Source organism: Blautia sp. MSJ-36, from assembly GCF_018917985.1.
GTDB lineage: Bacteria > Bacillota > Clostridia > Lachnospirales > Lachnospiraceae > Blautia_A.
Map to the genome: position 1 here is coordinate 1 of NZ_JAHLPQ010000026.1, position 42,667 is coordinate 42,667.

Below are 42,667 nucleotides of genomic sequence, written 5' to 3' on the forward strand. Positions count from 1 at the left end.
CATTCAGCTGGAAAAGTATCGTTATCTTTTTCAATGCGCAAAGGAAAGCAATGATTTTGATTCATTTATGAAATTCGCAGTGTAGTTTTGTGCAATTTTTTAAATTTGCTCATTTATAGTAAGAACAAAAAGAAACAGCAGAAGAATGCCACATGGGAAAATGTGGCATTCTTTTTTTTGCCAAATCAAGCGAGATAAGCAAATAGTGTCTTTATAACGACAGACAAATTTTTTTTGTCGAAAAGTCACGGAAAATTCAGGATTTGCTGACCTTTAACACAGATGCCGCCAAAATATGTGCTAATGTCAAGAAAATTGCAGAACATTAACACATTTTGGAAAACAGGTGGCAGGATGAAAATTTACACTTATCAGGGAAGAAAGAACGTTTCCGGAGAAAAAATACGTCAGATGAGAAATATAAAACGGATGTCACAGTCAGATCTGGCGGCAAAAATGCAGGTGGAAGGTGTGATGCTGGAACGTGACAGTATCAGCAGGATCGAAGGCGGAGAACGTTTTGTGGCAGATTATGAACTGAGAGTGTTTGCAAAAGTGCTGGGTGTGGATGTGAAGTGGCTACTGAACGAAGAGTGTTCCTGAGATCAGCAGCATGATAATTGGTATAACTGATATTTATACAGACAAACTACTTGATATTTATGTCGGAAACTGCTACAGTATAAAGAAAAAAGGCGACCGGGAAACCTTGCAGGGGTAAACGGTCACGGATAAAGAGATAGAGGCGCGGATTTTATCAGTATTTATGGACGAGAGGCCCTGGCAGGCTGTCCATAAAGAAAGGAAAATCTGCCGAAGTGCTCTGAAAGGCCAGATGACAGGGTACTGGGATAACGCAGAATATGCGTTGTACTGTCACGGATGTGGAGCGCTATCGTAAGTTGAATAAAGAAGATTATTTAACCGGAGGTGTTCTAAGAAGGGACAGCCTCCGTTTTTTTGTCCCCGAAAAGGGAGGAGAAAAATGAGTAAAAAAGCAGGAACAGCATTGTCTGTTATGGCAATGGTATTCATGGGCGCACTGGCAAGTCCCCTGACTGTGCTGGCTGCGGATGCGGAGGAGACTTATCAGCCTGCTCTGTATGCAACAATCTGGGCACTGCTTCCACCTCTTGTAGCGATCATCCTTGCGCTGATCACAAAAGAAGTATACAGTTCTCTGTTTGTGGGAATTGTAGTAGGAGCACTGCTTTATTCCGGATTCAAATTCGAAGGAACCGTAACACAGATTTTTGAGGGAGGAATCATCAAGGTTCTTTCTGACAGCTATAACGTAGGAATCCTGATCTTCCTGGTTATCCTGGGATCTGTGGTATGTATGATGAACAAGGCCGGCGGCTCCGCCGCATTCGGACGATGGGCCAGCAAAAAGATCCACACACGTGTAGGTGCGGAACTTGCCGCAATTGTGCTTGGTATTCTGATCTTTATTGACGATTATTTCAACTGTCTGACAGTAGGAAGCGTTATGCGTCCGGTAACAGACAGACATCATGTATCCAGAGCAAAATTTGCATACCTGATCGATGCGACAGCTGCTCCGGTATGTATCATCGCACCGATCTCATCCTGGGCTGCAGCAGTCAGCGGATTCGTAGAGGGACAGGACGGACTTGCGATTTTTGTAAGAACCATTCCGTATAACTTTTACGCAATTCTTACGATCGTAATGATGGTTGGCATGGTGCTGATGAAAACCGAGTTTGGTGCCATGAGAACACATGAGATCAATGCTCTGAACGGAGATCTTTATACAACATCTGCAAGACCGTATGAGAATGCAACGGATGATGAGACACCGAATCCGAGAGGAAGGGTGATCGATCTTGTGATCCCCATCGTTGTGCTTGTTATCTGCTGTGTCATCAGTATGATCTATACAGGCGGATTTTTCAGCGGAACAGATTTTGTTACTGCATTTTCACAGAGTGATGCTTCTGTAGGCCTTGCAATGGGAAGTGCCTTTGGTCTGGTATTTGCTATTATCTTCTATATGGTACGCCGTGTGATCAACTTCAGAGACTGCATGGGATGCATCCCGGAAGGCTTCAAGGCCATGGTACCGGCGATCATGATCCTGACCTTTGCATGGACACTGAAGGCTATGACAGACTCACTTGGTGCAGCGGTATTCGTAGAAGAAGCAATGCGCTCCGTTGCCGGTGGTATTGAAGTTATCCTTCCGGCCATTATTTTCCTGGTTGGATGCGGACTTGCATTTGCTACAGGTACTTCCTGGGGAACCTTTGGTATCCTGATCCCGATCGTTGTTGCGGTATTTGAGAAATCCAGTCCTGAGATGATGATCATTTCCATGTCTGCTTGTATGGCAGGTGCAGTTTGCGGAGATCACTGTTCACCGATCTCCGATACAACGATCATGGCTTCCGCAGGAGCACAGTGTGATCATGTGACCCATGTTTCCACACAGCTTCCGTATGCGATCCTGGCTGCGGCAGTATCCTTTGTAACTTATATTGTTGCAGGCTTTGTAAAAACAGCATGGATCGCGCTTCCGGTTGGAATCGTGCTGATGCTGATCGTACTTTTTGTTATCAAGATGAAAAACCCGATGCCGATTGAGAAACCGACAGAATAAATTAGTAAAAAAACAGATGGACCGGATGCGGATCACAGATATCCGCATAACCGACCGATAAAAGGCAGTGACGGAAAGAAATTTCCAAAGCTGCCTTTTTTGTGCTTTCTATAATAATTCTCTTATGTTATAATGCAGGACAGACAGCAAACAGTAAATGAACATATATATTTTTTAGGAACAGGAGTAAGAATGATAGAATTAGGTAAAAAACAGAAATTACTGGTTGTAAAAACCGTAGATTTCGGAATATATCTTGGAGAGGACCGAAACGCACCTCAGAACGAGCGTGTGCTTCTTCCGTCCAAACAGGTACCGGAAGGAACCAAAGTAGGTGATGAGATCGAGGTATTCATCTACAAAGATTCTCAGGACAGACTGATCGCGACTACCCGTGAGCCGATGCTCCAGGTGGGACAGACAGCAGTCCTCAAGGTTAAACAGGTCACCAGAATAGGAGCTTTTCTTGACTGGGGACTGGAGAAGGATCTTCTTCTTCCATATCATGAGCAGACCAACAGAGTACGTGAAGGTGAGGAGTGCCTGGTAGCTCTTTATGTAGATAAGAGCAGCAGACTCTGTGCAACTATGAAAGTGTATCATTATCTTTCCACCAGAACTCCTTATGTACCGGGAGATATGGTGAAGGGCCGTGTCTATGAGATCAGTGGAAACTTTGGTGTATTTGTTGCAGTAGATGATAAATATTCCGCACTGATCCCTGCAAGAGAGGCAACCGGCAAGTACAGACCGGGAACCGTTCTTGACCTTCGTGTCACAGAGGTAAAAGAGGATGGAAAGATGAATGTCAGTGACCGTCAGAAAGCCTACATCCAGATCAATGAGGATGCAGAGAGCGTACTCAGCGTGATCGAGGAATTTGCAGGCGTGCTGCCATTTGATGACCATGCTTCACCGGAAGTCATCAAGAGAGAGTTTGGCCTCAGCAAGAACGCATTCAAGCGTGCAGTGGGCCATCTGATGAAAGAAGGAAAAGTAGAGATCCGTGACAGAAGGATCTACATTAAAAAATAACAAGGTGTTGACCGGCTCCGGATCAGACACGCTCCGGCACGTTCAGAGAAAAGTGCAGAGCGGGGAGGATCCGGAGCCCTGTTTTTACAATAAGGAGAGAAAAATTTGGAGTTTACACATTTACATGTCCATACAGAATACAGTCTTCTGGATGGCTCCAATAAGATCAAAGAGTATGTAGCCAGAGTAAAAGAACTGGGAATGGACAGCGCGGCGATCACCGATCATGGCGTTATGTATGGTGTGATCGATTTTTACAGGGCTGCCAGAGAAGCCGGGATCAATCCCATCCTGGGATGCGAGGTTTATGTGGCTCCGGGTTCCCGCTTTGACCGTGAAGTGGGAAGTGGCGATGACCGTTATTACCACCTGGTTCTGCTGGCCGAGAATAATCAGGGATACAGCAACCTGATGAAGATTGTATCCAAGGCATTTGTGGAAGGCTTTTATTACAAGCCACGTGTGGATCTGGAACTTCTGGAAAAATATCACGAGGGGATTATTGCCTTAAGTGCCTGCCTGGCAGGAGAGGTCGCAAGGTATCTTGCCCGTGGAATGTATGAGGATGCAAAAATCGCAGCCCTGCGTTATCAGGATATTTTTGGAAAAGGAAATTTCTTCCTGGAGCTTCAGGATCATGGAATTCCGGAGCAGCAGACGGTAAACCAGCAGCTTCTCCGCATGCACAGAGAGACAGGAATCGACCTGGTTGCTACCAATGACGTGCATTATACCATGGCTGAGGATGCGGAGCCCCATGACGTGCTCCTCTGTCTGCAGACCCAGAAAAAACTCAGCGATGAGAACAGAATGCGCTATGAGGGCGGCCAGTATTATGTGAAATCTCCAGAAGAGATGGCGAGACTTTTTCCATATGCTCTGGAAGCTCTGGAAAATACCCACAAGATCGCGCAGCGCTGCCACGTGGAGATCGAATTCGGCGTGACCAAGCTGCCGAAATATGATGTGCCCGACGGACTGACCTCCTGGGAGTATCTGAACAAGCTTTGCCATGAAGGGCTGGAACAGCGTTATCATCCGGTAACCGATGCGCTGAAAAAACGCCTGGATTATGAGCTGTCCACCATCAAAAACATGGGATATGTAGATTACTTCCTCATTGTGTGGGACTTCATCAAATATGCCAGAGACAATGATATCATGGTCGGCCCTGGACGAGGTTCTGCCGCAGGAAGTCTGGTTGCTTATACCCTTGGAATCACCCAGCTGGACCCGATCCGGTATGATCTTCTCTTTGAGCGTTTCCTGAATCCGGAACGAGTGTCCATGCCGGATATAGATGTGGACTTCTGCTTCGAACGAAGACAGGAAGTTATCGATTATGTACGACGGAAATATGGCGATGATTGCGTGGTTCAGATTGTTACCTTTGGTACGTTGGCTGCCCGCGGTGTAATCCGTGATGTAGGCCGTGTTCTGGATATGCCTTATGCCCAGGTAGACATCATCGCCAAGATGGTTCCGCAGGAGCCAAATATCACCATTGATAAGGCCCTGGGAATGAATCCGGAATTCCGGAAAGCCTATGAGGAACAGGAAGATATCCACCGCCTGATTGACCTTGCCAAGCGTCTGGAGGGACTTCCAAGACATACTTCCATGCATGCCGCAGGTGTGGTAATCAGCCAGAAAGACGTATCCGAATACGTACCTCTTTCCAGAGCCCAGGACGGTTCCATTGTCACACAGTTTACCATGACAACACTGGAAGAGCTGGGACTTCTGAAAATGGATTTCCTGGGGTTACGTACCCTGACCGTTATCCAGAACGCGGTAAAAATGATAGAACAGAGTACCGGCGTTTTCCTGGATATGCAGAAAATTGATTACAACGACAAAAAAGTACTGGATTCTCTCGGAACAGGACGTACTGACGGCGTGTTCCAGCTCGAGAGTGCCGGAATGAAAAACTTCATGAAGGAACTGAAGCCTCAGAGCCTTGAGGATGTCATCGCGGGAATTTCCCTTTACCGTCCGGGTCCCATGGATTTCATTCCGCAGTACATCCGCGGAAAAAACCGTCCGGATACCATCCGTTATGACTGCCCGCAGATGGAGCCCATCCTGAAGCCGACCTATGGCTGTATCGTATACCAGGAGCAGGTTATGCAGATCGTCCGTGATCTTGCAGGCTATACTCTTGGACGAAGCGACCTGGTGCGCCGTGCCATGTCCAAGAAGAAAGCTTCTGTTATGGCAAAAGAGCGCCAGAATTTCGTTTACGGAAATGTGGAAGAGGGGGTTCCGGGCTGTATCGCCAACGGCATCTCCGAGGAGATCGCAAACAAGATCTACGATGAGATGACAGACTTTGCGAAGTATGCCTTCAATAAGTCTCACGCTGCCGCCTATGCGGTGGTTTCTTACCAAACCGCATATCTGAAATATTACTATCCGGTAGAATTCATGGCTGCGCTGATGACATCCGTTGTGGAAATGCCAAACAAGGTTGCAGAGTATATTTCCGTGTGCCGTCAGATGGGAATCCAGATCCTTCCGCCGGATATCAATCATGGTGTTTATGGTTTTTCTGTTGACAACGGTGCCATCCGTTATGCACTTTCTGCCATCAAGAGCATCGGCCGTCCGGTTATTGAAGGAATTGTGAAGGAACGTGAGGAGCACGGGGAATACACTTCCCTGAAGACTTTTGTGGAGCGGAACATCGACCAGATCAACAAGCGTGTTGTGGAGAACCTGATCAAGGCCGGAGCGCTGGACTGCCTGGAAGGAAACCGGAAGCAGAAGATGACCATATATACACAGATCATCGACAGCATCAATCAGGACAAAAAGCACACCATGGCCGGACAGCTGAGCCTTTTTGATATTGCTTCTGAAGAGGACAAAAAGGAATTTGAGATCCGTATGCCGCAGGTTGAGGAATATCCCAAAGAGATCATCCTGACCTTCGAAAAAGAAGTTCTTGGCATTTATCTCAGCGGCCATCCACTGGAGCGCTACCGGAATATGATGGAAAAAATGATCTCTGCAAAAACGTCGGATTTCCAGCCGGATGATGAAACCGGAATTCCGGAAGTCTACGATAACCAGAAAGTGATCGTAGGCGGAATGATTACGGATAAAACCATAAAATATACAAAGAATAATAAGGTAATGGCGTTCCTTACCGTAGAAGATCTGGTAGGCACCGTGGAAGTTGTGGTATTTCCGCGTGATTACGAAAAATGCCAGATGTTCCTGAACGAAGATGCCAGACTTTTCATCCAGGGAAGAGTATCTGCGGAAGACGACAAAGCCAGCAAACTGATCCTGGAAAAAGTCCGCATGTTTGACGATATGCCTCGTGAACTCTGGATTCAGTTCGAAAGCCGGGAAGACTACGCAAAAGCCGAGACCGGTCTGGTAGACGATCTGATGGAATCCCGGGGAAACAGTACCGTGGTTATTTATCTTAAAGATGTGAAGGCAATGAAGAAACTTCCACCTGCTTATCAGGTCCATATCGAGGATTCCTGGCTGGAACGCATGGGTGAAAAATATGGAAGTTCCAATGTTAAAATTGTAGAGAGAGTATTGAAAAACTTATAAAAATGCTATAAACTATATCCGAATATGTGTATTACAATAGGTTGTTTCATAAGATGGAGGATAACAATATGGCAGAGAACAAAATCAAAACGATCGGCGTTTTGACCAGTGGCGGTGACGCACCTGGAATGAATGCTGCAATCCGTGCTGTTGTCAGAAGAGGATTAAGCAGCGGACTGAACGTAAAGGGAATCTATAAAGGATACAGCGGTCTCTTAAACGAAGAGATCAAAGACATGACAGCAAGAGATGTTTCCGATACGATTGAGCGAGGCGGAACAATTCTTTATACTGCCAGATGTGCAGAGATGAGAACAGAGGAAGGACAGCAGCAGGCTGCAGAGATCTGCAGAAAGCATGGAATCGACGGCCTTGTTGTTATCGGTGGAGACGGTTCCTTCGCAGGTGCTCAGAAACTTGCGAACCTTGGAATCAATACCATTGGCCTGCCGGGAACCATTGACCTTGATATCGCATGTACCGAGTACACCATCGGTTTCGATACAGCTGTAAACACAGCGATGGAAGCCATCGATAAGGTACGTGATACATCCACATCCCATGAGAGATGCAGTATCATCGAGGTTATGGGACGTAACGCCGGATACCTTGCAGTATGGTGCGGTATCGCAAACGGTGCTGAGGATATCCTGATCCCGGAGAAATATGATTATGATGAGCAGAGACTTATTGATAACATTGTAGAGAGCCGTAAAAAAGGTAAAAAACACCACATTATCGTAAATGCCGAGGGTATCGGTCATTCAGAAGCTATGGCAAAACGTATCGAGGCCGCAACAGGTATCGAGACACGTGCTACCATCCTTGGCCACATGCAGCGTGGTGGAAGCCCGACATGTAAGGACCGTGTATACGCGTCTATGATGGGTGCTCTTGCAGTAGACCTTCTTGTTGCCGGTAAACGCAGCCGTGTTGTTGGATACCGTCACGGAGAGTTCGTTGACTTTGATATCAACGAGGCTCTTGCAATGCAGAAGAATGTAGACCCATACATGTGGGAGGTTTGCAATTCCCTTTCTCACAACTACAATAAATAAAAAATATGAACTTGAAAAAAGTTTCAGACGGATTGCATAAACTGAATACGTCACAAATAATTGCCCTCGGCTTTGCGGGGGTGATTTTTGTAGGCGGACTTATTTTATGGCTGCCGTTCTGCAGTGCACCCGGGCAGGCTGTTACCTTCCCGGATGCTGTTTTTACAGCGGCAACCAGTGTATGTGTGACAGGACTTTCCACAGTTGTTATGGCAACGCAGTGGAGCCACATCGGAAAAATTGTCATACTATGTCTGATACAGATTGGAGGCATCGGACTGATTGCCCTCGCCAACATGATCTTTATCAGCCTTCGCAGAAAAATTTCCCTCAAAAACCGCCGGATTATTAAAGAATCCTACAATCTGGATCAGATGGGCGGCGTGGTTCCGGTCATGCGAAGCGTGGTAAAATGTGTATTTCTGGCAGAAGGAGTCGGTGCGGTTCTGTACTCCATCTGTTTTGTTCCGGAATTTGGCTGGAAAAAAGGCGTAACCCATGCAGTATTTCTGGCTGTATCCGCATTCTGTAATGCAGGAATCGATCTTTTCGGAGAAACAAGCCTTGCGGCTTATGTGAGCAATCCGCTGGTGAATCTTACTACCATTGGTCTGATCATCGTGTCCGGTCTTGGCTTTATTGTCTGGTGGGACCTCTGGGATAAATTCCGTAAGATCATAAAAAAAGAACTTTCCCCGTCCAGGTTTTTTCGGGTGCTGCGCCTTCAGAGCAAACTGGTCCTTACTATGACTGTGATCCTGGTATTCGCAGGAGCGTTTCTGGTATTTATTTTTGAATCCGGAAATCCCCGCACATTGGCCGGGGCACCTGTGGGAACGAAAATCATGGCATCTTTTTTCCAGTCTGTGACAACCCGTACGGCGGGATTTTATACCATAGATCAGTCACAGCTGTCCACGCCCACTGTGATCATTTCCCTGTTGTGGATGTTTATCGGAGGCTCTCCCATGGGAACTGCCGGCGGAGTAAAGACGACCACCATTGCAGTACTGATCCTTTCCATAGTAGCGTATCTCCAGGGAAAAAAAGACGTAGAAGTATACAGCCGGAGGATCCGTGAGAGCTATCTGCATTCGGCGATGGTTGTTGCGGGAACCAGTGTACTGATCCTTTTTACAATGTCTGTGCTGTTGTCTGCAGCAATGCCGGGAGTGGATCTGGCAGATATTTTATATGAGATCACATCCGCAGTGGCAACGGTAGGACTTTCCAGAGGGCTGACACCTCAGCTGAATGTGGCAGGCAAATGGATTGTGATCCTCACCATGTATCTGGGACGTATCGGACCGTTGACTCTTGGAACCGCAGTTGTGGTGCGGGTGCGTAACAGGCCGGGAAGCACCACACATCTCGGGGAAGAAGATATCATGATCGGTTAAACAGGAGAATAAAATGAAAAATAAATCTTTTGCCGTGATCGGGCTTGGACAGTTCGGAATGACTCTGGCGGTGACGCTGGCAGAGTCCGACTGTGATGTTCTTGCCATTGATGACAAAGAAGAAAATATCGAAGAGATTTCCGAAAAAGTAACCTATGCGGTGAAAGCAGATGTCCGTGAGCCGGGAATCCTGAAAGCGCTGGGTGTCCAAAATGTGGATGTGGCCATTATTGCAGTTGCCGAAAATCTGGAAGCCAGCATTTCCGCAACCATGCAGGCCAAAGACCTGGGAGTTCCCTTTGTAGTTGCGAAAAGCATGAATTCCCTTCATGGACGGATTCTTGATAAAATTGGTGCAGATAGAATTATTTATCCGGAACAGGCCATGGGACTTCGTGTTGCAAGAAATCTTCTGTCCGGCGGATATCTGGATGTATTTGAACTTTCTGCGGAATTCAGTATGGCGGAGTTTTCCATTCCGGAATCATGGATCGGGAAAAGCCTCATAGATCTGAATGTGCGGGAGCGTTTTCATATCAATATCATTGGCATCAAACAGGGGGAAGATGTTACGGTAGATCTGAAACCTTCCGAGCCGCTTCCGGACCGTTGTTCCATAATCGCCATTGGAAAAAATAAGGATCTCAATGCGGAACCGGCGTTTATGAAGTGATTTTTTGGAGATTCCGTAAACAGGACAAGTGCAAGGAGTAAGATAAAAAGTATGATAACCAGTGTATCAAATGCAAAAATAAAAAATGTCATGCAGCTGAACCAGAAGGCAAAAGCCAGAAGAGAACAGGGGCTTTTTGTGGCGGAAGGCCGGAAGATGTTTCTGGAAGCACCGGAAAACTGGGTTTCCCAGGTGTTTGTCTCCGAGACTTTTTCTAAGGATGAAGAGCTGATGTCCCAGGTAGAGAAATATCCTTATGAGATCGTGAAAGATTCCGTATTCCGTCAGATGTGTGACACCAAGACTCCCCAGGGAATCCTTACCGTTCTGAAACTTCCATCCTGGAGCGAGGAAGAAGTACTGGCAGGAGAAAATCCTCTGGTCATGGTTCTTGAAGATCTTCAGGATCCGGGAAATGCGGGAACTATTCTTAGAACCGGTGAGGGCGCCGGCGTGAGCGGCGTTTTTCTTACAAAAACCTGTGTGGATATCACAAATCCAAAGGTGATCCGGTCTACCATGGGTTCCATTTACAGAATGCCTTTTCTATATGTGGAAGATGTGGTATCATTAGAAAAGAAGCTGAAAGAAAAAGGAATCCGCAGTTTTGCAGCGCATCTGAAAGGTGAGAATTCCTACGATCAGGAATCCTATAAAGGCGGTACCGCATTTTTTATCGGAAATGAGGGAAAAGGTCTGACCGACCAGGCTGCAGAGGCAGCAGACTGTCTGATCCGTATCCCGATGTGCGGAAAAGTAGAATCGCTGAATGCTGCCATGGCATCAGGAATTTTGATGTATGAAGCTGCAAGACAGAGAAGAGGATAATTTTTTCAAAAAGAGAGGAGGGGTTTTATGACACCTTTGGCCTGGCTTGGAATACTGGCAATTTTACTGGTAATTGAAGCGATCACGGTAGGACTTACCACTGTCTGGTTTGCAGGCGGTGCTCTTGTAGCGTGCATTGTCTCGTGGCTCGGCGGGGGACTTGTTGTACAGCTCCTTTTATTTTTCGGAGTTTCCGTGGTGCTTCTGATTTTTACCAGACCTCTGGCGGTCCGCTACATGAATAAAGGTGTGGAGAAGACCAACGCAGAGAGCCTTCTGGGAAAAAGGGCCGTAGTGATACAGCCGGTCAACAACCTGGCCCAGACCGGGCAGGTGCGGATCAATGATATCGAGTGGACTGCACGGACCGCAGATGATGCAGAAGAAATTCCGGCAGGTACAGTTGTTGAGATTGAAGAGATCCGCGGAGTGAAGCTGATCGTAAAAGAAGTTAACAAGGAGGGCTAAATTTATGGGTGGAATTGCTGTTTTGCTTGTGATCATTGTGCTTGTACTGTGGGTACTTGCATCCTGCATCCGTATTGTACCGCAGGCCTACGCCATAGTACTGGAACGCCTGGGTGCCTATAAGGCTACCTGGAGCACAGGAATCCATTTCAAGGTTCCGTTCATTGAGCGTGTTGCAAGAAGAGTAAACCTGAAAGAACAGGTTGTGGATTTTCCACCGCAGCCGGTAATTACCAAAGATAATGTAACCATGCAGATCGATACGGTTGTATTTTTCCAGATCACAGATCCGAAGCTTTACGCATATGGCGTTGAGAATCCGATCATGGCGATCGAGAATCTTTCCGCTACAACACTTCGTAACATCATCGGTGACATGGAACTGGATGAGACACTGACTTCCCGTGAAGTCATCAACACCAGGATGAGAGCTTCCCTTGATGAGGCTACAGATCCATGGGGAATCAAGGTGAACCGTGTAGAGCTTAAAAACATCATTCCTCCGGCAGCCATCCAGGATGCCATGGAGAAACAGATGAAAGCCGAGCGTGAGAGACGAGAAGCCATCCTGAAAGCAGAAGGAGAGAAACGTTCGACCATCCTTGTCGCAGAAGGTAAAAAACAGTCCGCGATCCTTGATGCGGAGGCTGAGAAACAGGCAGCAATCCTTCATGCAGAAGCACAGAAAGAGCGTATGATCAAGGAAGCCGAAGGACAGGCACAGGCAGTCCTGAAAGTACAGCAGGCAACTGCGGAAGGACTTCGCATGATCAAAGAAGCAGGAGCAGACGAGTCTGTTCTTACCCTGAAGAGCCTGGAAGCACTCACCAAAGTCGCAGACGGCAAAGCGACGAAGATCATTATTCCGTCCGAGATACAGGGCATTGCAGGGCTGGCAACATCCCTGAAGGAAATCATGACAGATAAACCGGCAGAGCAGAAATAAATCTGCAGCCGTGAGGAGGATATAATATTATGAATCTTAAAGGAAGAAATTTCCTGACACTGAAAGACTTTACACCGGACGAGATCACTTACATGATCGATCTCGCAGCAGACCTGAAAGCCAAGAAAAAAGCCGGAGAGCTTCATGAGTATTACAGAGGCAAGAACATTGCCCTGATCTTTGAGAAAACAAGTACAAGAACACGCTGTTCCTTCGAAGTAGCTGCTCATGATCTGGGAATGGGTTCCACTTATCTTGATCCTACAGGCTCCCAGATCGGAAAGAAAGAGAGCATCGCAGATACAGCAAGAGTTCTCGGAAGAATGTATGAGGGAATCGAGTACCGTGGATTCGGCCAGGATATTGTTGAGGAGCTTGCAAAACATGCAGGTGTTCCGGTATGGAACGGTCTGACAAATGAGTATCATCCGACACAGATGCTTGCAGATATGCTGACAGTACGTGAGCATTTCGGCAAACTGAAAGGCCTGAAACTTGTATACATGGGTGACGCCCGTTACAACATGGGTAACTCCCTCATGGTTGTATGCTCCAAACTTGGTCTTGATTTTGTAGCCTGCACCAACAAGAAATACTTCCCGAATGATGAGCTTGTAGCACAGTGCCAGCAGTGGGCAAAAGAAGCAGGTTCCACCATCACTCTTACAGAGGATGTAGAGGCAGGAACCAAGGACGCAGACATCATCTACACAGATGTATGGGTATCCATGGGTGAGCCTGACGAAGTATGGACAGAGCGTATCCACGACCTGACACCATACAAAGTTACCAAACACGTAATGGAGAACGCCGGAGAGAAGGCAATTTTCCTTCACTGCCTGCCAGCATTTCATGATCTTAAGACAAAGATCGGAAAAGAGATGGGCGAGCGTTTCAACCTTACAGACATGGAGGTTACAGACGAGGTATTTGAGTCTCCGCAGTCCAAGGTATTTGACGAGGCAGAGAACCGTATGCATACCATCAAGGCTGTGATCGTTGCTACATTAGGAGAGCCGGAGAAATAATGGCAGAGTTATTTAATGAAGAAATAATTTCACAGGCAACACATACAAAATGGGCGGGCAAAACCGTCCATTTTGCAAGAGAAACAGATTCCACCAACCTCTGGGGTAAACGCGCCTGGAGGGAAGAGGGGGCGCAGCACGGAGAGCTTTTTGTGGCGGAGTATCAGTCGGCAGGCCGCGGACGTTTCACAAGACGATGGAGTGCACCGCCGGAAAGCGCCATCACCATGAGCCTTCTGATCTGCCCGGAATTTGCACCTCAGAAGGCCCCGATGATGACACTGGTCATGGGCCTTTCTGTTGCTCAGGCAGTTGAGGATCTTGGTCTTGATGTGGGAATCAAATGGCCCAACGACGTGGTAGTTTCCCGCAAAAAAATCTGCGGCATCCTCACCGAGATGACCATGAAACAGGATAAGATCGGCTGTGCGGTTATTGGAGTCGGGATTAATGTAAATATGGACAGCTTCCCGGAAGAGATGGCGGACAAAGCCACTTCTCTGTATCTGGAAAGCGGACATCCTTTTGACCGGGCAGAGGTAACCGGGCTTGTGATGAAACACTTTGAGGAAAATTATGAGAAGTTTGTAGAGACGGAAGACTTAAGCGGCCTGAAACCGGATTACGAAAAACTTCTGGCCAATCTGAACCAGCCGGTACGTGTGCTGGATCAGAACAATCCATACGAAGGAATTGCAAGGGGAATCAACCCCGGCGGAGAACTTCTGGTGGAACGCGCAGACGGAACTGTTGAGGAAGTAAATTCCGGAGAGGTTTCTGTGCGCGGTCTGTACAGTTATGTGTAAAAAAGGAGAGTTTATGTATCAGGATAACATTGTGCTCTGCGGAGCAAGCTCATATGAGCAGAAATATTATTTTAACCAGGATTTTGCGTCCCTTCCGGAAGCAGTAAAGCAGGAACTGCAGATCATGTGCGTGCTTTTCACAGAGGATGTAGGCGGAATCCTGACACTGGAATTTGACGAGGACGGAAGCCTGCAGTTCAAGACAGAAGCACTGGAGGCAGATGCCCGTTTTGATGAGATCGGAAGTGCGCTGAAGATCAAAGAGCTCCAGCGGGACAAAAGAGAGCTTCTGGAATCTCTGGAAATGTACTACAAAGTATTTTTCCTGGGAGATATCCCGGATGAGGAACTTAAGAAAAAAGCAGATGCAGTTGAGGACTGATCCATGAAGATGCAGTGGAAGATCGGAAATGTGGAGATCCCGAATCCCTTTGTGCTTGCACCTATGGCGGGAGTTACGGATCTTGCATTTCGAAGACTTTGCAAGGAGCAGGGAGCAGGACTGATCTGTATGGAGATGGTCAGCGCCAAGGCAATTTCTTTTCATAATAAGAATACAGAGGCACTGATGGAGATCGACCCCGGGGAGCATCCGGTATCCATGCAGCTTTTTGGCAGTGAGCCGGATCTGATGGCAGAGGTGGCAAAAAGTATCGAGGAGAGGCCTTTCGATATTCTCGATATCAATATGGGATGTCCGGTCCCCAAGGTGGTAAATAACGGGGAAGGATCTGCACTTCTGAAAAATCCGAAGCTGATCGAAGAGATTGTACGCAGCGTTTCCGGCGCTATTTCCAAACCGGTGACTGTGAAAGTGCGTATCGGTTTTGATGACAATACACCGGTGGATGTGATGGAGATTGCAAAACGTGTGGAAGATGCCGGGGCAGCAGCTGTTGCTGTACATGGAAGGACCAGGCAGCAGTACTATTCCGGTCAGGCAGACTGGGATGCCATCCGCAGGGTGAAAGAAGCAGTGACGATTCCCGTGATCGGAAACGGAGATATCGTTTCTCCGGAAACGGCGGAAGCCATGTTTAAAGAGACAGGCTGTGATGCAGTGATGATCGGCCGTGCAGTACGTGGAAACCCGTGGATCTTCCGGGAGCTGAACCACTATTTCCTCACCGGAGAAAAACTGCCGAAACCATCCGTAGAGGAAGTCTGCGAAATGATTCTGCGCCATGCCAGAAACCAGATTGAGATTAAGGGTGAATATATCGGAATCCGTGAAATGCGAAAACATGTAGCCTGGTATACGGCCGGCATGAGGCACAGTGCCGGAATCCGGAGAGAATCCAACAATATCGCAAGTTATGAGGAACTGAAAAAGCTTACAGATATGTTTCTTCAGCGATAAAGGGGAAGAAACAGCCAGGGCTATTGACAAGGAACAGAACGCGTGCTACAGTCAGTGGGTCGGTCAAAAACATAAGAGTTTTACAGGAGAAAAAAAGTACAGATGCCAGATAAAATAGCAGTTTTGATACCTTGCTATAACGAAAGCAAGACTGTAGCCAAGGTTATCCGTGACATGCGAAAAGCACTTCCGGAGGCTGTGATCTACGTATATGATAATAATTCCACAGATGGTACAGATGAAATCGCGAGGAAAGAGGGTGCCATTGTCCGCTACGAGCTTCAGCAGGGCAAAGGCAATGTAATCCGCAGTATGTTCCGTGATATTGACGCACAGTGTTATCTGATGGTTGACGGGGATGATACATATCCGGCGGAATTTGCGGCACAGATGTGTGAGAAAGTTCTGAAGAACGGAACAGACATGGTAGTCGGAGATCGCCTTTCCTCTACATATTTTACCGAGAATAAACGTCCTTTCCACAATTTTGGAAACAGCATTGTCCGTGGTTCCATCAATCGCCTTTTCAAAAGTGATATTAAGGATATTATGACCGGATACCGTGCCATGAGTTACCGCTTTGTAAAAACATTTCCGGTTCTTTCCAGAAATTTTGAGATCGAGACAGAGATGACCATTCATGCAATAGATAAGAACATGCAGGTAGAGAATGTGATCATTGAATACCGCGACCGTCCGGAGGGAAGCGAATCCAAACTGAATACCTACGCAGATGGATTTAAAGTGCTGAAGACGATCATGAGAATGTTTAAAAATTATAAGCCGTTGGAATTCTTTTCTATTATAGCAGCGGTGCTGTTTGTAGTCGGGATGGCATTTTTTATTCCGGTACTGATCCACTTTCTGGAAGTGGGAACTGTGAACAAACTGCCTACACTGATCGTAAGTGGATTTGTGATCATGACAGCGATTATCTGCTGGTTTTCCGGAATTATCCTGTCTACACTGGTCAATCAGCACAAGCAGGATTTTGAGTTCCAGACACAGATGGTAACCAACCGGTATAAAGACCTTTTCCCGGAAGAAAAATAAGAAACAGAAATAAGAAAAAATGCTGCGAAAAAACCGTGTGGAAATTTAAATTTTCCTGCGGTTTTTTCTACATTTTCAGGGCCCTTTTTTCGACGTGGAATGCTTGACAATACAGGGGCTTTTCGGTATAATACAGGAATTGTGAATATCCTGAGGTTTTTACGCCCTTTTTTAGGAAAAAGAGCTCTTGGGAATGGTAGCAACAGAAATATCCGAAGCTGTATTTTTTCAGAAAAAAACAGCGCGGTTTTGAAAGGAAGTAAGGCAAAATGGAAGAAGCAAAGAAGAACTTACTCACATACGCAGGACTTAGAAAACTGGAAGACGAGCTGCACGATCTGAAAGTTGTTAAGAGAAAAGAAGTTGCAGGAAAGATTAAAGAGGCCAGAGAGCAGGGAGACCTTTCTGAGAACGCTGAGTACGATGCAGCAAAAGACGAGCAGAGAGATATCGAGGCACGTATCGAGGAGATCGAGAAGATCCTCAAGAATGCCGAGGTTGTAGTAGAGGACGAAGTTGATCTTGACAGAATCAGCGTAGGCTGCAAGGTTAAGGTTCATGATTATGAGTTTGATGAAGACATGGAGCTGAAGATCGTAGGTTCCACAGAGGCTAACAGCCTTGAGGGTAAGATCTCCAACGAGTCTCCGGTAGGTAAGGCGCTGATCGGCGCTCACACCAACGATATCGTTGAGGTTGAAATGCCGTCCGGAATCATGAAATACAAAGTTCTTGAGATCCAGAGAAACGTATAAAACAGGTAACGGAGCGGATCGCACATATCCGCTGAACGATAGATAGATTAAGGAGGCCAACAAGTGGCAGAGCAGAAGAAGCAGGATGTAAACCAGCTGCTTAAGGTACGTCGTGACAAACTGGCAGACCTTCAGGCAAACGGCAGGGACCCGTTTCAGATCACAAAATTTGATCAGACACATCATTCCCTTGAGGTAAAGAAGCTTTATGAAGCACATGAGGCAGAGCTTCTCAAAGACCGCAAGGAGCTTGACGTAACAGGTCTTGATGAAGAGCAGGCAAAAGAGGCTCAGAAGAAGGATTATGAAGAAAGAAGAAGCATCATGGACGCAAGCCCGATCCACGTAGCGATCGCAGGACGTATGATGTTCAAACGTGTAATGGGAAAAGCTTCTTTCTGCAATATCCAGGACTTACAGGGTAATATTCAGGTTTATGTGGCGAGAGACGCCATTGGAACCGATTCCTATGCAGATTTCAAGAAATCTGATATCGGTGATATTTTTGGTCTGGAAGGATTTGCTTTCAGAACAAGAACAGGTGAGATCTCCATTCATGCAGAGAAGATGACTCTTCTTTCCAAGAGTTTACAGATCCTTCCTGAGAAATTCCACGGGCTGACAGATACAGATACCCGTTATCGTCAGAGATATGTGGATCTTATCATGAACCAGGACAGCAAGAATGTATTCATCAAACGTTCCCAGATCATCAAAGAGATCCGTAACTTCCTTGCAGGACGTGACTTCATGGAAGTTGAGACACCAATGCTGGTTTCCAATGCAGGTGGTGCCGCAGCAAGACCGTTTGAGACACATTATAATGCGCTGAACGAAGATGTTAAGCTTCGTATTTCCCTGGAGCTTTATCTTAAGAGACTGATCGTCGGCGGACTTGAGAGAGTTTACGAGATCGGCCGTGTATTCCGTAATGAGGGTGTTGATACCCGTCACAATCCGGAGTTCACTCTGATGGAGCTTTATCAGGCATATACCGATTATGAAGGAATGATGGAACTGACAGAGTCCATGTTCCGTTACCTCGCAGAGAAAGTCTGCGGTTCCACAAAGATCTCCTACAATGGTATTGAGATCGATCTTGGTAAGCCGTTTGCACGTCTGACCATGAATGATGCCATCAAGAAATATACAGGAATTGATTTTGACGAAGTAGCAGATGATGAGGCAGCCAAGAAGCTTGCTGACGAGCATCATATCGAGTATGAGGATCGTCATAAGAAGGGTGATATCATCAACCTCTTCTTCGAGGAGTACTGTGAGAAAGAGCTGATTCAGCCGACATTTATCATGGATCATCCGATCGAGATTTCTCCTCTGACCAAGAAGAAACCTTCCGATCCGAACAAGGTAGAGCGTTTCGAGCTCTTTATCAATACATGGGAAATGTGTAACGCATATTCCGAGCTCAACGACCCGATCGATCAGAGAGAGCGTTTCAAAGCACAGGATGCTCTTGCAGACGCAGGTGATGAGGAAGCCAACCACACAGACGAAGACTTCCTGAACGCACTGGAGATTGGTATGCCGCCAACAGGTGGTATCGGATACGGAATCGACCGTCTCGTTATGCTCCTGACAGACAGCCAGGCTATTCGTGACGTACTTCTGTTCCCGACAATGAAGAGCCTCGACTCCGACAAGAGCGCAGCTAAAGCAGGAGATACTGCTGAGACAGCGGCTAACGACAACAACGGATTCTTCACACCAAACGAGAAGATCAACTTCTCCAATGTAAAGGTTGAGCCTTTATTTGAAGAAGATGTTGACTTTGATACATTCAGCAAATCTGACTTCCGTGCAGTTAAGGTTAAAGAGTGTGTTGCAGTTCCGAAGAGCAAAAAGCTCCTTCAGTTCACACTGGATGACGGAACAGGCACAGATCGTACAATCCTTTCCGGAATTCATGCATACTATGAGCCGGAAGAACTGGTAGGCAAGACACTGATCGCTATTACAAACCTGCCACCGCGTAAAATGATGGGAATCGAATCCTGCGGTATGCTGCTCAGCGCAGTAAATAATCTGAAGGATTCCGAGGGTGAGGAACTTCATCTGATCATGGTAGATAACCATATCCCGGCTGGTGCGAAGCTGTATTAATACAAAATTATAAATAATCAAATGAAAGCGCTTCTTAGACTAAGCTGAGAAGTGCTTTTTTCTGTATAAAAAGTAGAACAAAAAAAGTATTTGAATAACTGCGCGTCGCATTCTCATTACTTTCAGTTTGCAATTTACTTTTACTGTATCAAAGGTGTAGATATAAATTTATATAATTGAAGTAAAACCGCAAGATCTTGGATGTTTTGTTTGTATTTATGGTAATAGAATTAAAATTTTATGTTTGAACTTGTTGATTTTTACAGCGAGAGGAATGTATATTATGAACGATAAATGTGTAGTATTGAACGCAAAGAAAATGAATTTTGATGGGAAACTGGATTTTTCTGTTTTATCTTCTGATGTTACAGTATATGATGACACAACAGAACAGCAGCTGACAGAGCGTATTCAGGGAACAAATATCATTGTAACAAAGGAGATGCCTGTGAATGCAGAAATGATACAGAGATTCCCGGAATCTGTTAAACTGATCTGTGAGGCAGGTACAGGATACAATAATATTGATCTTGAGGCAGCACGAAAGAAGGGGATTACAGTCTGTAATATTCCGGCATACAGCACAGAACGTGTAGCACATACTGCAATTATGATGATACTGAATCTGAGTTCTGCAATGCAGGTACAGATGAAGATGCTGGCAAGTGGAAACCATGACAATTTTACTAAAAATCTTCAGGTTCCTCATGTAGAGGTAAACGGTAAAACACTTGGTATTATAGGTGCAGGACATATTGGCAGAAAAGTCATGCAGATCGCACAGGCGTTAGATATGAACATACTTGTTTATACCCGGACACCAAAAGAGGATGAGAACGGTATCCGCTATGTATCACTTGAGGAATTACTTAAGAATAGTGATTATGTTTCCTTGCATTGTCCATTGACAGAAAGTACAAAACATATGATCAACCAGGAGACTTTATCACTTATGAAGTCATCAGCATTTATCATTAATACTTCAAGAGGTGCGCTCATTGATGAGACTGCTCTTATAGAAGCATTGGAAAATGGTACGATTGCAGGAGCCGGACTTGATGTTCAGGAAACAGAACCACCTGAAGAAAACAGTCCTCTTTATACTATGGATAATGTCCTTTTGACACCTCATATGGGATGGAAAGGCCTTGAGACAAGACAGCGGTTGGTTTCTATTTTGGCAGATAATATAAAGAATTTTACAGAAGGGAACCCGATCAATGTTGTATTGGGACTATAGTATCTGGCAAAATACGTAATACAAAATCTGTAAATCAGTATGTAAGAAAGGAAAATTAATGAAAAATATATTGATTATTTCAAGTTCGCCAAGAAAAAACGGAAATTCACAAATCCTGTGTGAGCAGTTCAAAAAAGGTGCAGAAGAAAAAGGACATCAGGCGAAGATCGTACGTATCATGGAGCAGAATATAGGCTTTTGCAGAGCCTGTGACGGCTGTATGAGAAATGGCGGTATCTGTGTATTAAAAGATGATATGGCAGAGATCCTTAAAATGTTTCAGAAAGCAGATGTACTTGTACTGGCTACCCCGGTTTATTTTTATGGAATCAGTGCCCAGATGAAAACTTTTATTGACCGTACTTATCCAATCTGGCAGCATCTTGGAAAAAAAGACGTTTACTATATTATATCAGCTGGCCTGGGAGAGGACATTATTGATAGATCACTTGGTGATCTGAATGGTTTTGTAGAGCATCTGGAAGAATACAGGATTGCAGGAAAGATATATGCAGCAAACGTGATGGATGCTGGATTGGTCAGGAATCAAAGTGTTTTTAAAGAGGCATATGACATGGGCTATTCTATTTAACCAAATCAAGTAAGTCCCCTGCTTCAATTGCGAAAAGCAATAAGCAGTGGGTGGGGGGGGTGTCAGCAAGTCTACCATTTATAAAGTTGTAAACTGGTGTTAATATATAGAAAACATCTGAAGCTTCAGGGTTTAAGTAAAAGCAAGACCTGTTGTGGTACCATTATCCACAACAGGTCTTTAATATTTGGTCTGTTCAAAATTTCTTCTTACATTTTTTTGTAGGCATTGCCCCATTCGACCATTGAATCAAGAATCGGTTTCAGAGTAAGTCCCAGTTCGCTGAGACTATATTCAACTCTGGGTGGAACCTCAGGGTAAACCGTACGGATAACGAGTCCGTCATTTTCCATGGAGCGTAAACTGTCGGTAAGAACTTTCTGGCTGATTCCTTCGAGATCTTTTTTTAACTCATTGAATCGCCAGGGGCGCTGCAGCAGATTTCGGATAATGAGTAATTTCCATTTGCTGCCGATGAGAGCGACTGTGGTTGCAACTGGACATTCCGGCAATTCTTCTTTTGTCAGCATGAGATCATCTCCTTATGTAATATTATTTTTGAATGTTATATTTAATTTTAATCTAACAGACAGAAAGAAGCAATAGGTTATGCGTGATGTGCGAAGTCGGATGAAGAATGAGCTGGAGTATCTGATAAATGAAAAGCAGGAAAACAGTATTCGGTTAAAAGAGTGATGGGTGGCAGAATCATTAAAGTAAGTACAAAGTTTTATAGATACCTTATCTGCCATCTGCCGTCTGCCGGGGCATGAATATTCTGAAGTGTGTGGGAATAAACAAAATTGGATTGACAGAAAATATAGAAAAGCGTATTATAATAACAAGAGGTGGGATTTCCCACACAAATGCTTGCGTAGGAGGTGTTGATAATGGAAGCAATGAAAGATTATGTTGCCCATCTGGATAACAAAAAAAGAATTACGCTCAGAGGAGCTGCTTATCAGTATTATAATGTAAAAGAATACGGAAATGGCTGCATTATTCTGGAACCTCGGGAACTGGCAGTGCCAGAGAGCATTTCAGCCAGAACTCTGGCAGATATGGATCGTGCAGTAAGCAATTTTAAAAGAGGCGATGTTTCCCCGGCTATTGACCTGTCAGATTTTTAAAAGGAATGAGAGATGAATTTTAATATACGAATGGGAATTCCTGAAATGCAGGAACTTTGGTTAGATTTGCAGGAGAAATATCGTTCCGGTAATATAAAAAAGAAGGAAGAACAGTTGTATAAAAAATGGGGAAAGGCTTTGAAGCTGTTGTCAGCTGATCCGGGTTATCCGAGTCTTCAAACCCATGAAATAGAGCCATTATCCAGACGTTATGGAATGAAAGTGTGGCAATCTTATCTGGAAAATAAAACCAGTGGTGCAATGAGAATGTACTGGGTTTACGGTCCGGATCAGAAGGATATTACGATTATTGGACTGGAGCCACATCCGGAAGATAAGAAAAATGGCGCATACGACCGAATTTCACTGTCGGATTTGTAGAATAAAACTGAATATGGAATTTAACACGAGCAGTTAGTCTATGAAAAATAGGTTAGCTGCTTTTTTCATGCAAAAAAAGGAGGTGTCGTGTATGGGATATGCACGTAAAGATGTAGAGAAAACAAAGAAAATAGCAAAGAAATTTGTCCGCTATCAGGAAGGGGCAGAGCTTTACAGCATTGGACTGACAAAATTCCAGGAGCTGGCGAAAGAGGCCAAAGCAGTGTATAAGATTGACAAAGTTGCTCTTGTAAACTGTGAGATATTTGAAAAGTATCTGGAGACATTCCGGATTGCGTAGGGAAGAAAAATTGTGGAAGGACGAAAAATAGGGATTGACTTCTTGTCATACGAAAATTACAATGTGGATGTGGAGGAATAAGAACAGATATGGCGAAAATAGGAAGACCAAAGTCGGAAAATGTAAAAAAGAAAGTGTTGAGTATCCGGGTGGAAGATTCTATGTATAAGTGTATCTGTGATTATGCCAGGAAACACAAAATGACTGTGACAGAAGTTGTCTTGCAGGGACTGGAAAAAATATTGAACAGACCTGAATAACATGAAGTCCTTCCTTTATTTGAAGGAGGATTTTATATGGCACAGACAAGAAAAGATCTGCGAGGCAGAGTCTTGCGGAAAGGTGAATCACAGAGACGTTCCGATGAGAGGTATGTATATACTTATACAGATCCACTCGGAAGGCGTAAGTATGTTTATGCACAAGACCTTGTAACACTTCGGGAAAAAGAAGCACAGCTTATGAAAGATCAGATGGACGGTCTGGATATTTACGTTGCAGGGAAGGCGACTGTAAATTTTGTATTTGACCGTTATATGAGTCTCAAAGGAAATCTGAAACCGACAACCAAAAGTAATTATCTTTATATGTATGACCGATTTATCCGGGACACATTTGGAAAACGGAATATAGCGGAGATTAAGTATTCTGACGTAGTGCAGTTCTACAATCACTTGATTGAGAAACAGGAATTGCAGATTAACACACTGGAAACAGTTCATACGTTATTACATCCAACTTTTCAACTGGCTGTGAGGGATGACATTATCGAGTCATGGCAGAATTAAAGAAAAATTTGGGTATGAAAACCGGTGTGAGACATGCACTGACAATTCCACAGCAGAGAGCATTTATGGAATATATTGCCACACACCCGATTTACTATCACTGGTGGCCGATTTTTACCGTTTTTCTTGGAACGGGGTGCCGCATCGGTGAAGTGTTGGGATTGAGATGGGAAGACATCAATTATGAAAAGCGGATTATCAGCATCAATCATAATCTGACGTATTATCCGGTAGGAGAAGACAGGGCATCAGAAAATCACATTTCAACGCCGAAAACAGAGGCCAGTATGCGTACGATTCCTATGTTGGATGCAGTGAAGGATGCTTTTGAAATGATTTGGGAAGAGCAGAAAGAAAATGGCTGGACAGACGCAGAGATTGACGGGATGACAGGCTTTGTTTTCTGTAACCGTTATGGAAATGTAATGAATGCTCAGTCAGTCAATCGGGCAATCAAGAGAATATCTTCTGCCTATAATGCAACGGAAGAGGTAGAAGCTAAGAAAGAGCATCGGGAGCCGGTGCTGTTGCCGGATTTTTCAGCGCACAGCTTGAGACACACATTTTGCACAAGGCTTTGTGAAAGAGAAACAAACCTGAAAATAATCCAGTCGATCATGGGGCATAAGGATATTCAGACCACTATGGATATCTATGCAGAAGCGACAGAAGAGAAAAAACAGGAAACATTTGAACATTTGGCTGCAACAATGGATGTATTTTAAGAAGGGCTTATGAACCCTTTCATCTGACAACAGAAATAACCAAATGACATCAAATTGACAACAGATATGATTTGACAATGATTCATCATGAATGGTGATGAAGAGAAGACAATTTAATAAAAACAGTACAGCGAAGCATCACGAAAGGTAATGAGGAAAAATCAAAAAAATTCCCGACAATGAAGTCTCTGGACGCTGATAAGAAAGCTTCCAAGACTTTCGAAGCTGCTCCTGCAGCTGCAGAAAAGGTTGCTGAGAAGGTCGATTTCTCCAACGTGAAGATCGAGCCGATCTTTGAAGAAATGGTTGATTTCGATACATTTGCAAAATCTGATTTCCGTGCAGTTAAGATCCTGGCATGTGAAGCAGTTCCGAAGTCCAAGAAGCTTCTGAAGTTTACATTAGATGACGGAGAACGCAAGGATCGCGTGATTTTAAGCGGAATTCACGAGTATTACGAGCCGGAAGAACTGGTTGGTAAGACAGCGATCGCTATCGTGAACCTGCCACCAAGAAAGATGATGGGAATCGATTCCGAAGGTATGCTGATCTCAGCAGTACATGAGGAAGACGGTCATGAAGGACTGAACCTTCTGATGGTAGACGACAGAATCCCGGCAGGTGCAAAGCTGTACTAATCCAGAAAAAGGAGTTCTATGGATTCCTAACTGTTTGACTTATGTGTTTAAAAGTAAAATATTGATTATTTTTGAGGAGCATTTTTCAAAAATAAGGTGTATAAAGGGACACTTCTCTTTTGGTAGAAATACCAATGGAAGGTGTCCTTTTTTTGTTGTCAGGCATAGCAATTATTCATTTTGATGATATGCAGAAAATACATCCTTTCACGTACCTGCCAAATAAATTTTAGGAAACAAGGAGGAAGCCATGAAAAAACGAAAAACATCTCGATCAGGATAAGGTTCGAAGGAGAGAAAGGGCGAATTGTGCTGCCAATCGCAATTTTAATTATTTTTGCGATTTGTTATACAATTAGATCTTTTGTGAAGACTAACCTGGGATTAAAAGAAAATATTCTGCATATGATAGGGGGAATAGGGGATTTTGAAATCGGGATTGTCCTTATTGTGCTAAGTCTGCTTATATGGTTTGCTTCGTATAAGTATAGTATGAGCGCTATGAAGAAGAAAGAGTTTTAAGATAGGTGTGGCAAAAATGATCCATTAAAAATAATGATTATAAAGATGTAATAGCTACCAAAAATATGAGAAAAACTTTGTGAAAAAATAGGATTGTGTTTCGTAAGAGTCCCTTGTAAAATAGCGGACAAGGATGAAATAAAAAGGAGATTCTTATGGGAACCAATGAAAAAGATATGACTGCCGGATCCCCCGGAAAACTGATCATAACTTTTGCCATACCAATGATGCTCGGAAATATTTTTCAGCAGTTTTATACAATGGCAGACACCATGATCGTCGGACAAGTGGTAGGAGTTGAAGCACTGGCGGCAGTAGGCGCAGGAGATTGGCTGGTATGGCTGGTGTTGGGGATCATGACAGGTATCACACAGGGTTTTTCTATTCTTGTATCTCAGTATTATGGAGCAAGGGAAAAGAAAAATCTGAAATGTGCAGTGGCGAAAAGCTATATCATGACAGCATTACTGTCTGTGGTCGTACTCGCAGTAAGTGAAGGTACAGTTTATCGTGTTCTTTTATTTTTACATACGCCGGATAATGTCATTGATCTGACAATGCTATATTTGCGGCTGATCTTTGCGGGAATCCCGATCATAGCTGCTTATAATATATTTGCAGCGATCCTTCGGGCACTTGGAAACAGCAGATCTCCGTTGATCGCAATGACAGTGGCAGCAGTGATCAATGTGGGACTGGATCTGTTATTTGTGGCGGTTTTTGGCTGGGGTATAGCCGGAGCAGCAGTGGCAACCGTTATCGCACAGGGATTTTCAGCCTTGTACTGTTTGATCGTATTACGTAAAATCCCGGATATCCGCCTGGAAAAGAAGGACTTTTACAGGCAGCCCTCTATGAGTTTGCGGCTTTTGGAACTGGCGGTTCCTCTTGCGATACAGAATGTGATCATCTCCGTGGGAGGACTTGTGGTACAGTATGTGATCAATGGATTTGGTTTTCTGTTTGTGGCGGGATTTACGGCATCGAACAAGCTGTATGGGGTTTTGGAGATGGCTGCCGTTTCATATGGATATGCTATTACAACCTATGTGGGCCAGAATCTTGGTGCAAAAAAATACCAGAGGATTCGAAAAGGCGTGCGCAGCGGCACTTATATGGCAGTGCTCACTTCGGCTTTCATTTCCGGCATGATGGTACTGTTTGGACGTAATGTACTGTCCCTGTTTGTATCCGGTGAACCGGATCAGACCCGACAGGTATTGGATATAGCATATAAGTATTTGTTTATTATGGCTGTCTTTTTGTGGGTGCTGTATCTGCTGTATGTGTATCGTTCCGCTATCCAGGGCCTGGGTAATACTTTGATTCCGCTTGCCAGCGGCATTGCAGAATTTATAATGCGTGTCAGTGTTGCGCTGCTGCTGCCAAAACTGATCGGTGAAGATGGAATATACTATGCAGAGATCTGTGCATGGAGCAGTGCAGCTGTTTTATTATTCGTAAGTTATATGATCATTATACGGAAATATAAAGAAGTCACCGTTCATACATAATGTTATTTACTTAAGGGATCTATAATAATACAGGCAGAAAATATTCGGGTTTCACTATGAAATGTTCAGATATTTTATATTTGACAAAAAACTATTTATATAAAAAGAAAAGTATGATATTATGATACTTATTCATTGCAACTATGAAAATTGAATAGTCAGAAGGGTGTACAAAGTACTTAATAAGGAATCTGGTGAAATGCCAGAACAGCCACCGCTACTGTGACAGGGACGAAAACCAAAATATCACTGGAGAGATCCGGGAAGATGGTAAGTAGGAAGAACTGGAGTCAGGAGACTTGCCTTTTTGACAGAAGAATTCTGATTCGGATGGGATACAGAAGGAATAAGCTCTGCCTGAGGTAGAGGTTTGTTTTTTGTGCTGATATGATGCTGGATCATATCAGCTTTTTTTATTTTAACCGAATAAACAGATGAAAAATGAGGAGAAATGAAAATGGGAAAAGTAATTGCAAAGCGTTTTATATTTATGATTCCGGTAGTTCTGGCGGTTACATTTATTATTTTTATGCTGAGTTTTATATCGGCAGGTGATGCTGCCAGAGTTCTGGCGGAGAAAAAATACGAGCATCCGTCACCGGAACAGGTAGAAGAAGTACGGCATGAGGAAGGACTGGATCAGCCGGTGCTGGTACAATACGGGAAATGGCTGGATCAGGCACTTCATGGCGATTTTGGAAAATCATATTCTACCAGAAAACCGGCTTTTGATGAATTAAAAAAATATTTTCCACAGACATTTAAACTGGCAGTTACTTCGTTTTTATTGTTGATGATCGTATCAGTCCCTCTTGGGATTTTGTCGGCAATTTATGAAAACAGAGTTCTGGATAAAGTCATTCGCATTTTGTCGTCCCTCAGTGTATCTATGCCGTCTTTCTGGATCGGTCTGATGCTGCTCTATATATTTGGAGTAAAGCTAAAAGTGATTTCCGTGATCGGAGGAGATGCCGGAGGCATCCCGATTCTTGCGGCATTTGCCATGGATATCAGTTTCTTTGGAATTATGACGAGATTGATCCGTACTAATATGATACAGGTGCTGAAGCAGGATTACATACGTGCCAGCAGAGCTAAGGGATTGTCATCTGTAAATGTAATTTTGCGTCATGGTCTGAAAAATATCCTGATTCCTGTGCTTACACGTCTGGTATCAATTGTGATCGGTTTTTTCTGTGGCTCAGCTGTGATAGAAAGTATTTTTTCAATTCAGGGAATCGGAAATCTGGCATTGAAATCCGTGATCTCAAAAGACACTCCGGTGCTGCAATGTTTTATCTTTATTCTGGCTGTTGGCATTGTAGTATTAAATTTTCTTGTGGATATCGCCTATTCTGCGATTGACCGGCGAATCCAGTTAAAGTAAAGGAGAGATCATAGAATGGGAAGCAGAAGAAAGCAGAAAACAGAAAAAAGCATGATCCAGAATCTGTACTGGAAACAGGTATTCCGGTCACCGAAAACAAAAATAGGATTGATGGTGGTCATAATTTTTGCATTGGCAGCTATTTTTGCACCTGTACTGGCGCCGCATGATCCACTGCTTGTGGATGTTTCGATAAAATTAAAGAATCCGTCGGCGGCATATCCTTTAGGTACTGATCAGCTGGGAAGATGTATTTTATCAAGACTTCTCTGGGGCAGCCGGTATTCACTGAGCTACAGCTTTACGGTGCTTCTGATCACCGTATGTGTCGGGGTGCCGATCGGGCTGTTTGCCGGATATGTAGGTGGAAAAATCGATTCCACAATCATGAGGATCATTGATGTATTTATGGCTATGCCGGTCTTTATTGTGGCACTTGCCATTGCAGGAACCATGGGAGCCAGCGGTGCTCATCTGATCCTGTCCTTATCGGTCGTATCCTGGGCAGAATATGCAAGGCTTGCCCGTGCATTGACACTTCAGGAAAAAAATAAAAATTATATGACCGCACTGAAGGCCGGCGGCTGCGGCCACGCAAGGATCATATTCAGGCATGTATTGAGAAATATCCTGCCATCTGTGATCGCACTGGCAACAATGGAAATCGGTTCGATCATTCTGTCAATCGCCGGATTTTCCTTTATCGGACTTGGTGTGCAGGCGCCGACACCGGAATGGGGGATCATGCTCAGCGACAGCAAAAGCTATATCCAGACTTATCCAAGGCTGATGTTTTATCCGGGCATACTGATCATGATCATTGTCCTGGCATTTAATTATCTGGGGGAGGGAATACAGAATGGAACAGCCAAAAAATGATGTTCTAAAGGTAAAAAGATTACATGTGGAGTTTCAGACCTCTCACGGAATGGTACATGCAGTAAAAGATGTCAGTCTGGAAGTAAGGAGAGGAAGGATCCATGCACTGGTGGGAGAAAGCGGAAGCGGCAAGTCAGTTACCTCTCTGACGATCATGAATCTGCTTGCAGGAAACGGAAAGGTGATATCCGGAGATGTGACACTGAACGAAAAGAGTCTTCTGAAGTTATCAGGAAAAGAAAAGCGACAGCTATACGGAGACAGGATCGGAATGATCTTTCAGGATCCGACAGCTGCTCTCGATCCGCTTTTTACAGTTGAACAACTGCTTCTGGAAGGATTGAGAAAACATCGCAGAATGAGCAAAAAACAGGCAAGGGAAGTAGCACTGGAAAGTCTGCGGATGATGAATCTGCGTGATCCGGAAGAACTGATGAAGAAAAAACCTTACGAATTGTCAGGTGGTATGTGTCAGCGTGTTATGATCGCCATTGCCATGTCTATGAAACCGGATTATCTGATCGCAGATGAGCCGACGACGGCGTTGGATGTAACAGTACAGAAGCAGATCCTGGAAGAAATCTATCAGCTATCCAGGAAAGAAAATCTGGGCGTGTTATTTATCACGCATGACCTGGGTGTGGTGGCAGAGATCGCAGATGATGTTTCGATCATGAAAGACGGCGAAATAGTAGAAAACGGAACAGTTGAAGATATCTTTTACCATCCGCAGCATTCATATACAAAAAAACTGTTGGATGCAGTTTTATAGGGGAAAAGTATGAGTACGTTACTAAAGACAGAACATTTAAAAAAATATTATGGCAAGAAAAAAATTGTGAAGGCAGTGGATGATGTAAGTCTGGAAATCCATGCAGGGTCATCCATGGCTCTGATCGGTGAAAGTGGAAGTGGCAAAACTACATTCGGAAAGCTGATCGCCGGTCTGGAGAAACCTACAGATGGAAAATTCTGGTTTCAGGGGCAGGAAATGCAGGGTTTGTCTGAAAAGCAGTTCCGTCCATATCGCAAGAACCTTCAGATGGTCTTTCAAAGCAGCAGCGGAGTATTTGATCCCGGGTATACCATTGGAGAAAATATCCTGGAAATTCTGAAATTACATGAAAAACTGCAAGAGGGAGAGTATGAAGAACGGGTAAAGGAAGCTTTGATCCAGACGGGCCTGGATCCGGATATTCGAAACCGTTATGTTGGACAGATTTCAGGAGGCCAGTGTCAGAGAGCTAATATTGCGAGGGCGTTGGTATTAAGACCGGAGCTTGTGATCTGTGATGAACCGGTATCCAGTCTGGATTATTCCATACGAAAGCAGATCCTGCATCTGTTAAATGAACTGCAGGAAAAATATGAGATGACATATTTACTGATCACTCACGATCTGTCCAACGTTCCATATCTCTGCAAAGAGGTGGCTATTATGTATCAGGGACGGGTGGTTGAGTTTATCGATCATACGGACAGCTTAAAAGAGACTGCAGTACATCCTTATACAAAAGATCTGTTTGATTCCATTCCGGTAAAAGAACCGAAAATGCGAAGAATCGGATCACAGGAAAAGAAAATATTTTCAGATACAATTCCGGAACAGGGCTGTCCATATCAGAACCGGTGCAGAAGATGTACAAATATATGCAAGGAGCATATACCGGAATTGACAGAAATTGCGACAGGACATTTTGCGGCATGTCATATGCTGTAAAATATAAAACAAACACAAAGGAGAGGAAGAAATGAAGAAAAAACGTGTAGCAAAACTGGTAGCATTGAGTATGGTGGCGGCAACCTTGCTGACAGGTGTCAATGTACAGGCAAAAGAGGAAAAAGTAGTTACGGCAATGACATCCATTGATCTGACTCCTGAACTTTGTGACCCAATAAAAAGTGGTCCGGACTTTCGTCTTTATGAAATGATCTATGATCCGCTGGTACGTTATGGAGAAAATGGAGAAATCGAACCTGCATTGGCAGAATCCTGGGATATCAGCGAAGATGGCACAACCTATACGTTTCATTTAAGAAAAGATGTGAAATTCTCAGACGGTACAGCGTTTAATGCAGATAATGTGATGTGGAATTATAACAGATGGGTAGAACAGGATGTGATCGGTAACTTTTCAGCCAAACTGGAAAATGTTACAAAGGTAGATGATTATACTGTAGAATTTAAGTTCGCAGAACCATGCTATACGCTGCTGATCGAATTCAGCTATCCAAGACCATTCCGTTTCACCTGTGAGAGTGCACTGGATGAAGATGGAGAATTTTGTCAGGAAGTGGGTACAGGAATGTGGATGATCGACAGTTATGAGAGCGGTCAGGAGGTTGCCCTAGTACCAAATCCTAATTATTACGGTGAGAAACCAAATATTGATAAAGTAGTTCTGAAACAGGTGGTAGACGGTGATGCCAGAGTAATGGCACTTCAGAGTGGAGAGGCAGATCTGAATCTTCAGGATATTCCATCCGAAAGCTTCAGTATTATCCAGGCAGATAAAAATTTATCGACAGAACAGCAGGTTTCCACACTTTCTTACTATCTGATCGAAAATTATGATACACCGGCGCTTCAGGATATAAACGTACGCCAGGCATTGAATTATGCAACAAATAATGAAAGCATTGTAAATGATCTGCTGGATGGTTACGGCAATCCGGCAACCGGACTTATGTCTCCGACAGTTCCTTATGTAACAGAAGAAAACAGCAAGGGCTATCCATATGATCCGGATAAAGCAAAGGAACTGTTAAAGGAAGCTGGATATGAGGATACAGACGGAGATGGTATTGTAGAAAAAGACGGAGAACCACTGAATCTCAGACTGGTATTTCAGACCGAAGAATATGCTTCATGGAAGTCACTGTGTGAATTCCTGAAATCTGAATATGAGAAGGTTGGCGTGGGTATTGAACTGGTAGAAAAAGAATCTGCAGCTTACTATGATGAGATCTGGAACACCAGAGATTACGATCTGTGCATTTACCGCAGCTATGAAGATTCCTGGATGCCTCATGGATTCCTGAAATCAATGTTCTATGCGGAAGATGGAGCAAAGGCAGTAAACTGGTACGATGAGGAGCTGAACAAAGATCTCGGAGAAGTATTAAAAACACAGGATGAAGAAAAACGTACGGAATTATATGATAAGATCCTTACACGTATCAATGATCAGGCAGTAACAGTGCCGCTGTATTATCCGAATCGTGATTATATCTATAACAATACCAGACTGACCAATGTAGAGCTTGCACCGACTGCCTATGAAGGCGTTAACTGGGCAACACTGGATGTAGTGGAGTAAAAAATGTTTGAAAAAATCGAGAATAAATGGACAGAAGATTCCGGTGATTATGATGATATGATCCAAAAACAATTGAGTAACAAAAGAACGGTATCTCACTGGACAAAAGAACTGAAAAGACTTCTTGGACCTGAGCCCCTTCGTATTTTAGAAGTGGGCTGCGGCCCGGGTTTTATGAGCATCATAGCAGCGCGTCTGGGACATGATGTAAAAGCGATCGATGGTTCATCAGGAATGGTAGAAAAAGCCAGAAGGAATATGCGTCAGTATCATCAGCAGGTGGAAATCTGTGAGGAAGATGGTGTAACTTTGCCATTGGAACAGGAGCAAAGCTATGATGTGATACTTTCCAGAGACGCGGTGTGGACATTATATGATCCGGAAAAAGCTTTCAGGCGCTGGAAGGATGTATTAAAACCAGGCGGAAGGATCATTTATTTTGATGGGGACTATCGGACCATCGAACCCACATTAAAAAATAAGATCCATATGAAAATTGCTGATTTTCTTATTTATGTTACAGAAAGAAAAACATATGGATCTGACGTGAAGGAAAACAGCGGAATTTATGAAAAGCTGCCATTTACATCGCAGAAGCGTCCGGAAGCGGACTTTCAGATATTAAAGAAGGTACGCTTTGCCAGGATCCAGATCAGAGCGAACCGCTGGCTAAACAGACCATGGACGATGGATTTCTGGAAATACGGATATCAGGGAAAAAAATTTATTGTAGTAGCCACAAAGAAGGAGAAGTGACATGCAAAATGATAAGATCAAAGAGTACTGGGAAGGAGAAGCTGGCATTTACAGCGAAGGGATCAAGGCAGAATTGAAAAGTGAAACAGCAGAAAACTGGAAGAATCTGATTCTGGAGTATGCGCCGGAAAAAGAACATCTGGAAGTACTGGACGTAGGCTGCGGGCCGGGATTTTTTGAAATTATGCTGGGAAAAGAAGGACATCATGTGACCGGGATTGATATTACTGAAAATATGATCCATGAAGCAAAGGAAAATGTAAAGGCAGCAGGTTTATCTGCAGATCTGATGACTATGGACTGCCACAATCTGAATTTCCCGGATGAGACATTTGATATGGTTATCTGCAGAAATATCACATGGACGCTGGACGATCCACAGAAGGCTTACAAGGAGTGGCTGCGTGTACTGAAAAAAGGCGGACGTCTTTTGGTATCGGACGCCTGCTGGTATCTGCATCTTTATGATGATGAAAAGAAAAAGATTTACGAGGCACATGATACTGCTATGTGGGAAAAATATGGAAGAGGTATCCATGCTCATGAAGATGCGGAAACAGGGAAAGAGCTCAGCAGTAAGCTGTTTATGAGTGATAAAAAGCGTCCGGCATGGGATCTGGATTACATGATGGAGATCGGCTTTTCCAAAGTGTTTGCCCTGAAGGACATCAGTGATATTTCCAGAACTTCCATGGAACGTGAGCTGAATAAGCTGACACCTCAGTTTTTAGTGGGTGGAGAAAAATAAGCGGACCGGCGTTAAATAAAACGCTGGACCCGCTCCATTGTGGTTTTTAGAATAAAGATATCCGTCAGTACATCACCGGTTTCCAGAGAATGGTTGGCGTTTTGGGTGAGAAAGAGAGGTACATCTTTCTGCGCTGCCAGTTCCCGGATGGAATTGGTTTCGGCCCAGGGATCTGCGGTGCCGTGGAAGGCGATGCTTCCGGCAAGAGGGAAGGAAAAGGTCTCTGCAAGAGGCGTGAACAGGATGCTTTTTACAGTCAGATCGTGTCGGGAAGCATAGGCAGAGGAGATGACTGTACCAATGCTTTTGGAAATAAACAGAATGCTGCCATAGGAATTCCAGTCGATGCTGCCTAAGGAGCGTTCTGTTTGTTCCAGGGCAAGGTCAAAGGCCTGTTTCATTTTCTTCGGATCACCTTTTACATTTTCCGGGAGGGAACCGTAAGATACGGTCTGGATCTGATAACCGTGTTTCCTGGCAAGACGGCTGGTATAGTACAGAAGGGGCTTGTCGGCGGTGTATCCGATGCCTGGAAAAACGACGGCCAGTTTCGGAGCATTTTTATCTGCTTCAGGTATATGTGCGGAGGTTTTTGCATAGAGCATCTGCAGATGGATTTTTTCCTGAAGTTCTCTTAAAGTAATAGAGATTGTGCAGGAGTCAGATGGAAGGTAATCGTAATCAGTGATAATACTGTCTTCTTCCATGGCATAAACCATATGTGAGGAACCCATAAGTTCCATATCTTCTTCAATATCAGAAAGTAATTCTTCGTATGATTTCATTTTCTTTTTCTCCTTATATGAAGTTTTTTCAACATATAAATCGTTTATTTTTACAGATGGTCCTATTATAATGGATTTATTGCAAGACAACAAGGGTTTCACACCAGTGAACAGAACTGGAGAAAAGGAGAAAATATGTTGACGTTGTTATTTATCATATGTATGTTTGGAGTTTTTGGAAAATTATTTTTCTTTGGGTTAAAAGCAGCCTGGGGAATCTCAAAATTCGTACTGACGATTGTGTTCCTGCCATTGATCCTGCTTGTAATGGTGGCAGGAGGCCTGATTTCCATAGCATTGCCGGTACTTCTTGTTATTGGAGTTGTCGGACTGATCGCATCGAAAGCATAAGCAGAGAAAGAGCAGTTAACCTGTAAGCTGGGTTAGCTGCTTTTTTATGGAAAAATGGATGCTTTTGGGACAAAAATTCTGTTGCACAACCATGAGAGATACAATTATAATAAAACCTTATAGGGCAGCAAAATATACCGCAGATTTCCCAAACCATAAAGATCAACAGATTGGAGAAATATATGAGATTAAGAAGTCAATCCGCACGGACTTTATTATACGAAGAAGTAGTAGAAGAACTTTACAGGCTGATCGACGAGAAGCATATCCAGCCAGGCGGGAAGCTTCCGCCGGAAAGAGAGCTGATCGAACAGTTGAAAGTCAGCCGGAATGTTCTGCGAGAAGCTTTTCACGTTCTGGAAACCAGAGGCGTGATCGTTTCCCACCAGGGAAAAGGAAGATTCTTAAGAGAACAGCCAGGCCATGGCTCAGAGAAACGTACAGAAAGTCTCAGCAAAAATCTGGAACGTTATTCCATGCTGGAAGCGTATGAAGTACGTCAGGTTCTGGAAGTAAAAGGTGTAGAGCTGATCATCCGCAACGCTTCAGAAGAGGATATTGATGATCTGGAAAAAGCTTACAAAAAAGTGGAACACACCTACGAAACAACCGGAACCACAACCGGAGAATTTGAACTGCACAAACTCTATGCAGAAAAAACAGGCAGCATGTTTATGACCCAGACCCTGGAGCTGGTACTGAATGCCATTCTGGATATGATGTACGGTCAGTTTTATGATGTGCTGGAAGCCACATCGGAGAAGCAGGAGCTGGAATCCCACCGACAGATCATCGACGCGATCCGCAGGCGGGATACCGAGGCAGCACAGAGACTGATGCATGAGCATCTTCAGGTTACGATGGATATGCTGGAAGAAAATTGATTAAATATGCATTCAGGCAAAGCTGAAAAATAATTAAAAATTAAAAAACCGTTGACGAAAAGCACCTTCGGGTGCTATTCTTTATAAACAAGTGGGTGACCAAGTGAACAAATATTAATTCAAAAAGAATGAATATGTATTCAGACGATAATTCACAATCCAGAAAGAACAGAAAGGAATACACAATGGGAAATTTGAAATGGCCGGAAGGTAAAAAATGTGCGGTAATGTTTACCTTCGACGTAGACGGAGATACCACCTGGGAAAACGGAAACCGTGGACTTCCAAATGGTGAGAAATACATCAAATCCTTATCCGTAGGCCAGTACGGACCGAAGCGCTGCGTGGACCGTATCCTGGATATGCTGGAGAGTTACGGTGTAAAAGCTACATTTTTTGTACCGGGATTAACAGCAGAGCGTTATCCGGAAGTGATTATGAGGATCGCAGAGGCAGGACATGAGATCGGACATCATGGATACGCACATGAGAGATTTGCGGGAAAAACAACAGAAGAACAGATTGAGATCATTGAGAAAACACAGAGGATTTTTAAAGATCTCATTGGTCACGAAGTAACAGGATTCCGTACACCATCCGGTGACTGGGCAAAGATCACACCACAGCTTCTGTACGAGAGAGGTTTTCGCTATTCAAGTTCCATGCGCGGGGATGACAGACCATATCGGACTGTGATAAACGGTGAAAAAACAGATTTTATCGAAATCCCGACGAAATGGGAAGTGGATGATTATGTGGCCATGGCCTATAATATGTATCCGGCAGAGCCGGCAGGCCAGGATCGAATTTCCAGTTATCGCCTGGTAGAAGATAATTTCATGAGAGAATTCCGCGGGCACTACAGAGAAGGACTTTGTATTTCCTACATGAGCCATCCGCAGGTGATAGGATCTCCTGGAAGGATTCAGATCCTGAAACATATGCTGGAGCAGATCACATCCAAAGAGGATGTCTGGGTAGCAACAGGAACAGAAGTTTCAGATTGGTATCGAAGCCATTCACAAGAACAGGAGGAAAAATAAGGATGAAACTGGAAAGACCAAAGTGGCCGGAAAACAAAAAATGCAGCGCCATGATCACCATCAACCTGAATGCGGAACTGTTCTGGCTGCAGTTAGATCCGACCTGCAAAGATATGCCAAAGACTCTTTCTCTTGGCCAGTACGGAATGACAAGAGGTGTGGACCGTATCCTGGAAGTTCTGGAAGAACGGGGAATTCGTGCAACATTTTTTACCCCGGGATGGGTAGCGGAGCAGTATCCGGATAAACTGAAAGCCATTGTTGAAAAAGGCCACGAGATTGCGGCGTTAGGATATCACCATGAACATATGGCACTGTTATCCGAAGAAGAGCAGGAAAGCGCCATCAAAAAAGGAATCCAGGCCATCGAAAAAGTATGTGGCGTTACACCGAAGGGATTCCGTTCCCCGGAAGGCGAGCTGACACTGGATACTTTACGGATCGCAAAGAAAAACGGGCTGGTGTATTCCAGCAATCTCTGCGATGACGACAGACCATACTGGAAAGACCTGGGAGAGGATAAGATCCTGGAGATTCCCATTCACTGGGTCAATTATGATCTTCCGTATTTTGCATTCAACTATCATCCGGCATTTCCGGCAGGACAAGGCAGGATCGCGAATTATACAGGAGTTCTGAATAACTGGAAAGATGAATTTTTCGGATGTCATGAATATGGCCTCTGCTATGTTCTGCAGCTGGACCCGGCAGCCATCGGTGCACCGGGCAGGATCGGACTTCTGGAAGAACTTCTGGATTATATTGAAACTTTTGATGGTGTGTGGTGGACAACCGGTGAGGAAATGTATGAATACTGTCTGAAAAGCAGTCAGGATCGGTAAGAGGGCATACATATAACGGGAAAAGAAGGGAGAGCATTCATGGCTCATATATTTGAACTGGTAAATCAGCTTTTTGCACAGGTAGTTCCGGTGGCGGATTTCCTCTGGGACTTTCCGACAAACATTGATGCATACGCAAACATTCCGATCTTAGGGCAGCTGTCCATTGCATTTCTGCTTCTTCTTGGCGGAAGTTTGTATTTTACTTTACGGTTTGGTTTTGTGCAGGTAAAAGAATTTAAGACAGGAATCCGTCTTCTGACTTCCAAACAGCAGGCAAAAGTTGGAACTTCCCAGCTTGCGGCATTTCTGGTCAGTATGGGCGGCCGTGTGGGAGCCGGAAATATTGTCGGTGTAACCGGAGCGGTAACCATTGGAGGACCGGGAGCAATCTTCTGGATGTGGGTTTCCGCATTTCTGGGAATGGCAACCTCTTTCTGTGAGGCAACACTGGCACAGATCTTCAAAGAGAGAAAAGGCAACGAATACGTAGGCGGTTTTACCTTCTATATCCAGAAGATCTGGAAAAACAAAGCATGGATCGGAGCAGCAATATGTATCATGTATCTGATCTACAACATGCTGAGTATTCCGGTACATACGTTCCATGTATTTACAGCAGTAAGCTCCATTGCAGATGAAGTAACGGGAAAAACAACGCAGGTAACAGATCCGCTGTATTATGTCATTGCTATCGCGATCATCGTGATTATCGCTGTGATCACCTTTGGTGGAATCAAAAGCGTAACAAAATTTTCCGATGCGGTTGTACCGGTGATGGCAGGTTTATATGTTCTGATCGTGTTGGTACTGATCGTTCTGAACATTGGAAAAGTACCGGGATTTTTTGCAGCTGTATTTGTGGGAGCATTTAAACCAAGCGCTATTTTCGGCGGAGCATTTGGTGTTGCTATGGCGCAGGGACTGAAACGAGGACTTTTATCCAATGAGGCTGGTATGGGTACTGCGACACAGGCTTCCTCTATTGCGGATGCCAATCATCCATGCGAGCAGGGATTTATTCAGTCCATCGGTGTATTTGTAGATACGATCGTGATCTGTTCCCTGGCTGGTTTTGTGGTAACTGCAGGTGCCATCTGGAATAATCCGTCCATTGACTGGGATGTGATGAAAGCCAACAAGATCGGAACTTTCCTGACTTCAGTCAAGGAACTGGTACCAGGTGACGGAATCCTGGATGTGATCGTATTTATCATCGTGGTTGTTGCATTTGGACTGTTTGCGTTTACAACACTTCTCTGCGACCTGACTTACACAGAGATCGCTGCAAACAAGATTTCCAAGAATAAGAAATTTATCTACTTTACAAGATGCCTTGGCGCGCTGATCTTTGTTCCACTTGGAACTCTGACTGTACTGTCCGGACTTCAGCTGGATAACCTGTGGTATGTATCTGACCTGATTAATGTAATTTTGATCTTTGTGAACATCCCTACACTTCTGGTTGGAAGAAAACTGGTTACCAAAGCGTACGAGAATTACAAGAAAAATCCAGGCAAGCGTTTTATTGCGTCCGAGATTGGTGTAGAATCGGATGTATGGACTATTGAAGCAGCAAAAGAAAGCAGGTAAAAAATGAAAATAAAAGTGATCATGTCGGACAAGGCCATGAGCCGGGAAACCATGGATGCAAGGGAGCGTATGCTGAAAGCGGCACTTTCTTCCGATGCGGAAGTTTCTGTGGACTGTATCAAAAAAGGCCCGGATGAACTGGACTGTAATACAGACGAAGCTTTTGCGGCAGCGGAAATGGTGAAGGAGAGTATCCGTGCGGAAAAAGAAGGATACGATGCCATTGTGATCTACTGTTTCAGCGATGTGGGGATTGATGCCATCCGTGAAAATGTAAGAATTCCGGTGATTGGTCCCGGAGAAACCAGCCTGGCTGCGGCAAGTATGATCTGTAACCGTTTTACGGTGCTGACTTCGGAGAGTATCAATATTCCGAGAACCTACCGTCGTCTGATGCGAAACGGCATTGCCAGAGAAAAGATGGCAGCAGTCCGGGCGCTGGATATTCCAATCGGGGAGCTGCGCTCCAATCCGGAAGTAACGGAAAAATATCTGAAAGCGGTCTGCAAAAAAGCGGTGGAAGAAGATCATTCCGACGGGATTATACTTGGCTGTCTTGGAATGGCAGGATACGGAGAAAAACTGGAAAAAGAACTTCCGGTGAAGATCATCGATCCGGCATTTCTGGCTGTTGCGTATGCGGAATTGTGCGTAAGAGTTGGAATGAGACACATACCGGCAGTTTATCCGGTTTTTACAAACAGCAGTAACGTAGAATTATAAACAGAAAAATAACAGGGCAGAAACACTTTCCGGCTTAGATCCGGAAGGTGTTTTTTGCATATAAAACAGAGATATGAAACTTGTAAATACCCGATCTTTACGGCATAATAATTCTATGGAATGTTTTGAGGAGGAATGAGTATGAGGAAAAAGATCAAAGGTCTGATCATGATGGCAGTTCTGTTGATCTGCTTTTCAGTTCCGGCAGCAGCGGCAACAGAAAGTTTTCATTTTGAGCAGAAAACTGATTCTGTGCAGGTAGGAAAAACCAAAGAGCTGACAGTTTACAATCATGGAAAAAAAATAGATCCAAAGAAGGTTCGGTGGAAAAGCAGCAATCCAAAGCTGGCAGCCATATCCAATGGAAAAGTTACCGCAAAAAGCTGGGGAAATGTTCAGATTTCTGCTGTTTATGGTGGGAAAAAAATTTCCTGTAAAGTGTATACATATAATCAGATCATATACACAGATTTTACCGGATATAAAACAACCCCGATAAAAACAAAAAAGGGAAGAACAGTACAGCTGAAGCCGGAAAAACATGGAAGCACAGTGTTTTATAAATCTTCGAACACGAAAATCGCAACCGTTTCATCCAGTGGTGTTGTAACACCAAAAACAACAGGAACTGTAAAGATAACCTGTATATCTTTTGGAAAAAACAGATATATCGCATCTGCAAAAGTTGTGGTTGGAGCAGAACTGAAATCCATTTCGACTTCTTCAGAAATTGTAATGAATAAGGGGGAACAGAAAACGCTGAAAGTGACTGTTCATCCAGCAAATGCATATGTAAGAACAATAACTTATGCCACATCCAACAGCGCTGTTACAGTATCCAAGACAGGAAAAATCACAGCAAAAGCTCCCGGCCTTGTGAAGATTACAGTGACGGCAGATGGTGGGAAAAAGATAAAGAATACCATACAGGTATATGTCCAGGACAAAAAGACAGGCACATCCAATACACCGCTGAATGGAAGTACCGGTATGATTCTGCACAGAGGATTAAGTCTGGAAGCACCGGAAAATACACTTCCTGCATTCAACCTTGCAGGGCAGAGAGGCGCGGAGTATGTAGAAACGGATGTACGACAGCTGAAAGACGGGACATTTGTGATTTTCCATGATTCTAATCTGCTTCGTATGTGTGGCGTTGATAAGAAAATTGAAAATCTCACATATCAGGAAGTAAAGAAGTATCCGGTTATTGCGGGAACAAATGCTTCTGCATATAAAAATAATACGATTTCTACACTGGAACAGTATCTGCAGTGCTGTAATAAATATTCCATGACGCCCGTGATCGAAATCAAATCAAATCTGAATCAGAACGGTGTTGCAAAGTTCAATCAGATCATAAAAAAATCCAGAAAAAGTCCAGTTGTGATCTCGTTTAAGGAAGAACCACTGATCATGCTCAGGCAGATAAACAGAACTGTAAGCATACAGTGGATACTCCGGGATCAGATCACCAGTGCAGCGCTGAATGAATGTGTCAGATATAAATTTGACATAAGTGCCCAGTATGGATGTACCTACAGAAATATAATAGCCAAAGCACATTCGAAAAATATTAAAGTCGCATTGTGGCTGTTTACAGATTCCAGTATTGTAGACTGTTATAAAAACTGGGGTGCAGATTACCTTACCTGTGAGAGAATGATGTAAGACGCATCAGGAAGTCCAGCTAATAAATGTCAATAGTTAAATGAAAAAAATTGCTCTTATTTTCTGGCTAAAAAAGGGTAGACGTCCCCCTTGGTGAAAATATCGTTCTTTTGAAAGATATTGATTCGTT

General features: G+C 44.2%; 39 protein-coding genes, 2 pseudogenes and 2 riboswitches. Of the genes and pseudogenes, 39 read left to right on the forward strand and 2 right to left on the reverse strand.

What is annotated here, in order from left to right:
• The first annotated feature begins 354 nt into the window (after nt 1-354).
• The 19 genes from KQI39_RS13950 to KQI39_RS14040 all read left to right on the forward strand — a co-directional run bounded on the left by KQI39_RS13950 (nt 355) and on the right by KQI39_RS14040 (nt 21,556).
• Nucleotides 355-603: a helix-turn-helix domain-containing protein gene (locus tag KQI39_RS13950; protein ID WP_021975957.1), complete on the forward strand. Its 249-nt coding sequence runs from the start codon at nt 355-357 to the stop codon at nt 601-603.
• Nucleotides 604-732: 129 nt separating this feature from the next.
• Nucleotides 733-903, forward strand: a riboswitch (Lysine riboswitch).
• A 130-nt stretch (nt 904-1,033) separates the two neighbouring features.
• The gene (locus tag KQI39_RS13955) at nt 1,034-2,620 is read left to right on the forward strand and encodes a Na+/H+ antiporter NhaC family protein (protein ID WP_442860763.1); all 1,587 of its coding nucleotides are present in this window, start codon (nt 1,034-1,036) and stop codon (nt 2,618-2,620) included.
• 192 nt (nt 2,621-2,812) lie between these two features.
• Complete coding sequence (locus KQI39_RS13960) at nt 2,813-3,655, forward strand: CvfB family protein (RefSeq protein WP_118063352.1); 843 nt, start codon at nt 2,813-2,815, stop codon at nt 3,653-3,655.
• A gap of 105 nt (nt 3,656-3,760) precedes the next feature.
• On the forward strand, nt 3,761-7,228 hold the full coding sequence (locus tag KQI39_RS13965; protein ID WP_216419074.1) for a DNA polymerase III subunit alpha: 3,468 nt from the start codon (nt 3,761-3,763) through the stop codon (nt 7,226-7,228).
• A gap of 68 nt (nt 7,229-7,296) precedes the next feature.
• Nucleotides 7,297-8,286: a 6-phosphofructokinase gene (gene pfkA, locus KQI39_RS13970; RefSeq protein ID WP_195566840.1), complete on the forward strand. Its 990-nt coding sequence runs from the start codon at nt 7,297-7,299 to the stop codon at nt 8,284-8,286.
• 11 nt (nt 8,287-8,297) lie between these two features.
• Nucleotides 8,298-9,686 (forward strand): TrkH family potassium uptake protein, encoded by a 1,389-nt coding sequence (locus tag KQI39_RS13975; protein ID WP_330654062.1) that lies wholly within the window; start codon nt 8,298-8,300, stop codon nt 9,684-9,686.
• Between the two features lie 13 nt (nt 9,687-9,699).
• On the forward strand, nt 9,700-10,359 hold the full coding sequence (locus KQI39_RS13980; protein ID WP_216419078.1) for a potassium channel family protein: 660 nt from the start codon (nt 9,700-9,702) through the stop codon (nt 10,357-10,359).
• A gap of 51 nt (nt 10,360-10,410) precedes the next feature.
• Entirely contained in the window at nt 10,411-11,187 is a 777-nt protein-coding gene (locus tag KQI39_RS13985) for a TrmH family RNA methyltransferase (RefSeq protein WP_216419080.1), read from the forward strand.
• A 27-nt stretch (nt 11,188-11,214) separates the two neighbouring features.
• On the forward strand, nt 11,215-11,655 hold the full coding sequence (locus tag KQI39_RS13990; RefSeq protein WP_216419082.1) for an NfeD family protein: 441 nt from the start codon (nt 11,215-11,217) through the stop codon (nt 11,653-11,655).
• Between the two features lie 4 nt (nt 11,656-11,659).
• Nucleotides 11,660-12,601: an SPFH domain-containing protein gene (locus KQI39_RS13995; protein ID WP_216419084.1), complete on the forward strand. Its 942-nt coding sequence runs from the start codon at nt 11,660-11,662 to the stop codon at nt 12,599-12,601.
• 29 nt (nt 12,602-12,630) lie between these two features.
• Nucleotides 12,631-13,629: an ornithine carbamoyltransferase gene (gene argF, locus KQI39_RS14000; RefSeq protein WP_216419086.1), complete on the forward strand. Its 999-nt coding sequence runs from the start codon at nt 12,631-12,633 to the stop codon at nt 13,627-13,629.
• Nucleotides 13,629-14,435, forward strand: a complete 807-nt coding sequence (locus tag KQI39_RS14005) for a biotin--[acetyl-CoA-carboxylase] ligase (protein ID WP_216419088.1) — start codon at nt 13,629-13,631, stop codon at nt 14,433-14,435. Before argF ends, KQI39_RS14005 begins: the two co-directional genes overlap by 1 nt.
• Nucleotides 14,436-14,448: 13 nt before the next feature.
• Nucleotides 14,449-14,817: a DUF6145 family protein gene (locus KQI39_RS14010; RefSeq protein ID WP_148448286.1), complete on the forward strand. Its 369-nt coding sequence runs from the start codon at nt 14,449-14,451 to the stop codon at nt 14,815-14,817.
• Nucleotides 14,818-14,826: 9 nt separating this feature from the next.
• The gene (gene dusB / locus KQI39_RS14015; protein WP_334300799.1) at nt 14,827-15,795 is read left to right on the forward strand and encodes a tRNA dihydrouridine synthase DusB; all 969 of its coding nucleotides are present in this window, start codon (nt 14,827-14,829) and stop codon (nt 15,793-15,795) included.
• A 102-nt stretch (nt 15,796-15,897) separates the two neighbouring features.
• The gene (locus tag KQI39_RS14020) at nt 15,898-16,848 is read left to right on the forward strand and encodes a glycosyltransferase family 2 protein (protein WP_216419091.1); all 951 of its coding nucleotides are present in this window, start codon (nt 15,898-15,900) and stop codon (nt 16,846-16,848) included.
• 269 nt (nt 16,849-17,117) lie between these two features.
• Nucleotides 17,118-17,603, forward strand: a complete 486-nt coding sequence (gene greA, locus KQI39_RS14025; protein WP_021975942.1) for a transcription elongation factor GreA — start codon at nt 17,118-17,120, stop codon at nt 17,601-17,603.
• Between the two features lie 324 nt (nt 17,604-17,927).
• The gene (gene lysS / locus KQI39_RS14030; protein WP_253293200.1) at nt 17,928-19,724 is read left to right on the forward strand and encodes a lysine--tRNA ligase; all 1,797 of its coding nucleotides are present in this window, start codon (nt 17,928-17,930) and stop codon (nt 19,722-19,724) included.
• A gap of 283 nt (nt 19,725-20,007) precedes the next feature.
• A complete protein-coding gene (locus KQI39_RS14035) occupies nt 20,008-20,964 on the forward strand; it encodes a 2-hydroxyacid dehydrogenase (RefSeq protein ID WP_216419096.1) in 957 nt (318 codons plus the stop codon).
• A gap of 58 nt (nt 20,965-21,022) precedes the next feature.
• A complete protein-coding gene (locus KQI39_RS14040) occupies nt 21,023-21,556 on the forward strand; it encodes a flavodoxin family protein (protein WP_216419098.1) in 534 nt (177 codons plus the stop codon).
• 209 nt (nt 21,557-21,765) lie between these two features.
• Here KQI39_RS14040 and KQI39_RS14045 read toward each other — a convergent pair whose 3' ends face one another.
• The gene (locus tag KQI39_RS14045; protein ID WP_216419099.1) at nt 21,766-22,086 is read right to left on the reverse strand and encodes a winged helix-turn-helix transcriptional regulator; all 321 of its coding nucleotides are present in this window, start codon (nt 22,084-22,086) and stop codon (nt 21,766-21,768) included.
• Between the two features lie 360 nt (nt 22,087-22,446).
• Between KQI39_RS14045 and KQI39_RS14050 the strand changes: the two genes are divergently transcribed.
• The 13 genes and pseudogenes from KQI39_RS14050 (at nt 22,447) to KQI39_RS14115 (ending at nt 34,645) form a co-directional block, all read left to right on the forward strand.
• Nucleotides 22,447-22,686: a hypothetical protein gene (locus KQI39_RS14050; RefSeq protein WP_005609451.1), complete on the forward strand. Its 240-nt coding sequence runs from the start codon at nt 22,447-22,449 to the stop codon at nt 22,684-22,686.
• A 12-nt stretch (nt 22,687-22,698) separates the two neighbouring features.
• Nucleotides 22,699-23,067 carry a hypothetical protein gene (locus KQI39_RS14055; RefSeq protein ID WP_015526702.1) on the forward strand — a complete coding sequence of 123 codons (369 nt, stop codon included), beginning with the start codon at nt 22,699-22,701 and terminating at the stop codon, nt 23,065-23,067.
• A 91-nt stretch (nt 23,068-23,158) separates the two neighbouring features.
• The gene (locus KQI39_RS14060) at nt 23,159-23,368 is read left to right on the forward strand and encodes a DUF6462 family protein (protein WP_005609464.1); all 210 of its coding nucleotides are present in this window, start codon (nt 23,159-23,161) and stop codon (nt 23,366-23,368) included.
• A 296-nt stretch (nt 23,369-23,664) separates the two neighbouring features.
• A pseudogene (locus tag KQI39_RS17935) lies at nt 23,665-24,881 on the forward strand (tyrosine-type recombinase/integrase).
• A 170-nt stretch (nt 24,882-25,051) separates the two neighbouring features.
• A pseudogene (gene metG, locus KQI39_RS14070) lies at nt 25,052-25,519 on the forward strand (methionine--tRNA ligase subunit beta); the annotation flags it as partial.
• 677 nt (nt 25,520-26,196) lie between these two features.
• Nucleotides 26,197-27,555, forward strand: a complete 1,359-nt coding sequence (locus KQI39_RS14080; protein WP_216419105.1) for an MATE family efflux transporter — start codon at nt 26,197-26,199, stop codon at nt 27,553-27,555.
• A gap of 147 nt (nt 27,556-27,702) precedes the next feature.
• Nucleotides 27,703-27,876, forward strand: a riboswitch (cobalamin riboswitch).
• Between the two features lie 136 nt (nt 27,877-28,012).
• Entirely contained in the window at nt 28,013-28,942 is a 930-nt protein-coding gene (locus KQI39_RS14085; RefSeq protein WP_195566828.1) for an ABC transporter permease, read from the forward strand.
• Between the two features lie 15 nt (nt 28,943-28,957).
• A complete protein-coding gene (gene nikC, locus KQI39_RS14090; protein ID WP_253293198.1) occupies nt 28,958-29,821 on the forward strand; it encodes a nickel transporter permease in 864 nt (287 codons plus the stop codon).
• Nucleotides 29,802-30,593, forward strand: coding sequence for an ABC transporter ATP-binding protein (locus tag KQI39_RS14095; protein ID WP_195566827.1), 792 nt, complete (start codon nt 29,802-29,804; stop codon nt 30,591-30,593). The genes nikC and KQI39_RS14095 overlap by 20 nt, the downstream gene beginning before the upstream one ends.
• 9 nt (nt 30,594-30,602) lie before the next feature.
• The gene (locus tag KQI39_RS14100) at nt 30,603-31,541 is read left to right on the forward strand and encodes an oligopeptide/dipeptide ABC transporter ATP-binding protein (protein WP_195566826.1); all 939 of its coding nucleotides are present in this window, start codon (nt 30,603-30,605) and stop codon (nt 31,539-31,541) included.
• A gap of 31 nt (nt 31,542-31,572) precedes the next feature.
• The gene (locus tag KQI39_RS14105) at nt 31,573-33,141 is read left to right on the forward strand and encodes a nickel ABC transporter substrate-binding protein (protein ID WP_216419107.1); all 1,569 of its coding nucleotides are present in this window, start codon (nt 31,573-31,575) and stop codon (nt 33,139-33,141) included.
• A gap of 3 nt (nt 33,142-33,144) precedes the next feature.
• Nucleotides 33,145-33,897, forward strand: coding sequence for a class I SAM-dependent methyltransferase (locus KQI39_RS14110; protein WP_216419109.1), 753 nt, complete (start codon nt 33,145-33,147; stop codon nt 33,895-33,897).
• Between the two features lies 1 nt (nt 33,898).
• Nucleotides 33,899-34,645 carry a class I SAM-dependent methyltransferase gene (locus KQI39_RS14115; protein WP_216419112.1) on the forward strand — a complete coding sequence of 249 codons (747 nt, stop codon included), beginning with the start codon at nt 33,899-33,901 and terminating at the stop codon, nt 34,643-34,645.
• Between the two features lie 11 nt (nt 34,646-34,656).
• Here KQI39_RS14115 and KQI39_RS14120 read toward each other — a convergent pair whose 3' ends face one another.
• The gene (locus KQI39_RS14120) at nt 34,657-35,430 is read right to left on the reverse strand and encodes an alpha/beta hydrolase (protein ID WP_173762898.1); all 774 of its coding nucleotides are present in this window, start codon (nt 35,428-35,430) and stop codon (nt 34,657-34,659) included.
• 135 nt (nt 35,431-35,565) lie between these two features.
• On the opposite strand from KQI39_RS14120, the gene KQI39_RS14125 reads away from it, so the two are divergent.
• The 7 genes from KQI39_RS14125 to KQI39_RS14155 all read left to right on the forward strand — a co-directional run bounded on the left by KQI39_RS14125 (nt 35,566) and on the right by KQI39_RS14155 (nt 42,537).
• Nucleotides 35,566-35,781, forward strand: a complete 216-nt coding sequence (locus KQI39_RS14125; protein WP_173762899.1) for a hypothetical protein — start codon at nt 35,566-35,568, stop codon at nt 35,779-35,781.
• 182 nt (nt 35,782-35,963) lie between these two features.
• Complete coding sequence (locus tag KQI39_RS14130) at nt 35,964-36,665, forward strand: FadR/GntR family transcriptional regulator (RefSeq protein WP_216419113.1); 702 nt, start codon at nt 35,964-35,966, stop codon at nt 36,663-36,665.
• Between the two features lie 185 nt (nt 36,666-36,850).
• A complete protein-coding gene (locus tag KQI39_RS14135; RefSeq protein WP_148448314.1) occupies nt 36,851-37,708 on the forward strand; it encodes a polysaccharide deacetylase family protein in 858 nt (285 codons plus the stop codon).
• Between the two features lie 2 nt (nt 37,709-37,710).
• Complete coding sequence (locus KQI39_RS14140) at nt 37,711-38,550, forward strand: polysaccharide deacetylase family protein (protein ID WP_148448316.1); 840 nt, start codon at nt 37,711-37,713, stop codon at nt 38,548-38,550.
• 39 nt (nt 38,551-38,589) lie between these two features.
• Nucleotides 38,590-40,143, forward strand: coding sequence for an alanine/glycine:cation symporter family protein (locus tag KQI39_RS14145; RefSeq protein WP_253293199.1), 1,554 nt, complete (start codon nt 38,590-38,592; stop codon nt 40,141-40,143).
• A 3-nt stretch (nt 40,144-40,146) separates the two neighbouring features.
• The gene (locus KQI39_RS14150; protein ID WP_144093952.1) at nt 40,147-40,866 is read left to right on the forward strand and encodes an aspartate/glutamate racemase family protein; all 720 of its coding nucleotides are present in this window, start codon (nt 40,147-40,149) and stop codon (nt 40,864-40,866) included.
• Between the two features lie 141 nt (nt 40,867-41,007).
• On the forward strand, nt 41,008-42,537 hold the full coding sequence (locus KQI39_RS14155; RefSeq protein ID WP_216419115.1) for a glycerophosphodiester phosphodiesterase family protein: 1,530 nt from the start codon (nt 41,008-41,010) through the stop codon (nt 42,535-42,537).
• The last annotated feature ends 130 nt before the right edge of the window (nt 42,538-42,667 follow it).

Coding starts and splice junctions, on each gene's coding strand:
- KQI39_RS13950 (WP_021975957.1), top strand. CDS start 355: ATGAAAATTTACACTTATCAGGGAAGAAAGAACGTTTCCGGAGAAAAA.
- KQI39_RS13955 (WP_442860763.1), top strand. CDS start 1,034: ATGGGCGCACTGGCAAGTCCCCTGACTGTGCTGGCTGCGGATGCGGAG.
- KQI39_RS13960 (WP_118063352.1), top strand. CDS start 2,813: ATGATAGAATTAGGTAAAAAACAGAAATTACTGGTTGTAAAAACCGTA.
- pfkA (WP_195566840.1), top strand. CDS start 7,297: ATGGCAGAGAACAAAATCAAAACGATCGGCGTTTTGACCAGTGGCGGT.
- KQI39_RS13980 (WP_216419078.1), top strand. CDS start 9,700: ATGAAAAATAAATCTTTTGCCGTGATCGGGCTTGGACAGTTCGGAATG.
- KQI39_RS13985 (WP_216419080.1), top strand. CDS start 10,411: ATGATAACCAGTGTATCAAATGCAAAAATAAAAAATGTCATGCAGCTG.
- KQI39_RS13990 (WP_216419082.1), top strand. CDS start 11,215: ATGACACCTTTGGCCTGGCTTGGAATACTGGCAATTTTACTGGTAATT.
- KQI39_RS13995 (WP_216419084.1), top strand. CDS start 11,660: ATGGGTGGAATTGCTGTTTTGCTTGTGATCATTGTGCTTGTACTGTGG.
- argF (WP_216419086.1), top strand. CDS start 12,631: ATGAATCTTAAAGGAAGAAATTTCCTGACACTGAAAGACTTTACACCG.
- KQI39_RS14005 (WP_216419088.1), top strand. CDS start 13,629: ATGGCAGAGTTATTTAATGAAGAAATAATTTCACAGGCAACACATACA.
- KQI39_RS14010 (WP_148448286.1), top strand. CDS start 14,449: ATGTATCAGGATAACATTGTGCTCTGCGGAGCAAGCTCATATGAGCAG.
- dusB (WP_334300799.1), top strand. CDS start 14,827: ATGCAGTGGAAGATCGGAAATGTGGAGATCCCGAATCCCTTTGTGCTT.
- KQI39_RS14020 (WP_216419091.1), top strand. CDS start 15,898: ATGCCAGATAAAATAGCAGTTTTGATACCTTGCTATAACGAAAGCAAG.
- greA (WP_021975942.1), top strand. CDS start 17,118: ATGGAAGAAGCAAAGAAGAACTTACTCACATACGCAGGACTTAGAAAA.
- lysS (WP_253293200.1), top strand. CDS start 17,928: ATGGACGCAAGCCCGATCCACGTAGCGATCGCAGGACGTATGATGTTC.
- KQI39_RS14035 (WP_216419096.1), top strand. CDS start 20,008: ATGAACGATAAATGTGTAGTATTGAACGCAAAGAAAATGAATTTTGAT.
- KQI39_RS14040 (WP_216419098.1), top strand. CDS start 21,023: ATGAAAAATATATTGATTATTTCAAGTTCGCCAAGAAAAAACGGAAAT.
- KQI39_RS14045 (WP_216419099.1), bottom strand. CDS start 22,086: ATGCTGACAAAAGAAGAATTGCCGGAATGTCCAGTTGCAACCACAGTC.
- KQI39_RS14050 (WP_005609451.1), top strand. CDS start 22,447: ATGGAAGCAATGAAAGATTATGTTGCCCATCTGGATAACAAAAAAAGA.
- KQI39_RS14055 (WP_015526702.1), top strand. CDS start 22,699: ATGAATTTTAATATACGAATGGGAATTCCTGAAATGCAGGAACTTTGG.
- KQI39_RS14060 (WP_005609464.1), top strand. CDS start 23,159: ATGGGATATGCACGTAAAGATGTAGAGAAAACAAAGAAAATAGCAAAG.
- KQI39_RS14080 (WP_216419105.1), top strand. CDS start 26,197: ATGGGAACCAATGAAAAAGATATGACTGCCGGATCCCCCGGAAAACTG.
- KQI39_RS14085 (WP_195566828.1), top strand. CDS start 28,013: ATGGGAAAAGTAATTGCAAAGCGTTTTATATTTATGATTCCGGTAGTT.
- nikC (WP_253293198.1), top strand. CDS start 28,958: ATGGGAAGCAGAAGAAAGCAGAAAACAGAAAAAAGCATGATCCAGAAT.
- KQI39_RS14095 (WP_195566827.1), top strand. CDS start 29,802: ATGGAACAGCCAAAAAATGATGTTCTAAAGGTAAAAAGATTACATGTG.
- KQI39_RS14100 (WP_195566826.1), top strand. CDS start 30,603: ATGAGTACGTTACTAAAGACAGAACATTTAAAAAAATATTATGGCAAG.
- KQI39_RS14105 (WP_216419107.1), top strand. CDS start 31,573: ATGAAGAAAAAACGTGTAGCAAAACTGGTAGCATTGAGTATGGTGGCG.
- KQI39_RS14110 (WP_216419109.1), top strand. CDS start 33,145: ATGTTTGAAAAAATCGAGAATAAATGGACAGAAGATTCCGGTGATTAT.
- KQI39_RS14115 (WP_216419112.1), top strand. CDS start 33,899: ATGCAAAATGATAAGATCAAAGAGTACTGGGAAGGAGAAGCTGGCATT.
- KQI39_RS14120 (WP_173762898.1), bottom strand. CDS start 35,430: ATGAAATCATACGAAGAATTACTTTCTGATATTGAAGAAGATATGGAA.
- KQI39_RS14125 (WP_173762899.1), top strand. CDS start 35,566: ATGTTGACGTTGTTATTTATCATATGTATGTTTGGAGTTTTTGGAAAA.
- KQI39_RS14130 (WP_216419113.1), top strand. CDS start 35,964: ATGAGATTAAGAAGTCAATCCGCACGGACTTTATTATACGAAGAAGTA.
- KQI39_RS14135 (WP_148448314.1), top strand. CDS start 36,851: ATGGGAAATTTGAAATGGCCGGAAGGTAAAAAATGTGCGGTAATGTTT.
- KQI39_RS14140 (WP_148448316.1), top strand. CDS start 37,711: ATGAAACTGGAAAGACCAAAGTGGCCGGAAAACAAAAAATGCAGCGCC.
- KQI39_RS14145 (WP_253293199.1), top strand. CDS start 38,590: ATGGCTCATATATTTGAACTGGTAAATCAGCTTTTTGCACAGGTAGTT.
- KQI39_RS14150 (WP_144093952.1), top strand. CDS start 40,147: ATGAAAATAAAAGTGATCATGTCGGACAAGGCCATGAGCCGGGAAACC.
- KQI39_RS14155 (WP_216419115.1), top strand. CDS start 41,008: ATGAGGAAAAAGATCAAAGGTCTGATCATGATGGCAGTTCTGTTGATC.